Origin of the sequence: Microvirga arsenatis (assembly GCF_009910705.1) — a bacterium.
Classification (GTDB): domain Bacteria; phylum Pseudomonadota; class Alphaproteobacteria; order Rhizobiales; family Beijerinckiaceae; genus Microvirga; species Microvirga arsenatis.
Window position 1 is genome coordinate 56,849 of record NZ_JAAAXJ010000012.1, and the last position, 43,340, is coordinate 100,188.

Genomic DNA, 43,340 nt, shown 5'->3' on the forward strand with positions numbered 1-43,340 from the left:
CATGAAAAGAGCCGCAGCCGGCAGAATGAAAGCAAACTTACGCATAACTCGTTCCTTCATCAGATCTTCTCGTGATGAGGAACGCACTTTCAATGGCCCAGGTTCCTCGAAGAGCCGGGCTCTGCTGCGCTCTACTTCCCCGCCGCCGCAGCGCGCCTGGCCAATTCTTTCCGAAGCGGCTCGGGAAGCTCGATGCCGGTCAGACGCCAGGTGGTGCCGCTCAGGCGCAGGGTGATCCTGAACTGCCGGTCCCTGGGCTCGTCGACGGGGAGCGGAATGCTGATGGAGCGGAAACCCTGCGACTCGGAGGCGATGAAGGTTCGCCAGGCGGTCCCGAGCGAGGAGGGACGAAAGCCGATGGCGCTGCCGCCGGAGGAGGCTTCCCGCAGCTCCCCGTCCTCCAGGAGGTCGATCACGGCCTGGGGCGTGACGAGCTCCTCCAGGACCGGGTTCAAGGCCACCGTGCCGGCCCGGGCGGCCACCTCCGGGTCGAGGCCGCCCAGGTCCTGGGTCCTCAGGTAGTCGCCGAGAATCTGGCGCGCGAGGGAGACGCGAAGAGCGTTGAAGTTCACCCGCTCCGCGATCCGCCCGGCGTCCTTGGCCTCGACGGCCTTGGAGAGGTCGTAGAGCGCCACGAAGGGCGAGACCACGAAGATGGCCAGGGCCAGGAGAAGGAGAAAGCTGATGCGCAGCGTCCAGCGCATGATGCCTCGACGATCGTGAAGCTGCCGCCGGGCGGCAATGGATTGAGCAGCGGCAGGGGCCCTGCGGGAAGGAGCTTATCTGGGAATGCTGCCGGCAACAAAAAAGGGCGACCGACGGTCGCCCTTTTCGCGTGCGATGATGCGAGGCTTAGCCGCGCGCGCGAGCGCGGATCATGAAGGTGTCGTAAGCGTACTCGGCCACTTGGAACCAGAGGTATTCCTCGTTGCGGAAGCCGCGGACACTCTCGTAGATCTTCTTGAAATCGGGGTTCTTGCCCGAGACCTCGTCATAGACCTCGTTGGCGGCCTTGAAGGCGGCTTCGAGGATCTCCTGCGAGAACGGACGCAGCTGCGAGCCGGCGCCGATCAGGCGGCGCAGAGCCGCCGGGTTGCGGGCGTCGTACTTGGCCAGCATGTCGTTGTTGGCATAGCTCGCGGCCGTGGTCAGGATGGCCTGATACGCCTTGGGCAATTCACGCCACTTTGCCTGGTTCACGAACAGGTGGATCGAGGGACCGCCTTCCCAGAAGCCCGGATAGTAGTAGTACGGGGCGACTTTCGAGAAGCCGAGCTTCTCGTCGTCGTAGGGGCCGACCCACTCGGCCGCGTCGATGGTGCCGCGCTCGAGAGCCGGGTAGATGTCGCCGCCGGGGATCTGCTGCGGCACGACGCCGAGCTTCTGCATGATCTGGCCGGCGAGGCCTGCGATGCGCATCTTGACGCCCTGCAGGTCCTGCAGCGTCTTGATCTCCTTGCGGAACCAGCCGCCCATCTGCACGCCGGTGTTGCCGGCAGGCATGCCGTACAGGTTGTGCTTGGCGTAGAACTCGTTCAGCAGGTCGTTGCCGCCGCCATGGTAGAGCCAGGCGTTCTGCTGGCGGGCGTTGAGGCCGAAGGGCAGGGCGGTGCCGATGGCGAAGGTCGGATCCTTGCCGAAGTAGTAGTAGGAGCAGGTGTGGCCCATCTCGATGGTGCCGCCGCCGACCGCGTCGGCGATCTGGGGCGTGCCCACGATTTCACCGGCCGCGAAGGGCTGGATCTGGAACTTGCCGTCCGTGGCCTCCGAGACGAACTTCGCGATCACCTCGGCGCCGCCGTAGATGGTATCGAGCGACTTCGGGAAGCCGGACTGCAGGCGCCACTTCACCTCCGGCATCGACTGGGCGATGGCCGGAGCGGCCACCGCCGTCGAGGCGGCGCCGACCGTTGCGGCCTGCAAAAATTGACGACGTTTCATTAGACAAACTCCTCCCTCTGGGACCGTGACTTCGTCACTTGCGCCCTATTGACACCAAATACCGCTCCCTTCGCAAGCAGCCTGGGGCCGGTATCGACTAATGATCTATGCGCCTCTTGAAGATGCGTTCGGGCCTGCTCAAGAAAGAGGCACGTCGATGGTGCAGACCACCCCCGTCGGCTCGTAGATGAGCCGCACGTCGCCGTTGAGCTCCCGCGCCAGGCCGTCCTGGATCAGCCGCGAGCCGAAGCCCTTGCGCGCGGGCGGGGTGACGGGCGGCCCGCCGTGCTCCTCCCAGCGCATGACCAGCCGCGCGCCCGACGAGGCCCGCAGGGTCGACCAGGAGACCTGCACCCGGCCCTCGGGGACGCCCAGGGCGCCGTACTTGGCCGCGTTGGTGCACAATTCGTGCAGGGCCATGGAGAGGCTGAGCGCCATGGCGGGCGATACGCGCAGATCGGGTCCGTCGATGCTGATCCGGCAGCTTTCCTCGGAGGGGTCCCGGTAAGCCGCGAAGGCCTCCGTCACGATCTCGCCGAGGCCCGCGCCCTGCCAGTTCTCCCGGGTGAGGATGTCGTGGCCCCGGGCCAGCGCGAAGAGGCGGGCCTCGAAGGAGGCATAGGCCGCCGGCAGGTCCTGGAGGTTGCGGCTGCGCAGGCCGCGGAAGCTCTGCGCCGCCAGGGACTGCACGGTCGCCAGCGTGTTCTTCACCCGGTGGTTCAGCTCGTTGATCAGGAGCCGCAGGCGCTCCTCGGCCCGCTTGTGCTCGGTGACGTCGATCTGGATGCCGTCCCAGATGATACCGCCGTTTTCCAGCCGCCGCGGGGTGGCGATGATGCGGTGCCAGCGGATCTCCCCGGTCTTGGCATGCCGGATCTCGAACTCCTCGACGCATTCCGTCAGGGTGCGCAGGCTCTCCAGGCGCCGGTCGAGCATGCGCTGGCGATGGTGCGGCAGCACGAGGCTGTAGAGCAGGTTCGGGTTGGCCTGCGCCTCCTCGGGAGGGACGCCCGTCAGTCTCTCGCAGGTCTTCGAGATGTAGAGCACCTTCCGCTCGTCGTAGGACGGCGAATGGGAGGTCTGGTAGAACATGCAGGCCGGGGCGTTGTTGGCCAGCGCGCTGAGCCGCGCTTCGCTCGCCCGCAGCTCCTCCTCGGCGAGCCGGCGCTCGGTCCAGTCGCGGAAGCTGACGCCGATGCCGCCGTTATACGGGAAGACATGGAATTCGAGAAAGCGCCCCTGGCGCCCGACGGCCTCCGATTCGAAGGAGGCCGGAGCGCCGGTTTCGAACACCGCCTCGTAGCGCCGGCGCAGCTCCGTGCCCTCCGATTCGGGGAACACGTCCCAGATCATCCGGTGGAGCATGGCCTGGCGGGGAACGCCGAAATAGGTTTCTGCGGCGCGGTTGATGTAGGTGAAGCGCCATTGGCCGTCGAGGGAGTAGAAGGCGTCCCCGATCCCCTCCAGCAGCACCGCGATCTGGGCGTTCACCTTCGCCTCGACCGTCTGGGCCAGCGCCTCCTGCAGGGCGTTCTCCAGGACCCCGCGCGGGCTGTCGGACACCGCAGCCACCAGATTGCTGGTGAGGTGCTCCAGGTCGGCAGGGACGGCCGCAGCCGGGCTGGGAACTCTCATGATCTCTACATCGGCGCCATGGCGAACGGATGGAATGTATCAATATTTCGCAAGGTCAACAATGCCGCGGTCATCCCCATCGACGGCTGCCCCGCCGACCGGCGGCAGCCGGCGCGGCGAGGGCCATGGCGCAGGGCGGGGGAGCCGATCAGGACTCGGCCTGGGCGCGGCTGCCGTCGATGGCCTGGTTCTTGGGAATGCTGAAGACTTCCGCAGCGCAGATGAGAGTGAAGAGACAGATCACCCCGCCGATCTCGGCCACGCTGACCAACGCGGAGGAGAGATCGCCGACATACACGAAGGCGCCCGTTACGAGCGCGACGATGACAGCCCAGAACATCATGGGCCCTTCCCCTGGCTTATCTTGTGCGGCTGCATAACGGCCAAGGCGTAAATAAGTTCCTAGACCGTGGCGGATTGATTCCCGAATCTTTCGTTCCCCGCAAGAGGTTTCGCACCATATTTCAGCGGGATGAGGAAAGATTCGCGACGGCCCGGCTCATGCGCGCTCGAAGCACGGAGGCGGTGAGGTCGCTGACCCGCCCCGATCCCTCGCTCCTGGACGAGGCCCGCGCGGCTGCGGCCCGGGGGGAGGAGGCCCATGGGCGCTTCCTGGCCCGCCTTGCGGCCCTGCGCGAGATCGAGCAGGCGGCGCCATTCCGGCCGCTGCCCTGGACGGGCAGGCTGCGGGTGGCGGCCTTCAACGCCGAGCGCCTGAAGGACCGCCCGGCGGCGCGGCGCCTCATGCGCCAGGCGGGCGCCGCCGTGACCCTGCTGAGCGAGGTGGACCTCGGCATGGCGCGCTCCGGCAACACCCACAACCTGCGCGATCTCACCGCCGGGACGGGGGAGGGCTATCTCTACGGCGTCGAGTTCGTGGAACTCGATCTCGGGAGCCGGGACGAGATCGGGCGCTGCGCCGGCCGCCGCAACGCCCTCGGCTTCCACGGCAACGCGATCGTCAGCGCCCATGCCCTGGAGCGGCCGCACCTGATCCCCCTGGAGGAGAACGGCCTGTGGTTTCGGGGCATGGGCGGCGTGCAGCGGCGGATCGGCGGGCGCATGGCGCTCGCGGCCCGCCTGGCCGGCGCCCCGAAGCCCCTGTGGGTCGTGAGCACCCATCTCGAGAGCAAGACCGATCCGGCCGACCGCCGGGCGCAGATCCGCGCCCTGCTCGCGGGGCTGGAGGCGTTCGCGCCCGGCGAGGCCTGCGTGATCGGCGGCGACTTCAATACCAAAGCCCTGCCGCGCGGGGAGGACGAGCGCCATCTCCTGCTGCAGGAGCCCGAACGGTTCGAGCCGCTCTTCGCCGATCTGCGGGAGGCCGGCTTCGCATGGGCCTGCGCCAACCTCGCCCTGCCGACCCAGACGCCCGGCCCCACGAACAAGCACGAGCCGCCCTTCGGCAAGCTCGACTGGCTCGTGGTGCGCGGCCTCGAGGCGGCCAATCCGCAGGTGATCGCGGCGGTGGACGAGGCGGGCAGGGCGATATCGGACCACGAGATGATCGCGGTCGACATCGCCCTGTGAAGGCGTCAGATGACGAAGAAGTCCGACGCTTTGAGCGCCAGTCCCTTGGAGAGGGTGGCGATCTCCACCGCCTTGCCCTTGCCGGAGCCGTCCGCGTCGTAGAGCAGCACGCCCTTGGCCTTGTCGTAGATGAGGTGGTCGTCCTTGTCCTTGGCCTTGGAGCCGGTGGCAAAGAGGCTGCTCTTCAGGGCTGCGGGCTTGTCCACCGAGCCCGCCTTGCCGAGCTTGGCGAACACGGCGTTGTCGAGCCAGATCGCATCGTCCTTCACGGAGAAGTCGCTGATCGTATCCCGGTTGCTGCGGGCGTTCGGCTTGGTGTCGAACACGAACGCGTCCTCGCCCGCACCGCCCGTAAGCGTGTCCTTGCCGAGGCCCCCATAGAGCACATCCTTGCTCGTGCCGCCGGTGAGCCGGTCGGCGCCGGCGCTGCCCATGAGCGTCTCGACAGGGATGTTGCTCACGCTGACGGTGAAGGCCTTGTCGACGGCGAGGCCGCCTTGGTCGGTGATCCGCACCACCACGGTATGGGAGGTCGCCGCCTCATGGTCGATCGGGGCGCCGTTCGCCACGACCAGCCGGTTGCCCGAGATGGCAAAGCGGCCGCCGGCACTGTCGACGAGGTCCAGGGTAAAGCCGTCCTCGATGTTCGGGTCCACCACCGAGAAATCGCCGACGACCGTGCCCGTGCCGGCGTTCTCCTGCACCGAGTTCCTGGCCAGGGATGCGTCAGGCCGTTGCAGGACGTGGGTGCCGACAACATCGGTGACCTCGCGAAACCCCTGATCGTAGAGCTTCTGGCGTTCGGCCAGGGTGAAGACGTCCTCGACGAGAACGAGCGTGATGTTCTGCGCGGCAGCCCGCGTCAGGAGCGCCGTTGCCTTGTCGTCGAAGACGAGGGAGGTGGGGCCCGCGTCCGAAACCGTGATGGCCTCGATGCCGGAGAGCGTCAGTGCCGAGAAGTCGTAGCTGCCCGATTGCAGGCGCAGCTCGTCGATCCCGGCGCCGCCTCGAATCGCGATGACCCCCGCCAGCGTGGATTCATTGGCCTCGATGACGTCGTTTCCGCTGGAGCCCTGGATGATCTCGATCCCCGTCAGGACGTCCGGCGCCGTGAGATCGAACGTGCCGCCCTCGAGCATCCGGAGGGTGTCGATGCCGCCGCCGGCTTCCAGGCTGTCGCCGGTTTCAAGGCCGCCGTTCACGACATAGAAGGTTTCGTTGGCCGCCGAGCCGATGCTGTACTCCTGACCCTCGCCGAAAGCCGTGGTGTAGCTGTAGACGCGCTGATAGACGCCAGCGCCCGAACCGTCCTGGTTCTCGGAGGTCCATGTCACGATCCAACTGCCATCCACTCCCGAGGTGACGTTCGAGCCGTATTGATCGGACTGCGTGGTGGTGTTGACCCGTTGCTCGCCGCCCACAGGCATGCCGTTGCTGTCGTATCGCTGCTGATAGATGCCCGAACCGGAACCATCTTGGTCACCCGAAGTCCAAGTGACGACCCAGCCGCCGTCCGGCATCGCCGCGATGCTGGATTTTTCCTGGGAGGCAACGGTGGTCGTATTGACCTTCTGTTCACCGCCTCTCGGAGATCCATTGGCGTTATAGCGCTGCTGGTAAACGCCATACTCGGATCCGTCCTGCTCCGAGGAGGTCCATGTCACGACCCAGCCGCCATCGGTGAGAGCGACCACTTCGGGGAGAGACTGGTCGCCTGCCGCGTAGGTATTGACGATCTGCTCGCCTCCAACGCGGCCTCCTCCGGCATTGTAACGCTGCTGAAAGATGTCGGTGGTCGAGCCATTCGAGGAGGTCCATGTCACGACCCAGCCGCCATCGGCGAGCGTCGTGATGCTCGGACTGGATTGATCGGATTGGAGTGTGGTGTTGACCCTCTCGTCCGTCGTGAGGAGAGGATTTCCATTGGAATCGTAGCGCTGCTGGTAGATCCCCCAGCCGGAGCCGTCCTGATCTCTGGATGTCCAGGTCACGACCCAGCCCCCGAAGGGGAGGGCCGTCACCGTCGGCTCGGCCTGCTGATCCGCCGTGAAGGTGTTGACCCTCACCTCGCCGTCACGCGCCGTTCCATCGGCCCTGTATCGCTGCTGGTAGATCTCGGCCTCGGACCCGTCCGGGCTGTAGGACGTCCATGTCACGATCCAACCGCCATCGACCAGTGCGGTAACGCTCGGGTCGGCTTGGCTGCCTGCCGTCGTCGTGTTGACCCGCTGCTCACCGCCGATCGGCGTGCCGTCGGCGTAGTATTGCTGCTGGTAGATGCCGTAGCCGTCGCCATCCTGGTTCTCGGACGTCCAGGTCACGATCCAGTTGTTGTTGCTGAGCATCGTGATGCTCGAAGCATCCTGAACACCGTCGGTATGGGTGTTCACCCGCTGCTCGGCCCCGAACCGAAAGACTTTCGCCAACATCCTCGCCCCCATTTTGCTGCCGGCCCAGGCTTCCGGTTGAGAGTTTCGGCCTGTGTCACCGGCGTTGAGCACCTCGTATACACTGTCAGGACTGGCTTTTAGATATGTTAAAACGTAGCAGGGCGTGTGCCGCCCTCTGCAGCGACCGACGTTCAGAATCCATCTTGACACCGCACCGCTCTTAGAGTACAAAACGTGAACACTGACGAAGTGTGAATGAGGAACCCCCGCCCATTCGCTCCTTCGCCAAAACCTCCGCCGCCCAGAGCCCCCGCCTGGGCGGTTTTTTGTTGGCTTTGGTCATGCCTCAGAGAATCGAGATCGACGACGAGCGGAAGCGGCAGGCCTGGGAGATCTATGCCCGCCAGCCGGACAAGCACCTGCCCGAAATCCGGGCTTTTCTCGGAGTCAGTGCGGGCACCTTCGTGCGGATGCGCAAGCGCTGGGGCTGGCCGCAGCGCCAGGTCGCCCTGAACGAGAACGCCCTGAGCAAAGCGGCGAAGGACGAGGGCGGTGTTGCCGGTCTTGCGAAGGCCGCCGCCGCCTCCGTCCACGATGCCGCCCGCGCCCTGGCGCAGGCCACGCGGGCGCAGATCGCCACGCTCATGGACGAGCAGCGCACCGGCCGCGCCAACGATCATGACAAGACCGCCCGCAGGCTCGCGTCCTATGCCAAGACGCTGGCAGCCGCACGGGCGCTTGTGGAACAGGAAAGTTCACCGCTCGATGACAGCGAGCCTCATGACAACAGACCCCGGCGCAGCCTCCACGAGCTGCGCGAGGAGCTTTCTCGCCACCTTGACCGGGTTATCGCGGAGGAGGAGGCTCGCGGAGGCGACGGCCTCCTGGTGTGAGGCCGATTTCGAGCGCGTGCTGCGCTTCTGGCCCCTGCGCTGCCGGCCCGAGCAGCGGCTTCCGGGCTTGGCCCGGCAACATGACCCCTGGACGATCTGGCTCATCCTCGGCGGACGCGGCGCGGGCAAGACCCGCGCGGGCGCCGAATGGGTGCGCGGCCTCGCGCTCGGCGAGCCCGATGTCGCCGACGGTGCCGTGCGCCGCATTGCGCTCGTCGGCGAGACTTTTTCCGATGCGCGCAACGTGATGGTGGAGGGGCCTTCCGGCATCCTCGCCGTGCACGAGCGCCACGAGCGCCCCGCCTGGTCGCCGTCCCTGCGCAAGCTCGAATGGGCGAACGGCGCGGTGGCGCACGTGTTCTCGGCGGAGGACCCGGACTCCCTGCGAGGGCCCCAATTCGAGGCCGCCTGGGCGGACGAGCTCGCCAAGTGGCGGCACGTGGAGGAAACCTGGGACATGCTGCAGTTCGGCCTTCGCCTCGGCGCGCATCCGCGCCAGATGGTGACGACCACGCCGCGGCCGATCCCGATCCTGAAACGCTTCCTCGCCGACCCTTCGGTGGCGGTGTCGCGGGTGCGGACTGCTGAGAATGCGGAGAACCTCGCGCCGGCCTTTCTCGATGCGGTGGTGCGCCGCTATGCGGGCACGCGCCTCGGGCGGCAGGAGCTCGACGGCGACATCGTCGAGGACCGCCCCGATGCCCTGTGGACCCGGGACGCGATCGAGATGAACCGGATCGACGACGCGCCGCCGCTTCAGCGCATCGTCGTGGCGGTCGATCCGCCTGCGTCTTCGTCGAAGCGCGCCGATGCCTGCGGGATCGTGGCGGCGGGCGTGGACGAGGGCGGCACGGCCTATGTGCTGGAGGATGCGACGGCGTCGGGCCTGAAGCCGCCCGAATGGGCCGCGAAGGCCGTGGCGCTCTACCGCCGTCTGCAGGCGGACGCGCTCGTGGTCGAGACCAACCAGGGCGGCGAGATGGCCATGGGCGTGATCCGCGAAGTCGATTCCACGGTTCCGGTGGTGGGCGTGCGCGCCACCCGGGGCAAGTACCTGCGCGCCGAGCCGGTCTCCGTGCTCTATGCGCAGAACCGCGTGCGCCATGTGGGCGCGCTGCCGGAGCTGGAGGACGAGCTGTGCGATTTCGGCCCCGGCGGCCTCACTTCGGGCCGCTCGCCCGACCGCCTGGATGCCCTCGTCTGGGCGCTCTCCGAGCTGATGCTGCGCGAGCGGCACGAGCCGCGGGTGCGGGTGCTTTGAAAAAAGAACGCCCCAGCCGAAGGTCTGTGTTCACGCACGGCTCCGGCCAGGGCGCCGTGACTCCCGTAGGGGCAAAAGATGGGGTCACGCGTCTTAAGCTAAGCTGTTCCCCGCATTCCTCAAGCCTCCTGAAGGGGTGAGTCTTTCGAGCTAGGCCGGCGCGAAGGAGGCATTGCGCTCCGGCTGCAGGCCAGGGCGGATGGCAGTTCATCCGTGCCGATCCGCCCTGCCATGGCCTCGTGCCGTCCCAGAGGACGGGCGGCAGAGTCTGAAGAAAACCGATGGTCGCGCCAGCCAGGAGGCGAGGCCAACCTGGCTGGCGCGTGAATGTCGCCGGGTGCCCCCCGCAACATCTTGAAATTACCTTGAGACATGTGACCGGCCAATGACGAAACCTGCGAAACTGCACCCATTTTGCTCACGGCCTGCGGAATTTGCCGGCATGCTGAATCGAGGGTTAGCACGGAGGTCTCGGCGCTGCGCATCCCCATCCCCTCCGATGACGGCGCCGTCTCCGGCTGGGGACACCCTGGCAACGAGGAGCTTTTCATGCTGAACCGATTGACCCGCTGGCTGCAGGCTCCGCCCGAGGCCAAGGCCTCGCGCGTGCAGGGCGCCATCGCGCTCTACGTGGCCGGACGAGCCGTGTGGACGCCGCGCGATTATGCGGCGCTCGCCCGCGAGGGTTTCCAGAAGAACGCCATCGTGCACCGGGCCGTGCGGCTGGTGAGCGAGGCGGCGGCCTCGCTGCCGCTCGCGCTCAAGAGCGAGGGACGGGAGATCGCCGCGCATCCGCTGCTGGCGCTGCTCGCGCGGCCCAATGCGCGGGAGGGCGGGCAGCGCTTCCTCGAGAGCCTCTACGGGCACCTCATGGTCTCGGGCAACGCCTATGTGGAGGCCGTGTCCCTCGACGGCGTGCCGCAGGAGCTTCACGCGCTGCGCCCCGACCGGATGCGCGTGGTGCCCGACGCCGACGGCTGGCCCGCGGCCTACGAATATGCGGTCGGCACGCAGGCCGTGCGCTTCGCGATCCGCGAGGACGAGGCGATGCCGCCGATCCTGCACCTCACGCTCTTCCATCCGGCGGACGATCATTACGGATTGTCGCCGATGGAGGCCGCCGCCACGGCGCTCGATATCCACAACGCGGCGGGCGCGTGGAACAAGGCGCTGCTCGACAACGCGGCACGCCCCTCCGGCGCGCTCGTGGTCGGCGGCGCCACGCTCACCGATGCGCAGTTCGAGCGGCTCAAGGGCGAGCTGGAGGCGAACTACCAGGGCGCCGGCAATGCGGGCCGCCCGCTGCTGCTCGAGGGCGGCCTCGACTGGAAGCCGCTCTCGCTCTCGCCGAAGGACATGGACTTCGTGGAAGCCAAGGCCGCCGCCGCGCGGGAGATCGCGCTCGCCTTCGGCGTGCCGCCGCTGCTGCTGGGCCTGCCCGGCGACAGCACGCATGCCAACTACGCCGAGGCCAACCGCGCCTTCTACCGCCAGACGGTGATCCCGCTGGTCAAGCGCACGGCGGAAGCGCTCGCGCATTGGCTCGCGCCCGCCTGGCGCGAGGCGCTCGCCCTCGAACCCGACCTCGACGCCATCGAGGCGCTCGCCGACGAGCGCGAAAGCCTCTGGCGGCGCGTGTCGGCGGCTTCGTTCCTGAGCGACGACGAGAAGCGCGAGGCGATCGGCTACGGGCGTGCGACGGCGGGGAAGGGGAGGCGGAGGTGAGATGATCGCACCATGATGCGACACTCCCCCGTCATCACCGGCCTTGTGCCGGTGATCTCGCTGCGATGAAACGCGTCGCTTTTCCGATCGGGATGGCCGGGACAAGCCCGGCCATGACGAGAAGGGTATCATCCCGGGGCTGCGGAGCAGAACCCGGGATCGCAAGACAAGTGTGGCGCTGTCTTCACCTCTCCAGTCCCCAGTCGGGCGTTCCCGATCCGGACATCCCCCGTGCTCAAACCGGATGTTTCGGACGTGAGCACGAGGAGGGTCAGGCGTGAGGGTGGAATGACTGGGTGAAACTTTCCCGTCATGGCCGGCCTTGTGCCAGCCATCCCATGCTGCGAGACGCCCCGCTTCTCGGGTCGGGATCACCGGCACAAGGCCGGTGATGACGTCCGAATGTGGGTGAGCGCCGCGCTCCACAGACCCGACCCCCACTCTCAATCTCTCCTCACAACGGGAAGGGGAAACCTCGCTTGATCCTGAACTCGACCCCGGATCGTCGCTGCGCTCCGACCGGGCCGACATCGCTCCGGCCGGGAATGACATCCAAGCCCTCCCGGGACTTCCAGAATCCCTCTCGACGGAGTTCTTTGCGAGAACAAATCATGAACACACTCGACCAGATCACCGAGGCCGTCATCCGGCGCGGGGATCTTGCCCATCTGGCCCTGTTCGTCTGGGCCAGCGGGGCCTCCGCCCTGCTCGCCATGACCCTGCGCGACCTGTTCGCGGCGAACCGCCGGTTCGATGCGTTCGTGCGCGAGCTGTCCCTGTTCAACCGCCGCCATTCCGGAGATCCTCCATGACCCGCCTTCTCTCCCGCGCGCCGCGCAAGCCCAAGGCTGCGCGGGACGGCCAGGGCCGTGCCCAGACCGTGTTCCGCGATTTCGTGCGCCAGCTCGAGAAGCTCGATGCCAAGCCGCCCCGATCCGGGCGCAAGGCCCGGCCATGAAGCCTGCGGCTCCCCTCGTCGGCGAGCGCAAGTTTCTCGCCGAGGCGCCGAGCGCCGTGGATGCGGACGGCGTGTTCGAAGGCTATGCCAGCCTGTTCGGCGAGGCCGATCTCGGCAAGGACGTGGTGATGCCGGGCGCCTTCCGCGACAGCCTGAAGGCGCGGGGCGCGGCGCAGGTGCGGCTCCTGTGGCAGCACGACCCGGCGCAGCCCATCGGGCGCTGGCTCTCCATCGCCGAGGACCGCCGGGGCCTGCGCGTGCGCGGCCGGCTCAACCTGGCGGTGGAGCGCGCCCGCGACATCCACGCCCTCATGCGCGACGGCGCGGTGGACGGGCTGTCCATCGGCTTTCGCGTCGAGCGCGCGCGGGCGGAGCGGCCGACCGGCCTGCGCCGGCTGGAGAAGCTCGACCTGTGGGAGATCTCCGTCGTCACCTTCCCGATGCTGCCCGGCGCACGCGTCGAGACCGTGAAGCAGGCCGCGCCGAACCTCGCCGCCAGCATCCGCCGGGCGGCCGTCCGACTATTGTCCTGAACCTTGTCCGTGGGAACGCGTTACCCGAGAGCCCGCACGGATGCGGAAGCTGCGGGCCCTTTTCTTGGAGGAAGGTGTCTGTCTCCGCTTGTCTCGGGAGGTTTCCATGAAGAAGCTTGCTTTCGTCGCGCTCCTCGGTCTCGCGGCAGCCGCCTGCACGACCACGGAAGAGCGGATCGGCGGCGCCGCCGTCGGCGCGGGCGTGGGCGCGGTCGCAGGACCCGTCGGCGCCGTGGCGGGCGGCGCGATCGGTGCTGCGACCGGTCCGGCCGTGGCCGACACGGTGCAGGCCAATACGCGTCCAGCGCGCCGCACGACCCGCCGCCGCTAACAAGTTCTCTGCAGAGCGAGGCTCATCGTCGTGCCCGGTCCCTGAGCCCTCATCCTGAGGAGGCCGTCAGGCCGTCTCGAAGGACGAGGGCGCCTCCAGAGACCGCTAGACCCTCCTTCGAGACGCAGCTGCGCTGCTCCTCAGGATGAGGTGAGAGCGTGATGAGCCAGCCCCTTAGGGAAACACGGGCCCGCCCTCCGGCGGGCCTTTTTCTTTTCAGCCTTTCAAACCGATTGATTGACATGATCCCTGTTGTTGAAACCAAGTCCGCGTCCGACGACGTCGCCTCGGCGTTCGAGGATTTCGCCCGCGCCTTCGAGGCCTTCAAGGAGGCCAACGACACGCGCCTTTCCGAGATCGAAACCCGGCTCTCGGGCGACGTGGTGACGGAGGAAAAGCTCGCCCGCATCGACGGCGCCCTCGACGAGGCCAAGCGCCGCCTCGACCGCCTCGCCCTCGACCGCTCCCGCCCGCCCCTGGGGCAGGGCGCCGACGCGCCGCGCGATCCGGCTCAAGGAGAGCACAAGGCGGCGTTCCACGCCTATATCCGCACCGGCGAGTCCGGCGGGCTGAAGCGGCTCGAGGAGAAGGCGCTCTCCGCAGGCTCCGGCCCCGACGGCGGCTATCTCGTGCCCGACGCTGTCGAGCGCGAGGTGCTGCGCCGGCTCTCCGCGGTGTCGCCCATCCGGGCCATCGCTTCGGTGCGCGTGATTTCCGGCGGCCAGTACAAGCGCGCCTTCTCCGCCTCCGGCCCGGCGACCGGCTGGGTGGGCGAGACGGCAGCCCGGCCGCAGACCGCGAGCCCTGCGCTCTCCGAGCTGAGCTTCCCGGCCATGGAGCTCTACGCCATGCCGGCGGCGACGCAGACCCTTCTCGACGACGCGGTGGTCGACATCGACCGCTGGATCGCGGAGGAGGTCGAGGCCGCCTTCGCCGAGCAGGAGGGCACCGCCTTCGTGAAGGGCGACGGCATCAACAAGCCCAAGGGCTTTCTCGCCGCCGACACGGTGGAGGAGGAGATCTGGGAATGGGGCCGCCTCGGCACCGTGAACACGGGCGGCGCAACCTTCCCCGCCAGCAACCCTTCCGACGTGCTGGTGGACCTGGTCTATGCGCTCAAGAGCGGCTACCGCCAGAACGCCGCCTTCGTGATGAACCGCAGGACGCAGAGCGCGATCCGCCGCTTCAAGGACAGCAGCGGCCAGTACCTGTGGTCGCCGCCCGCCGGGCTCGGCCAGGCCGCCACCCTGATGGGCTTCCCCGTCGTGGAGGCGGAGGACATGCCCGACATCGCGGCGAACCAATGCGCCGTCGCCTTCGGCGACTTCAAGCGCGGCTACCTCATCGTGGACCGCGCCGGCATGCGCGTGCTGCGCGATCCGTATTCCGCCAAGCCCTACGTGCTGTTCTACACCACCAAGCGCGTGGGCGGCGGCGTGCAGGACTACGCGGCGATCAAGCTGTTGAAGTTCGCGGCGTGAATCTTCCCAAAGGTCTCAGGCTTGCCCGAGACTTGTCTTTGGTCTGCCGCAAGTCGGGAACGCCCGGCTTGCGCTGGGGAGGAGGTGGAGGTGGGGGTGTGAGCGAGAGCCTATGCAGGTCTGGCGCCTGTTCACCTCTCCCTGAGGGAGAGGTCGGACCGTCAGGTCCGGGTGAGGGGTTACAGCCCTCTCCGGAGACCGCTCTCCCCCTCACCCTCGCTGTCGCTCGACCTCTCCCCGCCGCAGGTCGGGTGTTCCCGACCTGCGCCCCAGAAACGGATCTCGGGAACACCCGAGATCCGGGGAGAGGTGAAGCTGCACCGAGTTCTTGAAGCGGGGCTGCGTCAGTTCCGCGTCCACGCGCTGTTGAAGCTGCCGAGGCCGCGCATGCTCGACACGATCCAGCCGAGATGCTCGACGATGGGCGTGACGGCGGTGAGGCCGCCGCAGGCGCTGGGCTGACGGGTGCGCATGGCGCCGCTCGACCAGCTCGTGATCCCATAGAGCTGGTAGCCTGCTGCGGTGGCGGCGAGGATCGGCCCGCCGGAATCGCCGCGGCATGCGCCGGCCCCCGCGGTCTCCGCCAGCCGGTTGCGGTCCACGACGATCAGAACCCGGTTCGCCACCTCGACGGGCCCGAGCGAGACCAGGTTGGTCTGGCGCAGCGTGCGCGCCGTGCGCTTGAGGCGCTCGGAGAGCACCCCGAAGCCCGCGATGGTCACCGGATCGCCCACGTCGATCCGCCCGGCCTGCGTCGGGTCCAGGGCGAGGTAGTCGGGGCCGAGCGGGCGGTCGAGCTTGACGACGGCGAGGTCCACGCCCGGCTGGGTGCGCGGCGTGGTGCCGGGCACGAAGGTGGGATGGATCGCGAGCGCCGCCACCGCGAAGCGCTGCGGCCTGAAGGCCCGGTTGAGGGCGACGACGCGATAGGCAGCGCGGTCGATGACGCAATGGGCCGCCGTGAGCACCAGATCGGGGCCGACGATCACGCCGGAGCAGAGCTCGCCCAGCGAGTTCTCGATGGACACCACGGAGCGCCTGAGCCCGTCGGGATCGCGCGATGCGACGCCCTGCAGAACGGCCCAGGCCGGGCTTGCCAGAAGGGTGAGGACAGCCAAGGCGAGAAGGGGCAGTGCGCGCATGGAACGATGGTGCCGTGAGGAGGGAGGATGTTTCTAAGGCAAGCTCTCACGGCCAAGGATAGTTCCGTAACATTATGAATTTCTAAAGCATCGGACCCACAAGTGGACGCCACTTTTGGGATCGGATCCGATGCTTCGTTATTGAAGGAGAGCATCGTGTGCTCGGAAGACCGGGACCATTTTTCGCTGGCGCGGCCCGCTGGGTCCGCACGATGCTCTACCCGTTGCCGAGCCACAAGGCTGCGCGGTTCCAGCCCTTCAGAATGCGGTCGATCCACTCGCGCTGAGGGCCGACGAGGATGCCCTGGGTGAGCCCGCCGCAGCTCATGCCCCTGGCCGGCGACGACCAGCTCGTGATCGCCGCCACGGCGCCCGCAAGCGCCATGGGGCCGCCCGAATCGCCCTGGCAGGCGCCGGCCGTGCCGGACCCCTCGGCCCAGAGCAGGATGCGGCTCGGGCCATAGGGCTCCACGGCCGTGAGCGCCGCCGTGCGGAACGTGCCGGTGCTCTTCGCGTCGCCCTCGCGGGCCAGGCCGTAGCCGCCGACGATAACCGCGCTGTTCTCCGCAACGCGCGATGCGGTGAGCGTGGCGCGCTCGAATCTCGTGGGCAGGGGCTCGGGCGTGCGCAGCAGGGCGAGATCGACGGAGCGCCGGCGCGTCTCGACCGCCTTGGCGTCGTAGCCCGGATGCACCGCCTTCGCGGCGGGCGCGATCAGCACGGGCTCGCCGCCCTCGTCGCGGAAATGCACCCGGTGCTCGGCCGCGCCCGTGACGCAATGGGCGGCAGTGAGCACCACGTCCCTGTCCAGCACCACCGCGCTGCAGACGCCGCCGTTCGAGCTCAGCACCATCACGCTCTGCCGGGCGAGGGGGCCGTCATGCGGCGCGCCCCCGAGGATGGCGCGGGCCTCTCCCGCCGGGAGAGAGGCGACAAGGCAGAGCGCGAGCAGACGTTTCATCACTTCAGAGGATTCCCGTTTGACGATGATACCCATATTCATCGACGGCCCCGCCGTCGAGCCCGTCAGCCTCGCCGAGATGAAGGCCTATCTGCGCGTCGACGACGACGGGCAGGACGAGCTGATCGCAGGCCTCGTCAAGGCGGCGCGGCTCACGGTCGAGGCCGCCTCGCGGCGCATCCTCGTGGAGCAGCGCTGGCGCGTGGTGCTCGACCGCTGGCCCCATGGCGGCACGATCCTGCTGCCGCTCTCGCCGCTGATCGCGGTGGAGGGCATCACGGTCACGGATGCCGAGGGCAATGCCGTCGCGCTTCCGGCAGGCGCCTACGAAACGGATGCGTTGAGCGACCCGCCGCGCATCGCGGTCTCCGGCGCGCCGGAGCCGGGACGGGCGCGCAACGGCATCTCGATCGCCCTGCGCGTGGGCTTCGGCACCGCGCCCGATTCCGTGCCCGCGAGCCTGAGGCTCGCCATCCGCATCCTCGTCGCGCATTGGTTCGAGAACCGCGGCGACATGACGGGCGAGCAGATCCTGCCGCCCGAGGCTTTCGCTCTCGTCGCGCCGTTTCAAAGGGCGCGGCTGTGACGTTTCTCCGCTGCCTTTCCCGCGATCCTGATTTCATCGATCTGTCCATCCTCAACCCTCATCCTGAGGAGCAGCGACGCTGCGTCTCGAAGGAGAGTCCAGAGAGCACGGGAAGCATCCTTCGAGACGGATTGCTGGCGCAATCCTCCTCAGGATGAGGTCGGGAAATCTTCGACGGGGTATCCCGCGCACTCACCGAAGCGCGGATGGCAGTTCAGACACTCCTGATTTTCCAAGTCCGAAACAACCATGAAAACCAAATCCCCCTCCATCGGCGCGCGCTCGCGCCGGTTCGTGCTCGAGCTGCCGCTCGAGCGGCCCGACGGCTTCGGCGGCGTCATCCGCACCTACACGCCGGGGCCGCAGCTCTGGGGCGCCATCGAGATGCTCTCGGGAACCGAGCGCCTGCGCGCCGACCGGCCCGAGCAGAGCCTGACCCACCGCATCACCCTGCGCTACCGCGAGGGCGTGACCGGCGCCATGCGGCTCACCTCGGGGCTTCGCCGCTTCGCCATCCGCGCCGCCGCCGACCCCGACGGATCGAAGCGCGACCTCGTCTGCCTCGTGGAGGAGGTGAGGGCATGACGAGCCCGGTTCTGGCGCTGCGCCGCGCCATCCTCGACGCGGCCTCGAACGATGCGGAGCTGCGCTCCCTCATGGGCGGCGCGGTTCGTCTCTACGACGAGCCGCCGCGCGCCGCCGAGCCTGTCTATGCCCTCTTCGGCGACGTGACGGCGGAGGACTGGTCCACCGATCTCGACCGCGGACACGCGCAGCGCGTCGATCTCGTGATCTGGTCCGAGAAGGGCGGAGCGCGCACGGCGCTCATGGTCGCCGACCGCTTCTTCGCGATACTCGACGACGCGCCGCTGAGCCTTCAAGGCCACCGCCTCGTCACCCTGCGCGTCACGGAGCTTGCCTCCGCCCGCGACAGGGACAGCGGCCTCGCCCGCGTGACCCTTCGCCTGCGCGCGGTGACGGAGGTGGCGTGAGGCCGTGCTTGGCATGGCACTGTCATTCCGGGGCGGCTCATAGAGCCGGGCCCGGAATCCATAACCGCTGACTGGTCAGGAAGAAGCGCAACGCTGCTCGGCCTTGCTTTAGCTCTCGTGTTTATGGCTTCCGGGCTCCGCTGCGCGGCCCCGGAATGACAGCAAGACTTCTCCACTTACACAACATAAGGACATCCCATGCCTGCACAGAAGGGCAAGGATCTGCTCATCAAGATCGGCGACGGCGGCAACGCCTTCGTCACCGTGGCGGGCCTGCGCACGCGCCAGATCGCCTTCAACGCCGAGACCGTCGACGTGACCCATGCCGAATCCGCCGGGCGCTGGCGCGAGCTTCTCGCCGGCGTCGGCGTGCGCCGCGCCTCGATCTCCGGCTCCGGCGTGTTCAAGGACGAGGCGTCCGACGCGCGCATGCGCCAGGTCTTCTTCGACGGCGACATCCTCGCCTACCAGATCGTCATTCCCGATTTCGGCCGCATCGAGGGCCCGTTCCAGATCACGAGCCTGGAATACCGCGGCGACCATGCGGGCGAGGTCACCTTCGAGATGGCCTTCGAATCCGCCGGCGCGCTCGCCTTCGTGGCGACATAGGAGGCATCATGCCCAACAGACGACGGGGCGAGGTGGCGCTGCAGCTCGGCGGCACGCGCTACACGCTTTGCCTCACGCTCGGCGCTCTCGCGGAGCTGGAGGATGCCTTCGGCGTAGAGGATCTCATGGCGCTCGCGGAGCGCTTCGGCACCGGGCGCCTCTCGAGCCGCGACCTGCTCACGCTTCTCGTCGTCGCGCTGCGCGGCGGCGGTCAACCATTAAGCGATGCGGAGGTGGCGGGCCTGCCGCTGCACGACGGTGTCGAGCCCGTGGCTGCGGCGCTGGCCGATCTCCTCGTCATGACCTTCGGCGGAGGCGAGGCATCGCCAAACCCTCCGTCATCCCAGGAGGCGGGTACGAGCCTTGCGCCTTCCCCTGGGACGACGCGCTGACGCTGGGATTGGGCATCCTGCGGTGGAGCCCGGAAACCTTCTGGCTCGCAACCCCACGCGAACTCGCCGCTGCCTGGGAGGGTTTGAGTGGCAGGCGAAAGATGGAGCCGGCTCTGAGCGAGGATCTCAGGCGATTGATGGAGGCGTTTCCAGACGACGTGACGTGAAAGAAGGGTCAAACCGACGGCCCGCTCAACCCGCTCATCGGCCTCTCCGAAAAGTTCGCCTATTGAAGAAATTCGGGAAAATCATCAGTCGGTGGCTTTCTCGAGACGCAAGCGGTGGCCAAGGCGCTCGCGAAGACAACACACCAAAATCTTGAAAAGGACTTTGCCCCGATGGCCGATAGGAAATCAGGCGACATCAATACAAACAATGTCGTTGCAGAAGATCGAACGCGCCAGCTCAATACTCTCATCGCTTAATTCCAATAATAAGGTTGGACCGCAATGATCTTAGGATCTGATGCTTTCACGGTATCAGTGCTCCCTATGAAGGTAGCTCCTTTTGATTCTGCACAGAGAATATAAAGTTTGCGATACTGCTCGGTCGCGATAATGCCGATTTTGATCGGTGCGACTGCTTTCGCAACTTCGTACTCGCAAGTTTTGTCGACTTTTTCCCACTCAGCTTGCTTCAGCGATCCGATCTTAAAGAGAAGCTGAGGCCTTTCTCGCTTTTCGACACATCCAACAAGTGCCGGCACAGCCAAAGCAATTATCAAAGATCGTAAGATGGCAAGAAATCTGATTGGCCAACCTAGCGTTAGTCCAAATGACGAGACGGAGAAAGATCGTGCTCGCCAGCTCAACACCCTCATTGGCCTCTCCGAAAAGTTCGGCGACTCCCTAACCAATGCTTTCGCCAAGAATGTCTCCGAAGGCAAGAAATTTGATAACGTTCTCAAATCCGTGCGACAATCCCTTGTGGAAACGGGGCTTCGCCTCGCGCTGGCGCCACTTCAGCTGGCCTTGAGCCAGAGCGTGAAGGGGATGATGACAGGCGCTCTGCAGGGTTCGCTGCCGATGGATGGCGGTGGACTTCTCGGTGGGTTAGCCAAGGGGTTAGGCTCGATCCTCGGCTCCCTGTTCGGTGCCGGCGGGCCGGCCCTCGCCAAGGGCGGCGTCATCTCGCGCGGCATGCTGATGCCCTTCGCCAAGGGCGGCGTGGTCGGGACGCCGACTTATTTTCCCCTCGGACGCGGGCTCGGCCTCATGGGCGAGCAGGGAGCGGAGGCCGTGATGCCGCTGGCGCGCGGGCCGGACGGACGGCTCGGCGTACGGGGCGGCGGGGGAGGGCGGCCGGTCTCGGTGACCGTGAACGTCACGACCCCGGATGCGGAGAGCTTCCGCCGCTCCGAGGCGCAGGTCTCGGCCGCACTGGCCCGAGCGGTCGCGCGGGGACAGCGCGGGATGTGATGCGAGTGCTTCTACAAGCAACAGCCTCATCCTGAGGAGCCTGCGCAGCAGGCGTCTCGAAGGAGGATCCGGAGGGTGCTGGATCCTCCTTCGAGACGGATTGCTCACGCAATCCTCCTCAGGATGAGGGCCTATGGATCGTTTCTGGCTATCTCGATCAGGCCTCCGTGCCCTCGAGCATGGCCATGATCTCGTCCTTGATGTGCAGGCGGCGGCGTTTCAGCTCCTCCTCCACCTCTTCCGGCTTGGGCTCCACCCGGGTCTCGATCCGGTGGATGGTGCGGTTCAGCTCGTTGTACTCGTCATAGAGCCGCGCGAAGCGGTTGTTGCTGGTCTTCAGCTGGTGGATCCGGTCGACCTTGTCCGGGAAGTCGTCCGCGAGGTCGTTGGGAGCATTGCTCATCGCCGGCTGCCTCCTTGTTGAGCGTTCGTTCGCGTCGTCAACGCCACCCCGGTTCTTTCGTTTCAACTCTCAAGGCATCCGATCATGGCCTCCGATTTCCATGAGGTCCGCTTTCCCCTCGACGTCAGCCTCGGCAGCCGGGGCGGGCCCGTGCGGCGGACCGATATCGTCACGCTCGCCTCCGGCCGCGAGCACCGCAACAGCCGCTGGGCGGGCTCGCGCCGCCGCTACGATGCGGGGCTCGGGATCAGGACCGTCGACGCGCTGCATGCGGTGATCGCCTTCTTCGAGGAGCGGCGCGGGCGGCTCCACGGCTTCCGCTTCCGCGACCGCACCGACTGGCGCTCCGGGCCGCCTTCCCGCGAGCCGACGCCGCTCGACCAGCGCATCGGTACCGGCACCGGCGCGGAGCGGGCTTTTCAACTGGTGAAGGCCTATGGCTCCTCGTTCGCGCCCTACAGCCGCGCCATCGCCAAGCCGGTGGGCGGCACGGTGCGGGTTGCGGTCAACGGCATCGAGCAGGCGGTGGGCACGCAGTTCAACTGCGATCCGACCACGGGCCTCGTGACCTTCACGAGCCCGCCGCCCGCAGGCGCCGTCGTCACGGCGGGCTTCGCCTTCGACGTGCCGGTGCGCTTCGACACGGACGAGCTCGACATCGACCTCTCCGCCTTCGACGCCGGCGGCATCCCGCAGATCCCGCTGGTCGAGATCGTTCCCTGACGCATGAAGCTGTCAGCCGCGTAAGTCTTCTCGAGGATCACGTCTTCCCTCGATACGTCTCCCTCCGCCCTCATCCTGAGGAGCAGCGCAGCTGCGTCTCGAAGGAGCCTCCAGCGCCCTCTGGACCCTCCTTCGAGACGGTCGCTGGCGCGACCTCCTCAGGATGAGGGCGGAGGAGAACAACACGCGGTTTCACAGAACAAAACGGGCCATGACCCGGCAAGTGGGACGACGGCATCACAACACAGTTCAAGGCCACCCATGCGCACCATCCCCCAAAACCTCGCCGCCCATCTCGCGGAGGGCGCGACGACGCTGTGCCATTGCTGGCGCCTGATCCGTCGCGACGGTGCGGCCTTCGGCTTCACCGACCACGACCGCGATCTCTCGTTCGGCGGCACGGTCTATGCCGCGCGCTCCGGGCTCGAGGCGGCGGAAGCCACCGCCGAACTCGGCTTTGCGGTGGGCGGCGGCGAGGTGGCCGGCGCGCTCGTCTCCGCCGGCATCACCGAGGACGATATCGCCTCCGGGCTCTACGACGACGCGAGCGTGGAGACCTGGCTCGTGAACTGGAGCAGCGTGGACGAGCGCGTGCTCCTCGACATCGGCTCCATCGGCGAGATCCGCCGCGCCGACGGCGGCTTCGTGGCGGAGGTGAGGGGGCTCATGCACCGCTTCGACGAGGAGCGCGGGCGGCTCTTTCGCGCCACCTGCTCGGCCGATCTGGGCGATGCGCAATGCGGCGTCGACCTTGCCCGCTCCGCCTATACGGGCACCGGCACGGTCGCGCGCACGGACGGAGCGCTCGTCATCGCCGCCTCCGGCATCGGCTTTGCGGACGGCTGGTGCAATGCGGGCCGTCTCACCTGGCTCACCGGCGACAATGCGGGCGTCTCGGTGGAGGTCAAGGTGCATCGCGCCGTCAGCGGCGTGGACGAGTTCGACCTGTGGCAGCGCGCGCCGCAGGCGATCAAGACCGGCGACACGTTCCGCGTCACCGCCGGCTGCGACAAGACCCATGCCATGTGCCGCAGGAAATTCGACAACGTGGCGAACTTCCGCGGCTTCCCGCACATGCCCGGCAACGACTTCATCATCCGCATGCCGCAGCAGGGCGAGCCGGGCCTGGATGGCGGGAGCTTCTTTCGGTGATGCGCCTTCACCCTCCCCCTCGAGGGGAGGGTGCTGCTGCACGCTTTATCATCATGCCCCAACCCCACCTCATCATCGCCGAGGCGCGCTCCTGGATCGGCACGCCCTATCGCCACCAGGCCTCGCTCAAGGGCGTCGGCTGCGACTGCCTCGGGCTGCTGCGCGGGGTGTGGCGCGGCGTGATGGGCGCCGAGCCCGAGCTGCCGCCGCCCTACTCGCCCGACTGGGCGGAAGCGGGAGCCGACACGCTCGTCGCCGCCGCGCGTAGGCATCTCGTCGAGATCGATCCCGCGCGGTTTGCACCCGGCGACGTGCTGCTCTTCCGCTGGCGCGAGGCCATGCCCGCCAAGCACTGCGCAATCGCCGCCTCGCCCGACACCATGATCCACGCCCATGACGGCGCCTGCGTCGCCGAGGTGGCGCTCGGGCCCTGGTGGCGGCGCCACCTCTCCCATGCCTTCCGCTTTCCGGACACACCCTGATGGCCACCATCGTTCTCCAGACAGTCGGCTCCGTCGTCGGCGGCATGATCGGCGGGCCCATCGGCGCCATGGCCGGCCGCGCCATCGGCGCGCTCGCGGGCGCCGCCATCGACAACGCGCTCTTTGCCGACGACACCACGAAGCACGTGGAAGGTCCGCGCCTCAAGGACATCGACGGGCTCACCTCCACGGAGGGCGCGCCGATCCCGCGGGTCTATGGCCGCGCGCGCATCGGCGGACAGCTCATCTGGGCGACGCGGCTGGAGGAGGTGGCGAACACCAGCACCGATCGCGGCGCCCAGGGCGGAAAGGGCATGGGCGGCGGGCCCAAGACCGTCACCACCACCTATTCCTACTTCGCCAATCTCGCGGTGGGATTGTGCGAGGGCCGCATCGCCTTCGTCCGCCGGGTCTGGGCGGACGGGCGCGAACTCGATCTCAGCACGCTCGTGATGCGCGTTCACGCCGGCTCGCAGACGCAGGATCCCGATCCGCTCATCGTCGCCAAGGAGGGCGCGGATCATGCGCCCGCCTATCGCGGGCTGGCCTATGTGGTGTTCGAGCGCCTGCCGCTCGCCGATTTCGTCAACCGCGTGCCGCAATTCTCCTTCGAGGTGGTGCGTCCGGTGGACGGGCTGAACCGCATGGTCCGCGCGGTCTGCCTCATCCCCGGCGCAAGCGAGTTCGGCTACGACACGAGGGCGGTGACCCAGGTGCTCGGCCTCGGCAGGACGCGGCCCGAGAACCGCCACCAGCTCCGGCGCACGAGCGACGTCGCCGCTTCCCTCGATGCGCTCGAAGCCTTGTGCCCGAACCTCAAACGCGTCTCCCTCGTGGTGAGCTGGTTCGGGGACGACCTGCGCGCCGGCTCCTGCCTCATCGAGCCGCGGGTGGACGTGAACACGAAGACCACCGACGGCGCCACCTGGTCCGTGGCGGGGCTCACGCGCGAGCAGGCGAAGGCCGTCTCACTTGCCCGGGGCGCGCCCGCCTATGGCGGCACGCCCTCCGACGAGAGCGTGATCCGCCTGATCCGCAACCTGAAGAGCCGCGGGCTCGACGTGGTGCTCTATCCCTTCGTGATGATGGACGTGCCCGCCGGCAACAGCCTGCCGGATCCCTACGGCGGTACGGGCCAGCCCGCCTATCCCTGGCGCGGGCGCATCACCTGCGATCCCGCGCCGGGGCGCAGCGGCTCGCCGGACGGCACGGGCGCGGCCGCAGCCGAGGTCGAGCGCTTCTTCACCCGCTCCTCGGGCTTCAACCGCTTCGTCCTGCACTATGCCAGCCTCGCGGAGGAGGCCAGCGGCGTCGACGGGTTCATCCTCGGCAGCGAGCTCGTGGGCCTCACCCGCGTGCGCTCGGCCTCCGGAATCTATCCGGCCGTCTCGCAGCTCAGGTCCCTCGCGGGCCAGGTGCGCGGCATCCTGCGCGCCTCCACGAAGATCGTGTATGCGGCGGACTGGACGGAATACGGCGCGCACGTGCTCGACGGCGGCAGCGAGGTGCGCTTTCCTCTCGACCGGCTCTTCGCCAGCGACGCCATCGATGCGGTCGGCATCGACTACTACCCGCCGATCTCGGACTGGCGCGACGGTCCGGGCCATGCCGATCTCGCATCCGCGCGCAGCCTCTACGATGTCGATTTCCTGCGCATGCGTCTCGGCAGCGGCGAGGCGTTCGACTGGTACTATGCGAACGCCGCCGAGCGGGCGGCGCAGGTGCGGCGGCCGATCGAGGACGGGGCCTACGGCAAGCCGTGGGTCTTTCGCCAGAAGGATCTGGTGTCCTGGTGGTCGAACCCGCATGTGGAGCGCGTGGGCGGTGTCGAGGCCGGCACCACCGCCTGGCAGCCGCAATCGAAGCCGATCTGGCTCACCGAGATCGGCGTGCCCGCCGTGGACAAGGGGCCGAACGGCCCCAACGTCTTTCCCGATCCCAAGTCGTCGGAATCCGCCTATCCGCCGTTCTCCCGCGGCGTGCGCGACGATCTCGTTCAGGCGCGCGCGCTGGAGGCCATCCTTTCGCGCTTCGATCCGGCGCAGAGAGGCTTTGCGCCCGCGTACAATCCCGTCTCGGCGGCTTACGGCGGCCGCATGGTCGACCCCGATAACGTCTATGTCTGGGCGTGGGATGCGCGGCCCTTTCCCGCCTTCCCCGATTTCGACAAGGTGTGGTCGGACAGCGCCAACTGGGAGACCGGCCACTGGATCACCGGGCGGCTCGAAGGCGCGACGCTCGACCGCCTGATCGCGCGCATCCTGCGCGACTTCGGCTTTCCCGATCCCGGTTCCATCCCCCTCGACGGCTTCGTGGACGGCTACGTGATCGACCGGCCCATGTCCGTGCGCGGCGCGCTCGAGCCGCTCATGCGCCTCTTCGGCATCGATGCGGTGGCGCGCGCCGGCGCGGTCGCGTGGCAGGGGCGCGGCGGACGTGCGGTAGTGCAGCTGACGAAGGACGATCTCGTGCTCGCCGAGGGCGAGCCGTCACTCAGGCTCACCCGCGCGCAGGAGACGGAGCTGCCCCACCAGGTGGAGATCGGCTTCACGGAAGGCGACACGGATTACCGCCGCGCGGCCGTGGCCTCGCGCCGCCTGTCGGGATCGAGCCGCCGCGAGGCGAGGGCGGACAGCGCCGTCGTGACCCGCCGTGCCGAGGCGCAGCGCCTCGCGGATACCTGGCTGCAGGATCTGTGGGCGGGGCGCGAGGGCGCCGAGTTCGAGCTCTCGCCCCGGCGCATCGAGCTGGAGCCGGGCGACGTCATCGCCGTTCCCACCGATGCGGGACCGAAGCTCCATCGCATCGCGCGCATCGCCGACGGCCCGACCCGCAAGGTGACGACGCGGGCCGTGGAGCCTGCCGTGTTCGAGCGGCCGGGCTCTTCCATTCCGAGGCCGGTGAAGCGGCCGCCGCCGGTGCCGGGCAAGCCCTTTGCCGTCGTGCTCGACCTGCCGGCGGCGCTCGGCGATCCCGCGCCGCTGCAGTACGTGGCGGTGGCGGCGGATCCCTGGCCCGGCGCGGTGACAATCTGGCGCTCGGGCAACGGCGCGAGCTTCACGCCCCTGCGCGTTCTCGACCTGCCGGCCGTGATCGGACGCACGATCACGGCGCTCGGCCCGGGGCCGCTCTGGCGCTGGGATCCGCACGCCGCGCTCGACGTGGAGATTGCCTCAGGCGCGCTCAGCTCCGTCGACGACGAGGCGGCGCTTTCCGGGCGCAACCTCTTCGCGCTGCAGGGCGCCGGCGGCCGCTGGGAGATTTTTTCGGCCGCCCGCGCCGAGCTGATCGGCGAGCGCACCTATCGCCTCACGCGCCTCCTGCGCGGCCTTGCGGGCTCCGAGCCCGAGGCCATGCGCAATGTGGAGGCGGGAGCCCTGGTCGTGAAGCTCGACGAGGCCGTCGTTCCCCTGACGGCGAGCCCGCAGGATCTCGGCCGGAGCTGGCGCTACCGCATCGGCCCCTCGGGCCGCGACCATGCTGACGATTCCGTCGCGGAGATCGCGGCGACGGTGACGCGGGAGGCGCTGAAGCCCCTGAGCCCCGTGCACGTGAGCGCGCGGCGCGGCGAGGGCGGCATCCGCATCGCATGGACCCGCCGCACGCGCCGCGACGGCGACGGCTGGGAGGCCCTGGACGTTCCGCTCTCGGAGGATGCGGAGGCCTACGAGCTCGACATCCTCAAGGACGGCGCGGTGCTGCGCACGCTCGCGGGCACCGCGCCGTCCATCCTCTATCCCGATGCCCAGGAGGCGGCCGATTTCGGCGCGGCGCAGGCATCGCTCGACCTGCGCATCGCGCAGATGAGTGCCGTCGTGGGACGCGGCTTCGAACGCCGCATCACGGTTTCCGTGCGCTGATCGCGCACCTCTTCCCTCAAGGCTTGTCGTTCCATGTCATCGACGCCCCATCTCGCCCTGCCGCTCATCGCTGCGGCGCAGGCGCAGAAGCATGTCACCCACAACGAGGCCCTCGCCGCCCTCGACGCCCTCGTGCAGCTTGCGGTGAAGGAGCGCGGCCGCACCGTGCCGCCGGCCGCGCCGCAGGAGGGCGACCGCTTCCTCGTCGGCGAAGGCGCGACCGGCGCCTTCGCGGGCCGGGAGGGGCGGATCGCCCTGTTCGATCTCGGCGCCTGGCGCTTCTTCACCCCGCGCGCCGGATGGCGGCTTCTCGTGGAGAACGAGAACGTCATCCTCGTCTTCGACGGCGCGCAATGGCGCGATCTCGGCCTCTTCTGCCGCGAACTCGCCCAGCTGGAGCGTCTCGGCCTCGGCACCGCGGCCGACGGTCTCAACCGGCTCGCCGCGAAGCTGAACGCCGCGCTCTTCTCCGCGCTTTCCGCGGAGGAGGGCGGCACCGGCGATCTGCGCCTCGTGCTCAACAAGAGCGCGGAGGCGAACGTGCTCTCGCAGCTCTACCAGCGCGGCTTCAGCGGACGCGCGGAAACGGGCCTGATCGGCGGCGACGATTTCGGCATCCGCGTCTCGCCGGACGGAACCCAGTGGCACGACGCCCTCGTGATCGACCGCCGCACGGGCCTCGCCGCCTTTCCCTGCGGCCTCGCCAATGCGCCGAGACCCAACCTGCTCCTCAACGGCTCCCTGGCGGTGAACCAGCGCCGGTTCGCCGGCGGCGCCCTGGCCGCGGGAGCCTACGGGTTCGACCGGTGGAAGGCCGGCCCGGGCGGCTGCACCGTCAGCCGTGCCGCGGACGGGACGGTGACGCTCCTCGGCGCTCTCGATCAGGTGATCGAGGTCGGGCCGGCGGCCGCGCAGATCGGCGCCCTCAGCTTCGCGGGAGCGACCCTGACCCTGTCGGTGGAGAACCCCTCCGAGCCCCTGCCGGTCCTCATCGGCTCGAAGGCGGTCACGATCCCGGCAGGCTCCGGCCGCCGCGCTGCGACCGTGACGCTGGACGCCTCCGAGGCCGGCAACGTCGCGGTCCGTCTCCACCCCGCGAGCGCCTGCTCCTTCAGCCGCGTGAAGCTCGAGGCCGGCGCCGTGGCCACGCCCTGGATCGAGCCCCTGCCCGAGATCGAGGAATTGCGCTGCCGCCGCTACTTCCAGCGGCTTCCCGTCACCGCGGGGACACCGGCCATCCTTGGAGCCCTCGGGCAGCGCGTCGGCGCAAGCTCCATCGACTTCGTCTGCCCTCTTCCGGTGGCGATGAGGGCCGATCCCGTGCTCGTCACCAGCGGCTTCGGCTGGGCGGCGACCTCGCCGGCGGGCAACCAGGCGGGCTTCTTCAACAACGGCAATTCCAGCTGGGCCGCGGTCAGCGGCGCCCTCACGGTGACGACCCTGACGCCCCCGAGCGCATCCTGCGCGGTGCTCCGGCTGCAGGCCGGAACCTCGTTCGGGGGCACGGCGGGCAGCATCGGCAACCTCCACCTGGGCGCCTCCGCCTTCATCGCCCTGCAGGCGGAGCTCTGAGGATTGCCCATGACCGCTCCTTCATCGACCGCTCCCTCATCGCGCTTCGAGCAGGCCGTCGGGATCGTGCTGGAGCACGAGGGCGGCTTCGTCGACCACCCCCGCGACCCCGGCGGGGCGACCCGCTTCGGCATCACCCGCGAGACCCTGTCGCGGGCGAGGGGACGCCCCGCCACGGTCGAGGACGTCCGCCGCCTCACCCGGGCGGAGGCCAGGGCGATCTACCGCCGCCTCTACTGGGACGTGCTGCGGGCGGACGAGCTTCCCCCGGGGCTCGACCTCGCCGCCTTCGACCTCGCGGTCCATGCGGGCCCGCCCCGGGCGGCGGCGATGCTGCAGGCGGTTGTCGGGGTCGAGGCGGACGGGATCGTGGGTCCGCGCACCCTCGCGGCCGCCCGGGCCGCCGACGCGGCCCAGGCCATCCGTTCCCTGACCCGGGCGCGCCTCGGCTTTCTCTCCCGCCTCGCCGCCTGGCCCGTCTTCGGGCGCGGGTGGAGCAGGCGGGTTCTCGGCGTCGAGCGGGAAGCCCTCCGGCTCGCGTCTCTTTCCTCCAACCCTTAAGGAGTGCCTCGCATGTTCGACACCAAGTCCATCCTCGCCAGCCGCACCGTCTGGGCCAACCTTGTCGGCCTCGCAGCCCTCGTTCTCGGCCTCTTCGGCTTCGACGCCTCGGCCCTTGCCACGGGCTCTTTCGAGGAGGCCCTCGTCCAGCTCGTGGCGGCGGGAAGCTTCGTCGCCTCCACGGTGTTCCGGATCCTCGCCACCAGGCAGATCCGGAACTAGCCGGAATTTCACGCCCGAGGGCCGGTTCCCGGTTGCGGCGCCGGCCCTAGAACATTCAGAATTCGTTCAGTGCGGCAAGGGCATGGTCCGTTCATGCGTCTGGTTTGGCTGGTCATAGCGTGGTGGGGAATGGTGGGGACGGCCCACGCGCAGAGCGCGTCGGCGGCTCTCAGCAACTGCCTTCCTCCCCGCGAGATGCAGGAGGCCGTGGCCGCTAAGGGCGTCGTCGCCCCGGCTTCCGCCGTGATGGCGGCGCGCCGGCAGGTTCCCGGCGCCGACGTGGTCCGGGCGAGCCTGTGCCGGAGCAGCGATGCTCTTGTCTATGTGATCACGGCCCTGCAAAAGGACGGTCGCATCGTGCAGGTGATGATCGACGGCTCCTCCGGGCGCGTGAGATCGGTGAAATAGGGAAAGCTCGAACCGTGCGCCTACTCGTTGTCGAGGACGACAGAATCCTCAATAAGCAGATCGTGACCGCCCTGGAGCAGGCCGGCTATGCGGTCGACACCGCCATGGATGGCGAGGAGGGGCAGTTCCTGGGGGAAACGGAGCCCTACGACGCCATCATCCTCGACCTCGGCCTGCCGAAGGTGGACGGCGTCTCCGTGCTCACTGCCTGGCGCCGCGAGGGGCGCAAGACCCCGGTCATCATCCTCACCGCCCGCGACCGCTGGAGCGACAAGGTCCAGGGCTTCGATGCGGGCGCCGACGACTACGTGACCAAGCCCTTCCACATGGAGGAGCTTCTGGCCCGCGTGCGCGCTCTGCTGCGCCGCTCGGCGGGGCATGCCACGAGCGAGATCTCCTGCGGCCCCGTGAAGCTCGACACGCGCTCGGGCCGCGTGGCCGTGGACGGAAACCCGGTGAAGCTCACCTCGCACGAGTACCGGCTGCTGTCCTACCTGATGCACCATACCGGCCGCATCGTGTCGCGGGGCGAGCTCACCGAGCATCTCTACGATCAGGACTTCGACCGGGATTCCAACACCATCGAGGTCTTCATCGGGCGGCTTCGCAAGAAGCTCGGCGTCGACATCATCCAGACCGTCCGGGGATTGGGCTACCTCCTCGACGCGAGCCATAGCAAGACGTGACCGGCCTCGCACCGCTCATGCGCCGCTTCGCAAGCCGCCCCATCGCCGTACGGCTTGCGGTCTCCTCCGTCTTCTGGAGCTTCGTGATCCTGCTGATCGCGGGGCTCATCCTCTCGACGCTCTACCGGGACAACACGGAGCGGGCCTTCGACCAGCGGCTTCTCGTCTATGCCAACACGCTGGCCTCGAATCTCGTCGGCCCGGGCGATCCCGACCGGGATCTCGGCCCGATCGGCGATCCGCGCTTCGAGCTGCCGCTCTCCGGCTGGTACTGGCAGGTGGGGCGGCCCAATGCGGCGCCGGGGGAGGTCCGCTCCTCGAAGTCGCTCTTCGGCGGGCAGCTGCCGAGCCTCGCCTCCGGCGACAACCGCTTCGGCCAGATCCGCCGCGGCTACGGCCGCGCGCCCGACGACCGGAACCTGCGCATCATCGAGCGCGACATCGATCTCGGCGAGGACGGGCGCTACATCATCCGCGTGGCGGGACCGGCGGACGAGATCGAGGGCGCCGTGCGCGACTTCATCTTCGCGCTGACCGTCACCTTCGCGCTCCTCGGCATCGGCCTCGGCTTCACCACCCTGCTGCAGATCCGCTTCGGTCTGCGGCCGCTCGCCAACCTGCGCAGCGCGCTCGGCGCGATCCGGCAGGGGGAGGCGGAGCGGATCGTCGGCGAGTACCCGCGCGACATCTCCCCGCTCGCCAGCGAGCTGAACCTGCTCCTCGACACCAACCGCGAGATCCTGGAGCGCGCCCGCACGCAGGTCGGCAACCTCGCCCACGCGCTCAAGACGCCGCTCAGCATCATCATGAACGAGGCGGAGAACGCCCCCGAGGACGTGGCCGCCCGGGTCCGCGAGCAGGCCACCGTGATGCGCGACCAGGTCAATTACTATCTCGACCGGGCGCGGGCGGCGGCGCTGGCGGGAACGCTGGGCACGCTGACGGAGGCCGAGCCCGTCATCGCGGGGCTCGCGCGCACCTTCGCCAAGATCTACCGGGACAAGGACCTGGAGGTGGAGCTTGCGATTCCGCCGGACCTGCGCTTCCGTGGCGAGCGGCAGGACCTGGAGGAGATGGCCGGCAACCTCATCGACAACGCGGCCAAGTGGGCCGCGCGCAAGGTGGTGGTGGCGGCGGAGATCGTCCGCGACGACGACAGGCCGCGCTTCCGCCTGCTCATCGACGACGACGGCCCGGGCCTGCCGGAGCCCGCGCGCGCCGAGATGCTCAAGCGCGGCCGGCGCCTCGACGAGACGAAGCCCGGCTCCGGCCTCGGACTATCCATCGTCAGCGACCTTGCCGCGCTCTATCGCGGCTCGCTCCAGCTCGACGCCTCGCCCATGGGCGGCCTCCGCGCCATCCTGGAACTGCCGGGGGATAGCAGCTCCCCTTAAGGACATTTACGCGTGACACCGTGCCACCGTCGTGCTTCAGGGGAGCAAAGAGTAAATAGGACTTTATGGTGATCTGGATAATCCTCCTGATGATGACGGCGGCAGCCGTGATGGCGGTCCTGTGGCCGCTGTCGCGCCGGCATGCGGTCGCGCACCAGGGCGATCCGGACACGCAGTTCTACCGCGAGCAGGTGGCCGAGATCGAACGGGACCTGGGCCGCGGCGTGCTGCTGCCGAGCGAGGCCGAAGCCGCCAGGGCCGAGGCCGCGCGCCGGCTGCTGCGGGCGAGGGGCCTTCCGGACGAAGGCTCCGTCGCCGTCGGCGAGCCGGCCCTGCGGCGCCGCCGGGCGGCCTCGGCTCTGGCCCTGTCCGTGGTGCCGATCCTGGCGCTCGCCACCTACGAGATCTACGGCTCGCCGCAGCTGCTGACCCAGCCTCCGGGCGCGCGGATGCAGCAGGCCTCCGAGGGCGGCAACCTCATGCAGGCCGTCGCGCAGATCGAGGAGCACCTGGCCAGGAATCCGCAGGACGGGCGCGGCTGGGAGGTCATCGCCCCGGTCTATGTGCGCATGGGGCGGATCGAGGATGCGGTGAGGGCCTACGAGGCGGCGGTGCGCTACCAGTCTCCCGATGCCGGGCGCCTTGCCAATTACGGAGAGGCGCTGGTTCTCGCCAGGGACGGGCTCATCTCGGCCGAGGCCCAGGCCGTGTTCGAGCAGGCGGTGAAGCTCGACCCGTCCGCGCCCAAGCCCCGCTTCTATCTCGCCCGCGCCGCCGTGCAGGACGGGCAGACGGACAAGGCCAAGGCTGCCTATCTGGAGCTGCTCGGGCTCGCGCCGCCCGGCGCCCCCTGGGCCGAAGCCGTGCGGCAGGAGCTTGCCGCGCTCGGCGCGCCGCAGCCCGAACCTGCCCCCTCCGCCGCAGCGCCGGTCGGCCCCGAGGCGATCCAGGGCATGGTGGCGGGCCTCGCCAGCCGCCTGGAGGCCCAGGGCGGCACGGCGGAAGAATGGGCGCGCCTGATGCGCTCCTATGTGGTTCTCGGCCAGCGCGACAAGGCCGTGGACGCCGCCAAGCGCGCCCGGCAGTCCCTGGCGCAGGATGCTCAGGGCTTGAAGGCCATCGATGCGATGGCGCAGGAACTCAAACTGACCGACGCTCAGCCATGACGAGAAAACAACGCCGCTTGACCCTCATCGGAGCCGCAGGATGCGTGCTGGCGATCGCGCTCGGGCTTGTGCTCTATGCCATGAACGACACGATCGTCTTCTTCAACTCGCCGGCCGACATCCAGGCGAAGAACGTGGCGCCCGGCACGCGCATCCGCCTCGGCGGCCTGGTGAAGGAGGGCTCCGTGCAGCGCGGCGCCGACCAGCAGATCACCTTCGAGGTCATGGATGCCCAGGCCGCCATCAAGGTGAGCTACAAGGGCCTGCTCCCGGATCTCTTCCGCGAAGGGCAGGGGGTCGTTGCCGAGGGCGTGCTCGAGAGCCCGAGCGTTTTCCGCGCCGATTCCGTTCTCGCCAAGCACGACGAGAACTACATGCCGCGTGAGGTGGCCGACACGCTGAAGAAGCAGGGCCACTGGCAGGGCGAGGCCAGCGCCGCGCCCAAGACGCAGTAACGGAACAAACGCAGCAAGGGAGAGCCCTCGTGTTGGTCGAGGCCGGACATTTCGCACTCGCGCTCGCGCTGGCATTGTCCCTGATCCAGTTCGTCGTGCCGCTCTGGGGCGCGCGCGCCAACGATCCGGTGCTGATGGCGGTGGCGCCTGCGAGCGCGCTCGCGGTGCTCGCCTGCGTCGGCTTCTCGTTCCTCGCCCTGACCTGCGCCTATCTGGCCTCGGACTTCTCGGTGGTGAACGTCGTCCAGAACTCCCATTCGGCCAAGCCCCTGATCTACAAGATCTCCGGCGTCTGGGGGAACCACGAGGGCTCCATGCTGCTCTGGGTGCTGATCCTCGCCCTCTTCGGCGGGGTCGTGGCGCTCTCGCGCAACAGCGTTCCCATGCGCCTGCAGGCGAACACGCTGGCCGTGCAGGCGGCCGTCACCGTGGCCTTCCTGCTCTTCATCCTCACCACCTCCAACCCCTTCACGCGGATGATCCCGCCGGCGCCGGAGGGGCAGGACCTCAATCCTCTGCTGCAGGATCCCGGCCTCGCGATCCATCCGCCGCTGCTCTACATCGGCTATGTGGGCTTCTCGATCTCGTTCGCCTTCGCCTGCGCCGCGCTCATCGACGGGCGCATCGATGCGGTGTGGGCGCGGATCGTCCGCCCCTGGACGCTCGGCGCCTGGGCGTTTCTCACGCTCGGCATCGCCATGGGCTCCTACTGGGCCTATTACGAGCTCGGCTGGGGCGGCTGGTGGTTCTGGGACCCGGTGGAGAACGCCTCGCTCATGCCGTGGCTCGCCGGCACGGCGCTCATGCACTCCACCGTGGTGATGGAGAAGCGCGACGCCCTGAAGGTCTGGACGATCCTGCTCGCCATCCTGACCTTCTCGCTCTCGCTGCTCGGCACCTTCCTCGTGCGCTCCGGCGTGCTCACTTCCGTGCATTCCTTCGCGGTGGACCCGGCGCGCGGCACGTTCATCCTCGTTATCCTGATCCTGTTCATCGGCGGCTCGCTCACGCTCTTCGCCTGGCGCGCGCCCCTGCTCAGGCAGGGCGGCCTGTTCGCGCCGGTCTCCCGCGAGGGCGCGCTCGTCCTGAACAACCTCTTCCTCGCCACCGCCTGCGCGACCGTGTTCATCGGCACGCTCTATCCGCTGGCTCTGGAAGTGCTGACGGGCGAGAAGATCTCCGTCGGCGCCCCCTTCTTCAACTTCACCTTCCTGCCGCTTATCGTGCCGCTCCTGCTGCTGCTGCCCCTCGGGCAGACGCTCGCCTGGAAGCGCGGCAACTTCCTCGGCACGGCCCAGCGCCTTTACGCGGTGTTCGGCGTCTCGCTGCTGGCCACCATTCTCCTGTTCGCCTTCACCTATGGCGGCCCGGTGGCCGCGCCCCTCGGCATCGGCCTGGGGGTCTATCTGGTGCTCGGCTCCCTCAATGAGATCGTGACGCGCTCCTGGTCGAAGGGCACTCCGCTCGCCGTCGCCTGGCGCAAGGCGCGAGGGCTCCCGCGCTCGGCCTGGGGCACGGCCATCGCCCATGCGGGCGTGGGCCTCACCGTGATCGGCATCGCCGCCACCGCCTGGGGCGTCGAGGGCCTCGGCACCCTGAAGATCGGCGAGCGCCTGAAGGCCGGCGACTACGAGGTGCGGCTCGAGCGGGTGATCCCCCGCGTCGAGGCCAATTACCGCGAGGACGTCGCCGTGCTGACGGTCTTCGGCTCGGGCCGCGAGGTCGGCACGCTCGAGACCATGAAGCGGCTCTACGTCACCCGCGGCATGCCGACGACGGAAGCCGGAATTCTCACCACCGGCCTGGGCCAGGTCTATGCCAGCCTCGGCGAGGTGCAGCCCGACGGGTCCGTGGGCATCAGGCTCTACCACAAGCCGCTCGTGCTGCTGATCTGGATCGGCTCCCTGGTGATGGCGATCGGCGGCGGCATCTCGCTCACCGACCGGCGCCTGCGTATCGGCGCGCCCGTGCGCGCCAAGGCCGTGCCGGCGGCGGTTCCCGCGGAGTAGGCCATGCGCATCGTCCTCGCCCTCATCGCAGCCCTCTTGTTCGGCGGCGCGGCCCTTGCCGTCCAGCCCGACGAGGTGCTCAAGGATCCGGCCCTCGAGAAGCGCGCCCGCGAGATCTCCGCGGGACTGCGCTGCCTCGTCTGCCAGAACCAGTCCATCGACGACTCCGACGCCCAGCTCGCCAAGGACCTGCGCGTCCTGGTGCGCGAGCGCCTCGTGGCCGGGGACACCGATGACGAGGTGGAGAGCTTCCTCGTCCAGCGCTACGGCGAGTTCGTGCTGCTGAAACCCACCTTCGGCGCCCACACCCTGTTGCTGTGGCTCACACCTGCCCTGGTCCTGGTGCTCGGCGGCCTCGGCGCCTACGCAGCCCTCAGGCGCCGCCCGCAAGCTGCTGCCGCGGCCCTCGACGAGGAAGAGCGCAAGGCGCTGGAAGCCCTGCTCAGCCAGGACAAGTCGGCGTCCTGACGAAACCTTACCAACATTTCATCTGCGGGTGAGGGCGCCGTAACGCGCCAGGCCCCATCTTGCTCCCATGACGAACCGGGAAAGGTTCTTCGAGGAGAGACTAGAGATGTTGGACAAGGTTTCTACGCCCGCCCGCAAGCGCACCGCAAAATGGCTCGGCGCGGCGGCCGTGGCCGCGTTGATCGCGGGCGGCGCCGTCGAGAGCGGTCTCGTCGCCCCCAATCCCGCCCATGCGGAGCTGCGCTCCCTGTCGCAGCCGGTGCAGAACGCGCCGTCCTTCGCCGACGTGATCGAGCGGGTGAAGCCTGCCGTCGTGGCCGTGAAGGTCAAGGTGCAGAACGTGGCCGACCGGGACGATGACGGGAACGGCCCGCAGTTCTCGGTCCCCGATCTGCCGCCCGGCCACCCGATGGAGCGATTCTTCCGCCAGTTCCGCGACGGTGAGCGCGGCGAGCGCGGCCCGCGCCGCGAGCGGCCCCGCCCGTTCGGCCAGTCCATGGGCTCCGGCTTCTTCGTCTCGGGCGACGGCTACATCGTGACCAACAACCATGTGGTGGACAAGGCCTCGGAGGTCGAGATCACCATGGACGACGGCAAGACCCTCGACGCCAAGGTGGTCGGCACCGATCCGAAGACCGACCTCGCCCTCCTGAAGGTGGAAGGCAACGACTTCCCCTATGTGCGCCTGGCCTCCCAGAAGGCCCGGATCGGCGACTGGGTGGTGGCCATCGGCAACCCGTTCGGCCTCGGCGGCACGGTGACGGCCGGCATCGTCTCGGCCCAGCACCGCGACATCGGCGCCGGTCCCTACGACGACTTCATCCAGATCGACGCCTCGGTGAACAAGGGCAATTCCGGCGGCCCGACCTTCAACCTCTCCGGCGAGGTCGTGGGCGTGAACACCGCGATCTTCTCGCCGTCGGGCGGCAATGTGGGCATCGCCTTCGCGATCCCCGCGAGCACGGTCGAGACCGTCATCGCCTCCCTGAAGGACAAGGGCTCCGTGACCCGCGGCTTCATCGGCGTGCAGATGCAGCCGGTGACCCGGGAGATCGCCGAGGCTATCGGCCTGAAGGAGCCCAGGGGCGCCCTGGTGGCCGAAACGGTCAAGGACGGCCCCGCCGCCAAGGCCGGCGTCAGGACGGGCGACACGATCATCGCCGTCGACGGCCAGCCGGTGAAGGAGGCCAAGGACCTCTCCCGCAGGGTGGCCAATGTCGCCCCGGGCAAGACCGTCTCGCTCACCCTGTGGCGCGACGGCAAGGAGCGGACCGTGACCCTCGAGGTCGCGAGCCAGCCGAAGGGCGTTTGATCGCCCGATAACGGCACGGGCGCCAGGTTTTCCGAGTTGATTGCCCCCGAGACCTGGTGTCTTCTGCCCGCGGCGGGCCGGCCTTTCCCCTCCAGGGCCGGTCCGCCGACGGGCTTTCTTCTTCGTGGCGTGCAGGCTGATGCGGATTCTGATTATCGAGGATGACAGGGAGGCCGCCTCCTACCTCGTGAAGGCGTTTCGCGAGGCCGGCCACGTGGCGGACCACGCCGCGGACGGCCTCGACGGCTACGCCATGGCGGAGGCCGGCGACTACGACGTGCTCGTGGTCGACCGCATGCTGCCCAAGCTCGACGGGCTTTCCCTGATCCGCTCCCTGCGCGAGCAGAAGGTCGAGACCCCCGTTCTCATTCTTTCGGCGCTCGGCCAGGTGGACGACCGCGTGAAGGGCCTGCGCGCCGGCGGCGACGATTATCTCCCCAAGCCCTATGCCTTCTCCGAGCTTCTCGCCCGGGTCGAGGTTCTGGCCCGGCGCCGGACCTCTGCGCCCAGCGCCGAGCCGACCGTCTACCGCATCGCCGATCTCGAGCTCGACCGCCTGTCGCACCGCGTCACCCGCGCCGGGCAGGAGATCGTGCTGCAGCCCCGCGAGTTCCGGCTGCTCGAATACCTGATGAAGAACGCCAACCAGGTGGTCACCCGCACCATGCTGCTGGAGCACGTGTGGGACTATCATTTCGATCCCCAGACCAACGTGATCGACGTCCACGTCTCGCGCCTGCGGGCCAAGATCGACAAGGGCTTCGACAAGCCGCTCATCCACACGATCCGCGGCGCGGGCTACATGGTGCGCGTCGGTACCGAGGGGGACGAGGAATGAGCGTGCCGCCATGAACGCCCCCATGAGCGGCCCCATGACCGCCCTCGGCAAGCTCGTCCGCACGACCGCCTTCAAGCTCACCTTCGCTTATCTGTTCATCTTCACCGTGTTCGCCTTCGTCGGCCTCGGCTACGTGGCCTGGAACGCCCAGAGGCTGCTCACCGAGCAGTTCATCGCCACCATCGAGAGCGAGATCGACAGCCTGTCCACCCAGTACAGGTTCGGCGGCCTGCGCCGTCTCGTGAACAGCGTCGAGCGGCGCTCGCGGGCGCCGGGCGCCTTGCTCTATCTCGTCACGACGGAGACGGGCGAGCGCATTGCCGGCAATGTGGGCGCATTGCCCCCCGAGGTGCTCGGCCGGACCGGCCAGTTCGAGACGCTCTACAACCGCACCGACGAGACCGGGACGCGGCCCGATGCGGCCATCGTGCGCGTCTATCTCCTGCCGGGCGGCTTTCGCCTGCTGGTCGGGCGGGACATCGAGGAGCGGCGGCGCCTGCAGGAGATCATCCGCCGCGCCTTCGGATACTCGCTGCTCTTCATCGGCGTTCTGGGCTGCCTCGGGGGCTGGTTCATCACCAGGCGGGTGCTCAAGCGCGTCGACGACATGACGGACATCACCCGCCACATCATGGCGGGCGATCTCGGGGGGCGGCTGAAGGTGGCCGGCACCGGCGACGAACTCGACCGGCTGGCGCAGAACCTCAACGCCATGCTCGACCGCATCGGCGAGCTGATGCGGGGCATGCAGGAGGTCTCGGACAACATCGCCCACGACCTCAAGACGCCCCTGACGCGCCTGCGCAACAAGGCCGACGAGGCCCTGCGCACGGCCAGAACCTCCGACGAGCTGAAGGCGGCGCTGGAAGGCACCATCGAGGAGAGCGACAACCTCATCCGCATCTTCAACGCGCTGCTCATGATCGCGCGGCTCGAGGCCGGCAACGCCCGCGAGAACCTGGCGGATTTCGACGCGGCCGAAGCCGTGCGCGACGTGGCGGAGCTCTACGAGGCGTTGGCCGAGGAAGCCGGCGTGGGCCTGGAGGTCTCCGTCGAGGACAGCCTGCCGGTCCACGGCAGCCGCGAGCTCCTGGGCCAGGCCATGGCGAACCTGCTCGACAATGCCCTGAAATACGGCGCCTCGCCCGAGGCCTCCGCCAGGACCATCGCCGTTTCGGCGCGGCGGCTCGACGGCGAGGTGCAGGTCGTGGTGGCCGATCGCGGTCCCGGCATCCCGGAGACGGAGCGCGGCCGGGTGCTCGAGCGGTTCGTGCGCCTGGAGACGGCGCGCTCCCGCCCGGGCTTCGGCCTGGGCCTCAGCCTCGCCGCCGCCGTGGCGAGGCTGCATGGGGGCACGCTGCGGCTCGAGGACAACGAGCCGGGCCTGCGGGTGGTGCTGGCCCTGCCCCTGAAGGCGGTGGACGTTCCCCAGCCGACGCTTCAGTCGGCGGCCTGACGCCTTGCTGGCGCAGCAAGGGGGAGAGCTGGCTCTAGGCCTGAAGGATGAGGGGCTTATGGTACTTTTCGATTGCCTCCGGCCTCCCGGCGTGAACACTCGGGCCGTCGCAGGAACCCGAAGAGACCCGCCGTGACGGATGTGAAGAACGCCCTCATCAGCCGCCTCGCGAAGGCGCCGCTCGTGGCCGACCCGCGCCGGGCGAAGGCGCAGCTGAAGGACCTTGCCGAGCGGCTGCGCGACGAGCCCGAGACAGCGGCCCTGCTGGAGCATCTCGACGACGGCGCCTTCCGCGATCTTCTGCTCGGGCTCGCGGACCATTCCCCCTTTCTCTGGCAGCTGATCGTCAACAACCCGGCCCGCCTGGCAAGGCTCGCCTTCGCAGCGCCGGAGGAGACGCATCGCGCCATCGTCGCCAGCCAGCTCAACCTGTTCCGCGAGCTGCGCTCGGGCGCGATCACGCGCGAGGACGCCGTGAGCGCCTTCCGGCAGAACCGCAACGCCCATGCGCTCCTCGTGGCCATGGCCGATATCGGCGGGATCTGGAGCACCGAAGAGGTTACGCAGGCGCTCTCCGACTTCGCCGATGCCTCCGTGGCCGGCGGTGTCAACCTCGTGCTCACCGAGACGGCCGATCTCGGCCGCATCAGGCTCGCCGATCCCGACGCGCCGGGCGAGGGCTCCGGCTTCACCGTGCTGGCGCTGGGCAAGCACGGAGCAGGGGAACTCAACTATTCGAGCGACATCGACCTCGTCATCTTCTTCGACCCGGACACCACGGTGCTGCGCGACCCGTCCGAGGCCGCCACCGTCTATACCCGCATCGCGCAGCAGCTCGCCAAGCTCCTGCAGGAGCGCACGGCCGACGGCTATGTGCATCGCGTCGATTACCGTCTGCGCCCCGATCCGGGCTCGACGCCCACTGCGGTGTCGCTGGCCTCGGCCTATGTCTATTACGAGACGGTCGGGCAGAACTGGGAGCGCGCGGCGCTCATCAAGGCACGACCCGTGGCCGGCGACATCGCACTCGGCGAGAATTTTCTTGCCGAACTGCGCCCCTTCATCTGGCGCAAGTATTTCGATTTCGCCTCCATCGCCGACGTGCACGCCATGAAGCGGCAGATCCACGCGGTGCGCGGGCACGACCAGATCGCGGTGGCCGGCCACGACATCAAGCTCGGGCGCGGAGGCATCCGCGAGATCGAGTTCTTCGTGCAGACGCAGCAGCTCGTCTTCGGCGGACGGCGTCCGGGCTTGCGCGGGCGGCGCACCCTCGACATGCTCAAAAGCCTTCACGACGAGGGCTGGATCACGGCGCAGGCCCGCGACGAGCTCTCCGACGCCTACCGCTTCCTGCGCACCATCGAGCACCGGCTGCAGATGGTGGCCGACGAGCAGACTCAGCGCCTGCCCTCCGACGAGGAGCAGCTCAAGCGCTTCGCGAAGTTCTGCGGCTATCCGACCCTGAAGGCCTTTTCCAAGGCGCTCACGGATCAGGCCAGGATCGTGCAGGGTCATTACGCGCTGCTCTTCGAGGAGGGGCCGGAGCTCGCCTCCGATGTGGGCAGCCTCGTCTTCACCGGCTCCGACAACGATCCGGACACGCTCGCCACCCTCCGGCGCCTCGGCTTCCAGGATCCCGAACGCGTGGCGGAGACCGTGCGCGGCTGGCATTTCGGCCGTCGTCCCGCGATCCAGAGCGCGCGGGCCCGCGAGGTGCTGACCGAGCTCACCCCGGCGCTGCTCTCGGCGCTGGGCGGCACCGCCGATCCCGACGGCGCACTGGCGGCCCTCGACCGCGCCTTCGGGCGCATGCCGGCGGCGGTCGAGCTCCTCACCATCCTGCAATCGCACGATCGCCTGCGGCTTCTCTTCGCCGATCTGCTCGGCACAGCGCCGCGCCTCGCCGACACGGTGGCGCAGTCGCCCCACGTGCTCGACGCGCTCATCGATCCAGCCTTCGGCACGCCCACTACCGACGACGAAACCATCGAAGAGCAGGTCCGGCTGCTCATCGGTCCGCCGCGCGACTATGAGGACTTTCTGGACCGGGTGCGCGATGCGGCGCGGCAGATGCGCTTCATCACCGGCGCGCGGCTTCTCTCCGGCGTCATCGCGCCGAAGCAGGCGGGAGAGGCCTACGCGGCCATCGCGCGCGCGGTCATCCGCGCCTCGTTCGAGGAGGTGCGCCGCGCCTTCGAGGCCGAACACGGCAGCGTGCCGGGCTCGCGCATCGCGATCCTCGGCCTCGGCCGCCTGGGCAGCCGCGAGCTGACGGCGGGCTCCGATCTCGACCTCGTGGTGATCTACGACTTCGACGAGAACACCCGCGAGAGCACCGGCCCGCGACGCCTCGACGCCGTGGTGTACTACACGCGGCTCACGCAGCGCCTCGTCTCCGCGCTCACGGTGCCGACGCGCCGCGGCCTGCTCTACGAGGTGGACCTGCGCCTGCGCCCGCAGGGCGGCAAGGGTCCCGTGGCCTCGCAGTTCAAGGGCTTCGTGAATTACCAGAAGACCGAAGCCGATCTCTGGGAGCACATGGCGCTCACCCGCGCCCGGGTGCTCGCCGGCGACGATGCTTTCGGTTCTGACGTTGCGCAAGCCGTGAAGGACATACTCACCAGGGAGCGCGATCCGAAGCACGTGTTCAAGGAAGTGCGCGCCATGCGCGAGCTGATCGCGCAGGAGAAGGGCGACGACGACCCGTGGGACATGAAGCTCGCCCGCGGCGGCCTCACCGATCTCGACTTCATCGCGCAAGCGCTGGTGCTCGCCCATGCGCACAAGCACCCGTCGCTCGCGGGTCTCTCGACCGAAGCCACCATCGCCGAGGCTCAATCCGTCGGTCTGCTCTCGTCCGATGACGCAAGGACACTCACCGAAGCGCACCGGCTCTTCAACGACATCTTCCAGTGGCAGCGCCTGACCATCGAAGGCACGTTCGATGCGGAGAAGGTGCCGCCCGTGATCCTCAAGCGTCTTGCGACGGTGGCGGGACTGCCGAGCGCGAAGGTCTTGCTGGAGCATCTGGCGGAGGTGCGAAGCGCCATAAGAAAAATTGTTAGCAAAACAGCGGTGTGATCCGGCAACTTTTAGTGTTTGTCTCGCTAGGTAAATAATAACCTCAAGTGGTGTCGCCCCCTTCTATGCTCTCTGAACGAGTAGTTATCAGTCCGCGAATAATCCGAGAGAGTACACCCACCATAAAACGAATAGGGTTGAGGCGCCTATTGCTCGGCGCGGGGTGGGGGTGAGCTATGACGGCGGTGCCGTCGCGAGCTGTGTTGAAATTCGGGTGGCGCGATCTCCGGCATGAACATCGTATTGGGTCAGGCGGCGAGGTCAATCGTCTCCTTCGGGGCTGACGCTTGTGTCAGCGTCTTCCAGCCGTC

At 68.5% G+C, this 43,340-nt stretch carries 43 protein-coding genes (1 of these 43 cut by a window edge); 34 read left to right on the plus strand and 9 right to left on the minus strand.

Annotated features, from left to right (window positions below; genetic code table 11):
• From GR303_RS18450 to GR303_RS18470, 5 genes are all read right to left on the minus strand, one after another.
• Nucleotides 1-45 carry the start of a YMGG-like glycine zipper-containing protein gene (locus GR303_RS18450; protein WP_161723156.1) on the minus strand. It extends 270 nt beyond the left edge of the window, so the window shows 45 of its 315 coding nt (coding positions 1-45); its start codon is at nucleotides 43-45; its stop codon lies off the left edge, out of view.
• 86 nt (nucleotides 46-131) lie between these two features.
• Entirely contained in the window at nucleotides 132-704 is a 573-nt protein-coding gene (locus tag GR303_RS18455) for a DUF2939 domain-containing protein (protein ID WP_161723157.1), read from the minus strand.
• 148 nt (nucleotides 705-852) lie between these two features.
• Entirely contained in the window at nucleotides 853-1,941 is a 1,089-nt protein-coding gene (locus GR303_RS18460) for a TRAP transporter substrate-binding protein (RefSeq protein WP_161723158.1), read from the minus strand.
• 138 nt (nucleotides 1,942-2,079) lie between these two features.
• Complete coding sequence (locus tag GR303_RS18465; protein WP_161723159.1) at nucleotides 2,080-3,576, minus strand: sensor histidine kinase; 1,497 nt, start codon at nucleotides 3,574-3,576, stop codon at nucleotides 2,080-2,082.
• Between the two features lie 148 nt (nucleotides 3,577-3,724).
• Complete coding sequence (locus GR303_RS18470) at nucleotides 3,725-3,919, minus strand: hypothetical protein (RefSeq protein ID WP_161723160.1); 195 nt, start codon at nucleotides 3,917-3,919, stop codon at nucleotides 3,725-3,727.
• Nucleotides 3,920-4,077: 158 nt separating this feature from the next.
• On the opposite strand from GR303_RS18470, the gene GR303_RS18475 reads away from it, so the two are divergent.
• Nucleotides 4,078-5,106 (plus strand): endonuclease/exonuclease/phosphatase family protein, encoded by a 1,029-nt coding sequence (locus GR303_RS18475; RefSeq protein WP_161723161.1) that lies wholly within the window; start codon nucleotides 4,078-4,080, stop codon nucleotides 5,104-5,106.
• Between the two features lie 5 nt (nucleotides 5,107-5,111).
• Here GR303_RS18475 and GR303_RS18480 read toward each other — a convergent pair whose 3' ends face one another.
• Nucleotides 5,112-7,535, minus strand: a complete 2,424-nt coding sequence (locus tag GR303_RS18480; RefSeq protein WP_161723162.1) for a hypothetical protein — start codon at nucleotides 7,533-7,535, stop codon at nucleotides 5,112-5,114.
• A 302-nt stretch (nucleotides 7,536-7,837) separates the two neighbouring features.
• On the opposite strand from GR303_RS18480, the gene GR303_RS18485 reads away from it, so the two are divergent.
• From GR303_RS18485 to GR303_RS18520, 8 genes are all read left to right on the plus strand, one after another.
• Complete coding sequence (locus tag GR303_RS18485) at nucleotides 7,838-8,389, plus strand: hypothetical protein (RefSeq protein WP_161723163.1); 552 nt, start codon at nucleotides 7,838-7,840, stop codon at nucleotides 8,387-8,389.
• A complete protein-coding gene (locus tag GR303_RS18490) occupies nucleotides 8,277-9,650 on the plus strand; it encodes a DNA-packaging protein (RefSeq protein WP_246205591.1) in 1,374 nt (457 codons plus the stop codon). Before GR303_RS18485 ends, GR303_RS18490 begins: the two co-directional genes overlap by 113 nt.
• Nucleotides 9,651-10,199: 549 nt before the next feature.
• On the plus strand, nucleotides 10,200-11,375 hold the full coding sequence (locus GR303_RS18495; RefSeq protein WP_161723164.1) for a phage portal protein: 1,176 nt from the start codon (nucleotides 10,200-10,202) through the stop codon (nucleotides 11,373-11,375).
• A 611-nt stretch (nucleotides 11,376-11,986) separates the two neighbouring features.
• The gene (locus GR303_RS18500; RefSeq protein WP_161723165.1) at nucleotides 11,987-12,187 is read left to right on the plus strand and encodes a hypothetical protein; all 201 of its coding nucleotides are present in this window, start codon (nucleotides 11,987-11,989) and stop codon (nucleotides 12,185-12,187) included.
• Nucleotides 12,184-12,333: a hypothetical protein gene (locus tag GR303_RS18505; protein WP_161723166.1), complete on the plus strand. Its 150-nt coding sequence runs from the start codon at nucleotides 12,184-12,186 to the stop codon at nucleotides 12,331-12,333. The genes GR303_RS18500 and GR303_RS18505 overlap by 4 nt, the downstream gene beginning before the upstream one ends.
• Entirely contained in the window at nucleotides 12,330-12,866 is a 537-nt protein-coding gene (locus GR303_RS18510; RefSeq protein WP_161723167.1) for an HK97 family phage prohead protease, read from the plus strand. The genes GR303_RS18505 and GR303_RS18510 overlap by 4 nt, the downstream gene beginning before the upstream one ends.
• A 106-nt stretch (nucleotides 12,867-12,972) precedes the next feature.
• Entirely contained in the window at nucleotides 12,973-13,197 is a 225-nt protein-coding gene (locus GR303_RS18515) for a hypothetical protein (RefSeq protein ID WP_161723168.1), read from the plus strand.
• A 242-nt stretch (nucleotides 13,198-13,439) separates the two neighbouring features.
• On the plus strand, nucleotides 13,440-14,678 hold the full coding sequence (locus tag GR303_RS18520) for a phage major capsid protein (RefSeq protein ID WP_425487105.1): 1,239 nt from the start codon (nucleotides 13,440-13,442) through the stop codon (nucleotides 14,676-14,678).
• Nucleotides 14,679-15,022: 344 nt separating this feature from the next.
• On the opposite strand, the gene GR303_RS18525 is transcribed toward GR303_RS18520, so the two are convergent.
• Together GR303_RS18525 and GR303_RS18530 are read right to left on the minus strand one after the other, a co-directional pair.
• Nucleotides 15,023-15,820, minus strand: a complete 798-nt coding sequence (locus GR303_RS18525) for a S1 family peptidase (protein WP_161723170.1) — start codon at nucleotides 15,818-15,820, stop codon at nucleotides 15,023-15,025.
• 217 nt (nucleotides 15,821-16,037) lie between these two features.
• The gene (locus GR303_RS18530; RefSeq protein ID WP_161723171.1) at nucleotides 16,038-16,781 is read right to left on the minus strand and encodes a S1 family peptidase; all 744 of its coding nucleotides are present in this window, start codon (nucleotides 16,779-16,781) and stop codon (nucleotides 16,038-16,040) included.
• Between the two features lie 25 nt (nucleotides 16,782-16,806).
• On the opposite strand from GR303_RS18530, the gene GR303_RS18535 reads away from it, so the two are divergent.
• The 7 genes from GR303_RS18535 (at nucleotide 16,807) to GR303_RS18570 (ending at nucleotide 20,778) form a co-directional block, all read left to right on the plus strand.
• On the plus strand, nucleotides 16,807-17,367 hold the full coding sequence (locus tag GR303_RS18535; protein ID WP_161723172.1) for a head-tail connector protein: 561 nt from the start codon (nucleotides 16,807-16,809) through the stop codon (nucleotides 17,365-17,367).
• Nucleotides 17,368-17,616: 249 nt separating this feature from the next.
• A complete protein-coding gene (locus tag GR303_RS18540) occupies nucleotides 17,617-17,952 on the plus strand; it encodes a phage head closure protein (protein WP_161723173.1) in 336 nt (111 codons plus the stop codon).
• Nucleotides 17,949-18,359: a DUF3168 domain-containing protein gene (locus GR303_RS18545; protein WP_161723174.1), complete on the plus strand. Its 411-nt coding sequence runs from the start codon at nucleotides 17,949-17,951 to the stop codon at nucleotides 18,357-18,359. The genes GR303_RS18540 and GR303_RS18545 overlap by 4 nt, the downstream gene beginning before the upstream one ends.
• Before the next feature lie 198 nt (nucleotides 18,360-18,557).
• The gene (locus tag GR303_RS18550; protein ID WP_161723175.1) at nucleotides 18,558-18,968 is read left to right on the plus strand and encodes a phage major tail protein, TP901-1 family; all 411 of its coding nucleotides are present in this window, start codon (nucleotides 18,558-18,560) and stop codon (nucleotides 18,966-18,968) included.
• Between the two features lie 8 nt (nucleotides 18,969-18,976).
• The gene (locus tag GR303_RS18555) at nucleotides 18,977-19,360 is read left to right on the plus strand and encodes a gene transfer agent family protein (protein WP_161723176.1); all 384 of its coding nucleotides are present in this window, start codon (nucleotides 18,977-18,979) and stop codon (nucleotides 19,358-19,360) included.
• A gap of 8 nt (nucleotides 19,361-19,368) precedes the next feature.
• Nucleotides 19,369-19,527 (plus strand): phage tail assembly chaperone, encoded by a 159-nt coding sequence (locus tag GR303_RS18560; protein ID WP_343038442.1) that lies wholly within the window; start codon nucleotides 19,369-19,371, stop codon nucleotides 19,525-19,527.
• A gap of 744 nt (nucleotides 19,528-20,271) precedes the next feature.
• Nucleotides 20,272-20,778: a phage tail tape measure protein gene (locus GR303_RS18570; protein WP_343038444.1), complete on the plus strand. Its 507-nt coding sequence runs from the start codon at nucleotides 20,272-20,274 to the stop codon at nucleotides 20,776-20,778.
• A 157-nt stretch (nucleotides 20,779-20,935) separates the two neighbouring features.
• On the opposite strand, the gene GR303_RS18575 is transcribed toward GR303_RS18570, so the two are convergent.
• Complete coding sequence (locus tag GR303_RS18575) at nucleotides 20,936-21,181, minus strand: YdcH family protein (protein ID WP_161723178.1); 246 nt, start codon at nucleotides 21,179-21,181, stop codon at nucleotides 20,936-20,938.
• Between the two features lie 84 nt (nucleotides 21,182-21,265).
• Here GR303_RS18575 and GR303_RS18580 point away from each other — a divergent pair, with 84 nt between their 5' ends.
• From GR303_RS18580 to GR303_RS18665, 18 genes are all read left to right on the plus strand, one after another.
• A complete protein-coding gene (locus GR303_RS18580) occupies nucleotides 21,266-21,904 on the plus strand; it encodes a DUF2460 domain-containing protein (protein WP_161723179.1) in 639 nt (212 codons plus the stop codon).
• 261 nt (nucleotides 21,905-22,165) lie between these two features.
• Complete coding sequence (locus GR303_RS18585; RefSeq protein WP_161723180.1) at nucleotides 22,166-23,056, plus strand: DUF2163 domain-containing protein; 891 nt, start codon at nucleotides 22,166-22,168, stop codon at nucleotides 23,054-23,056.
• Nucleotides 23,057-23,109: 53 nt separating this feature from the next.
• Nucleotides 23,110-23,538 (plus strand): NlpC/P60 family protein, encoded by a 429-nt coding sequence (locus GR303_RS18590; protein WP_161723181.1) that lies wholly within the window; start codon nucleotides 23,110-23,112, stop codon nucleotides 23,536-23,538.
• A complete protein-coding gene (locus tag GR303_RS18595; protein ID WP_161723182.1) occupies nucleotides 23,538-27,398 on the plus strand; it encodes a baseplate multidomain protein megatron in 3,861 nt (1,286 codons plus the stop codon). The genes GR303_RS18590 and GR303_RS18595 overlap by 1 nt, the downstream gene beginning before the upstream one ends.
• A gap of 33 nt (nucleotides 27,399-27,431) precedes the next feature.
• Nucleotides 27,432-28,970: a DUF2793 domain-containing protein gene (locus GR303_RS18600; RefSeq protein WP_161723183.1), complete on the plus strand. Its 1,539-nt coding sequence runs from the start codon at nucleotides 27,432-27,434 to the stop codon at nucleotides 28,968-28,970.
• Nucleotides 28,971-28,979: 9 nt separating this feature from the next.
• Nucleotides 28,980-29,531 carry a glycoside hydrolase family 108 protein gene (locus GR303_RS18605; RefSeq protein ID WP_161723184.1) on the plus strand — a complete coding sequence of 184 codons (552 nt, stop codon included), beginning with the start codon at nucleotides 28,980-28,982 and terminating at the stop codon, nucleotides 29,529-29,531.
• 12 nt (nucleotides 29,532-29,543) lie between these two features.
• A complete protein-coding gene (locus GR303_RS18610) occupies nucleotides 29,544-29,753 on the plus strand; it encodes a hypothetical protein (protein WP_161723185.1) in 210 nt (69 codons plus the stop codon).
• Between the two features lie 93 nt (nucleotides 29,754-29,846).
• Entirely contained in the window at nucleotides 29,847-30,161 is a 315-nt protein-coding gene (locus GR303_RS18615; protein WP_161723186.1) for a PepSY domain-containing protein, read from the plus strand.
• A 14-nt stretch (nucleotides 30,162-30,175) separates the two neighbouring features.
• Nucleotides 30,176-30,847 carry a response regulator gene (locus tag GR303_RS18620; RefSeq protein ID WP_161723187.1) on the plus strand — a complete coding sequence of 224 codons (672 nt, stop codon included), beginning with the start codon at nucleotides 30,176-30,178 and terminating at the stop codon, nucleotides 30,845-30,847.
• Nucleotides 30,848-30,864: 17 nt separating this feature from the next.
• Nucleotides 30,865-32,241 (plus strand): sensor histidine kinase, encoded by a 1,377-nt coding sequence (locus GR303_RS18625; protein ID WP_161723288.1) that lies wholly within the window; start codon nucleotides 30,865-30,867, stop codon nucleotides 32,239-32,241.
• A 65-nt stretch (nucleotides 32,242-32,306) separates the two neighbouring features.
• Nucleotides 32,307-33,407: a c-type cytochrome biogenesis protein CcmI gene (ccmI, locus tag GR303_RS18630; RefSeq protein WP_161723188.1), complete on the plus strand. Its 1,101-nt coding sequence runs from the start codon at nucleotides 32,307-32,309 to the stop codon at nucleotides 33,405-33,407.
• Complete coding sequence (ccmE, locus tag GR303_RS18635) at nucleotides 33,404-33,862, plus strand: cytochrome c maturation protein CcmE (protein WP_161723189.1); 459 nt, start codon at nucleotides 33,404-33,406, stop codon at nucleotides 33,860-33,862. The genes ccmI and ccmE overlap by 4 nt, the downstream gene beginning before the upstream one ends.
• 29 nt (nucleotides 33,863-33,891) lie before the next feature.
• A complete protein-coding gene (locus GR303_RS18640) occupies nucleotides 33,892-35,871 on the plus strand; it encodes a heme lyase CcmF/NrfE family subunit (protein WP_161723190.1) in 1,980 nt (659 codons plus the stop codon).
• 3 nt (nucleotides 35,872-35,874) lie between these two features.
• Nucleotides 35,875-36,339: a cytochrome c-type biogenesis protein gene (locus GR303_RS18645; RefSeq protein WP_161723191.1), complete on the plus strand. Its 465-nt coding sequence runs from the start codon at nucleotides 35,875-35,877 to the stop codon at nucleotides 36,337-36,339.
• A 106-nt stretch (nucleotides 36,340-36,445) separates the two neighbouring features.
• A complete protein-coding gene (locus tag GR303_RS18650) occupies nucleotides 36,446-37,651 on the plus strand; it encodes a trypsin-like peptidase domain-containing protein (RefSeq protein WP_161723192.1) in 1,206 nt (401 codons plus the stop codon).
• A 139-nt stretch (nucleotides 37,652-37,790) separates the two neighbouring features.
• A complete protein-coding gene (locus GR303_RS18655) occupies nucleotides 37,791-38,489 on the plus strand; it encodes a winged helix-turn-helix domain-containing protein (protein ID WP_161723193.1) in 699 nt (232 codons plus the stop codon).
• 10 nt (nucleotides 38,490-38,499) lie between these two features.
• Nucleotides 38,500-39,945 carry an ATP-binding protein gene (locus GR303_RS18660; RefSeq protein WP_246205593.1) on the plus strand — a complete coding sequence of 482 codons (1,446 nt, stop codon included), beginning with the start codon at nucleotides 38,500-38,502 and terminating at the stop codon, nucleotides 39,943-39,945.
• Between the two features lie 132 nt (nucleotides 39,946-40,077).
• Nucleotides 40,078-43,029, plus strand: a complete 2,952-nt coding sequence (locus GR303_RS18665) for a bifunctional [glutamine synthetase] adenylyltransferase/[glutamine synthetase]-adenylyl-L-tyrosine phosphorylase (RefSeq protein WP_343038445.1) — start codon at nucleotides 40,078-40,080, stop codon at nucleotides 43,027-43,029.
• The last annotated feature ends 311 nt before the right edge of the window (nucleotides 43,030-43,340 follow it).

What these genes read in the sequence shown, in the direction of transcription:
- GR303_RS18475 (WP_161723161.1), top strand. Translation starts at nt 4,078, where the DNA reads ATGCGCGCTCGAAGCACGGAGGCGGTGAGGTCGCTGACCCGCCCCGAT.
- GR303_RS18525 (WP_161723170.1), bottom strand. Translation starts at nt 15,820, where the DNA reads ATGCGCGCACTGCCCCTTCTCGCCTTGGCTGTCCTCACCCTTCTGGCA.
- GR303_RS18550 (WP_161723175.1), top strand. Translation starts at nt 18,558, where the DNA reads ATGCCTGCACAGAAGGGCAAGGATCTGCTCATCAAGATCGGCGACGGC.
- GR303_RS18645 (WP_161723191.1), top strand. Translation starts at nt 35,875, where the DNA reads ATGCGCATCGTCCTCGCCCTCATCGCAGCCCTCTTGTTCGGCGGCGCG.
- GR303_RS18490 (WP_246205591.1), top strand. Translation starts at nt 8,277, where the DNA reads ATGACAACAGACCCCGGCGCAGCCTCCACGAGCTGCGCGAGGAGCTTT.
- GR303_RS18540 (WP_161723173.1), top strand. Translation starts at nt 17,617, where the DNA reads ATGAAAACCAAATCCCCCTCCATCGGCGCGCGCTCGCGCCGGTTCGTG.
- GR303_RS18530 (WP_161723171.1), bottom strand. Translation starts at nt 16,781, where the DNA reads ATGAAACGTCTGCTCGCGCTCTGCCTTGTCGCCTCTCTCCCGGCGGGA.
- GR303_RS18460 (WP_161723158.1), bottom strand. Translation starts at nt 1,941, where the DNA reads ATGAAACGTCGTCAATTTTTGCAGGCCGCAACGGTCGGCGCCGCCTCG.
- GR303_RS18480 (WP_161723162.1), bottom strand. Translation starts at nt 7,535, where the DNA reads ATGTTGGCGAAAGTCTTTCGGTTCGGGGCCGAGCAGCGGGTGAACACC.
- GR303_RS18465 (WP_161723159.1), bottom strand. Translation starts at nt 3,576, where the DNA reads ATGAGAGTTCCCAGCCCGGCTGCGGCCGTCCCTGCCGACCTGGAGCAC.
- GR303_RS18535 (WP_161723172.1), top strand. Translation starts at nt 16,807, where the DNA reads ATGATACCCATATTCATCGACGGCCCCGCCGTCGAGCCCGTCAGCCTC.
- GR303_RS18580 (WP_161723179.1), top strand. Translation starts at nt 21,266, where the DNA reads ATGGCCTCCGATTTCCATGAGGTCCGCTTTCCCCTCGACGTCAGCCTC.
- GR303_RS18485 (WP_161723163.1), top strand. Translation starts at nt 7,838, where the DNA reads ATGCCTCAGAGAATCGAGATCGACGACGAGCGGAAGCGGCAGGCCTGG.
- GR303_RS18585 (WP_161723180.1), top strand. Translation starts at nt 22,166, where the DNA reads ATGCGCACCATCCCCCAAAACCTCGCCGCCCATCTCGCGGAGGGCGCG.
- GR303_RS18510 (WP_161723167.1), top strand. Translation starts at nt 12,330, where the DNA reads ATGAAGCCTGCGGCTCCCCTCGTCGGCGAGCGCAAGTTTCTCGCCGAG.
- GR303_RS18515 (WP_161723168.1), top strand. Translation starts at nt 12,973, where the DNA reads ATGAAGAAGCTTGCTTTCGTCGCGCTCCTCGGTCTCGCGGCAGCCGCC.
- GR303_RS18650 (WP_161723192.1), top strand. Translation starts at nt 36,446, where the DNA reads ATGTTGGACAAGGTTTCTACGCCCGCCCGCAAGCGCACCGCAAAATGG.
- GR303_RS18595 (WP_161723182.1), top strand. Translation starts at nt 23,538, where the DNA reads ATGGCCACCATCGTTCTCCAGACAGTCGGCTCCGTCGTCGGCGGCATG.
- GR303_RS18600 (WP_161723183.1), top strand. Translation starts at nt 27,432, where the DNA reads ATGTCATCGACGCCCCATCTCGCCCTGCCGCTCATCGCTGCGGCGCAG.
- GR303_RS18625 (WP_161723288.1), top strand. Translation starts at nt 30,865, where the DNA reads ATGCGCCGCTTCGCAAGCCGCCCCATCGCCGTACGGCTTGCGGTCTCC.
- GR303_RS18615 (WP_161723186.1), top strand. Translation starts at nt 29,847, where the DNA reads ATGCGTCTGGTTTGGCTGGTCATAGCGTGGTGGGGAATGGTGGGGACG.
- GR303_RS18520 (WP_425487105.1), top strand. Translation starts at nt 13,440, where the DNA reads ATGATCCCTGTTGTTGAAACCAAGTCCGCGTCCGACGACGTCGCCTCG.
- GR303_RS18605 (WP_161723184.1), top strand. Translation starts at nt 28,980, where the DNA reads ATGACCGCTCCTTCATCGACCGCTCCCTCATCGCGCTTCGAGCAGGCC.
- GR303_RS18455 (WP_161723157.1), bottom strand. Translation starts at nt 704, where the DNA reads ATGCGCTGGACGCTGCGCATCAGCTTTCTCCTTCTCCTGGCCCTGGCC.
- GR303_RS18660 (WP_246205593.1), top strand. Translation starts at nt 38,500, where the DNA reads ATGAACGCCCCCATGAGCGGCCCCATGACCGCCCTCGGCAAGCTCGTC.
- GR303_RS18470 (WP_161723160.1), bottom strand. Translation starts at nt 3,919, where the DNA reads ATGATGTTCTGGGCTGTCATCGTCGCGCTCGTAACGGGCGCCTTCGTG.
- ccmE (WP_161723189.1), top strand. Translation starts at nt 33,404, where the DNA reads ATGACGAGAAAACAACGCCGCTTGACCCTCATCGGAGCCGCAGGATGC.
- GR303_RS18500 (WP_161723165.1), top strand. Translation starts at nt 11,987, where the DNA reads ATGAACACACTCGACCAGATCACCGAGGCCGTCATCCGGCGCGGGGAT.
- ccmI (WP_161723188.1), top strand. Translation starts at nt 32,307, where the DNA reads ATGGTGATCTGGATAATCCTCCTGATGATGACGGCGGCAGCCGTGATG.
- GR303_RS18505 (WP_161723166.1), top strand. Translation starts at nt 12,184, where the DNA reads ATGACCCGCCTTCTCTCCCGCGCGCCGCGCAAGCCCAAGGCTGCGCGG.
- GR303_RS18545 (WP_161723174.1), top strand. Translation starts at nt 17,949, where the DNA reads ATGACGAGCCCGGTTCTGGCGCTGCGCCGCGCCATCCTCGACGCGGCC.
- GR303_RS18575 (WP_161723178.1), bottom strand. Translation starts at nt 21,181, where the DNA reads ATGAGCAATGCTCCCAACGACCTCGCGGACGACTTCCCGGACAAGGTC.
- GR303_RS18495 (WP_161723164.1), top strand. Translation starts at nt 10,200, where the DNA reads ATGCTGAACCGATTGACCCGCTGGCTGCAGGCTCCGCCCGAGGCCAAG.
- GR303_RS18655 (WP_161723193.1), top strand. Translation starts at nt 37,791, where the DNA reads ATGCGGATTCTGATTATCGAGGATGACAGGGAGGCCGCCTCCTACCTC.
- GR303_RS18555 (WP_161723176.1), top strand. Translation starts at nt 18,977, where the DNA reads ATGCCCAACAGACGACGGGGCGAGGTGGCGCTGCAGCTCGGCGGCACG.
- GR303_RS18610 (WP_161723185.1), top strand. Translation starts at nt 29,544, where the DNA reads ATGTTCGACACCAAGTCCATCCTCGCCAGCCGCACCGTCTGGGCCAAC.
- GR303_RS18590 (WP_161723181.1), top strand. Translation starts at nt 23,110, where the DNA reads ATGCCCCAACCCCACCTCATCATCGCCGAGGCGCGCTCCTGGATCGGC.